The following is a 57,671-nucleotide window of genomic DNA, read 5'->3' as shown; positions in this document are numbered from 1 at the left end:
GCAACAGCCGTCGTCAGTCAAACTGTTCTTGATGCCAATGCCGGAAAAACGGTAAGCGCTGAAAGAACCTCGATAAGCGATCTTCAATTGTCAGGGAGTGGAATGTCTTGGATCCAGCAAGACGAAGCCTTGCCCTTACCTCTTGAACTGAACAATCCCGAGATCCAGTTTTTGCTGAATATTTCTGATTTGAAGACATTGGATCGCCAGCTGTTACAGATCCATGGATTGGGTGCTGGAAGGTATCGGCTCTCAATCGACGATGAGCTAATCGCCAGTTTTACAAAAGAGGAACTTGATGCCGGAATTAACCTCGCCCTATTGGAAACTCCGATGCAAAAGCAGTCGAGAGCCATTGATTGGAAGGCGGACAGCCGCTCCAAACTCGGTGCTACGCGGTTCAATCTTCTCACTATAGGGGAGGGAGTTAGCGGTTCTGGGGAAGCATTACGGGCTTTGGATAGTCTCGATGAACGAATGCTGGCAGAAGAACGAAAAGCCGCTCAGCCAAAACCTCGTCACTTTCTCTTAACCAAGGAGACGAATTGATGTTCCTGACGGGAGTGCGGTGGTCGATATCCTTGGGGCTACTTTTTTGCGCAACACTGTTTCTTCATGCCGAGTTTCCGCAAGACGCAAACATTTTGAACGTCCGGGACTTTGGGGCAAAGGGCGACGGTGTCACAGACGACACGAATGCGATTAACAAAGCGATCGCCGCGAGCGGGCAGAGCATGGGGTACTCCTGGTGGCACGATCGGATCGTATATCTTCCAGCCGGTACTTACCGGATATCCGCACCGCTTCTGAAGCGGTATGAGAGTGGCAATTTTGGATCGGGTATGTTGCTGATTGGCGATGGAGCGGACAAGACAACTCTGCTTTTAGCTGATCATGCCTCAGAATATGACGATCCTGAGAAACCGCGACCGATGATCTTTAGTACTTCACAGTTACTCGATCGTGGAGGTCCTTACGGAGGCGGTAAAGATTATCCGCATCTCGGCGAAGGAAATGACGCTTATGAGAATTTCATCGAGAGCATGACCCTAGATGTTGGGTCGGGGAATCCGGGGGCCGTTGCTATCGACTATTTGGCGAACAATCTTGGGGCGATTCGTCACGTTCGGGTTAAGGCTCGCGCTGGAAGCGGGGCAACGGGAATCAAGATGACTCGTAAATGGGTTGGCCCCGCGATCCTTGAAGATGTCTTCGTGGAAGGGTTCGCTGTTGGAGTTGATGTTGCTAATACCGAGTACGGTCTTACGATGGACCACGTAAGTTTGAAAGGACAGAGCAAGTCTGGACTCAAAAACAGCCGGAATTCAATTTCAGCGAAAGATCTTATCGTCGTCTCGGGATCCTCGGCGATTGCTGTCGACAACGATGCGGCTGCGGGCCTCATCACTCTGGTTCGAGCGGATCTGCGGGGACCATCAGTGATCAGAAATCTGGGGACAATGGTCTTTCGCGATTGCCGTGTTTCGGCGGATGAGATCCAGTTGGAAAAGTTGTTCGGAAGCGAGAGAGTCAATGGCGTTCTTGAGGGAATGAAGCATTGGCAGAATCGTTCACCTTGGTCCTTGCCGATCGAGGAGATTCCTGAGGTTGTCGATGGACCAGTCAAGACATGGGTTAGTGTGAAGCAGTACGGCGCTATCTCTGATCCTCTTCATGACTCAACAGATGCTTTCAATCGTGCCTTTGCCTCGGGTGCAGCAACGATCTATGTTCCCAATGGTATCTATGGCATCAGTAGTAGCTTGACCATTCCTCCTACGGTGAAGCACATTGCCGGGATGAACTCCGCCTTGCGATTGCTTCCGAAAGCACGGCCTACCTCATTTTCGCCTGAGAATGGAATGATCCGTGTTCTCGAATCCTCCACTAATGCTCTGCTCATCGATCGCCTGGGCATCTCCAATTCCGACCAACAGGTTGGATTCGAAGTCGTTGGAGACCGCGACGTGGTGTTACGCGACATCCCCAGCGTCGGAGTGAATATGTTAGCCCGCCCTGCTGGAGGTGGAAGAGTTTTTCTCGATAACGTCTGTTGTGGAGGGCTGCGCATCGCGGGGACGAAGTTAGTTGCTGCCCGTCAGTTCGATACCGAAGGCGCTGGCACTCGTATCGTAAATGCGGGATCACCGCTCTGGATTCTGGGTTTGAAAACAGAGCGTCCCAATGTGATTCTTCAGCAGAATGCCGGAGCTCACACCGAGCTGATGGGGGGACTTATCTATATGGTTTTGCCGAACCCCAATTCTGTTCTACCCGCTTTTAGTGTGATCGATTCAGAACTTCATGCTTCGTTTGCAGAAGAGGCCTTTTCCGACGATCGAACCTTTGCCTTCTATTTAGTTGCTGAGAATCACGGTGTGAAAACTGTGATTCCTCGAACACGTTTTCCGTCCCGCAATGGAGCCGCAAGCGGGAGGATTGTGCCTCTGCTCTCAGCAGGAGATAACTGGCAGGAAAAAGTATCGAAATGATGGGATCGCCTGAAAACTACATTTACGAGAGTTTCAACTTAGCTACATTTGCCCGATATGCAACGCGACAACCTGGAGAGAATAGAAAATGTTGGATGTAAACGCTGGCGAAAAATCGCACAATCTTCTTCAAGAAAACCTGTCTGCAGATCTGGCCATTGTAGGAGGTGGCATGGCAGGCGTTTGTACTGCCATTACAGCAGCGCGTGCTGGTGTGCAGGTGATTCTGATTCAAGATCGTCCAGTGCTTGGGGGAAATGCTTCGAGTGAAGTGCGTTTGTGGGTGTTGGGTGCAACTTCTCATATGGGCAATAACAACCGCTGGGCAAGAGAGGGAGGAGTAATCGATGAGATTCTTACAGAGAACCTATGGAGAAATCCGGAAGGGAATCCCGTTCTATTCGATGCTTTGCTGCTTGAGAAGATTATTGAGGAGAAATGTATCCGTCTTTTACTAAATACCTCAGTATATGCAGTTCAAATGGAGAACGAGCTGCAGATCGCTGCCGTTCAGGCTTACTGTAGTCAGAATGAGACCGGCTATCTTGTGAAGGCAAAATTGTTCTGCGACGCCTCCGGAGATGGTGTACTTGGATATCTTTCCGGTGCGGCCTTCCGCATGGGAGCTGAAGGATCTGAAGAGTTTGATGAAGGTTTTGCTCCTTCCTCTGAAGAGCGAGGATTGTTGGGACACTCGCTCTACTTCTATAGCCGCGATAGCGGACGGCCAGTTCGCTTTATCCCTCCGTCTTTTGCTCTTCGGGATGTGGGTGAGATTTTGAGGTATCGGGAGTTGAAATCTTCGGACAGCGGTTGCCGTCTGTGGTGGTTGGAATATGGAGGCCGACTCGACACGATTCATCAAACCGAGGAAATCAAATGGCAACTCTGGAGAATAGCCTACGGAATCTGGGATCACATAAAGAACTCAGGCAAATTTCCAGAAGCGGAGAATTTGACTCTCGAATGGCTAGGTGCGATTCCTGGAAAGAGGGAGAGCCGGCGATTCGAAGGGGACTTCATCTTGACGCAGAAAGATATTGTCGAACAACGAGAGCATGAAGATGCTGTTTCGGTTGGGGGATGGGCCATGGATCTTCACCCTGCCGATGGTGTTTATAGCTCTCAGCCGGGATGCATTCAATGGCATCCCAAAGGCATATATCAAATTCCGTTCCGATGTATGTATAGCCGTAACATTCATAATCTTTTTCTTGCGGGCCGTCTGATCAGTGTCAGCCATGTTGCGTTTGGGTCGTCGCGCGTTATGGCGACTTGTGCTCACAACGGCCAGGCTGTTGGAATTGCAGCAGCAATTTGTCTGGAAAAAGGCGTACCTCCCTCAGCGGTATCAACGGGCCGTCTGCTACAAGAGCTTCAACAACGCCTTTTGGCCTCTGGACAGTTTATTCCAGGATTCAGGCAATCGAATCCTCAGGATCTGACTTCCTACGCTGATGTAACTGCCAGCAGCACATTCGAGTTAGGCGATCTTCCGCCAGGGCCGGATGTGGTGCCACTGGATGTTTCGCGCGCTATGCTCCTTCCTCTTCAGGCAGGCCCTGTTCCTACGTTCAACGTATGTCTAGAAGCACCACAAAAGACATCGCTTCGCGCTGAACTTTGGATTGCCCGAAAACAGGGAAACTATACTCCTGAGCTTTGCCTGGCGGGAAAAGAGCTTTCAATAGAGACGATGGGATCACAAGAGGTACCAATCTCCTTCGCTGTACAATTTGATGCTCCTCGCTATGCTTTTCTGGTGCTTCGAGAAAATCCTGTTATTGGGGTACGACTTAGTGAAACGCGAGTTACAGGAATCATGGCTCTTTCGCGTGGGATGAATCCTGCGGTAGCAAAGAGTTCTTCGCAACGGCCTCCAACGGGAATCGGAGTAGATGCCTTTGATTTTTGGCTTCCCCAGCGTCGTCCTGGAGGAAAGAACCTTAGTCTCAGGATCACACCTCCACTAAGGAGCTTCTGCGCCGCCAACGTAAAAAATGGATACGATCGTCCTTATGAAACAGTCAATGCGTGGGTGGCATCGACTGAGGATTCTTCTCCATATCTGCGTTTATCGTGGCCAGAACCGATTAAGATCAGACGCATTGTGCTTTGTTTTGATACCGACTGGGACCATTCTATGGAATCAGTTCTTATGAATCACCCAGAACGGGTTGCTCCTTTCTGCGTTGCAGATTATCGATTGTGTGATGAGACTGGGAAGACGATTTATGAGGTGAAGGACAATCATGCAACCCGAAATGAAATTCTTTTGAGCTCGGCAGTAATTTTGAGGGAATTGCAGTTGGAGATTCTTCGCACCCATGGTGCTTATGCAGCTGTCTTCGGGGTGAGCTGCTTTTCGGGGGCAGAGTAGATGTTTGTCAGAAGAAAGCGGTTTATCCTTGCCTGTGCGTTCTTTCTTGCAGTATGGATGCCCGGAGAGCTTCTCGCCCAGGTTTCTGGAGACAAGCTTGAACTGAGTGCAGGCGACGTTCAGATCAAAATCGAGAATAACCCTTTTTGCTTTGGATTCTACGTAGGGCAGCGGCGAATTCTGGGGCAGGACCCCCAGGCAGGAATTCTTATCGACGGTGCGCCATCTTATGTGCTTTCAAGTTCCGACTGTCTTCAGAACAGGTGCTCATTGAAATTGCAAACCGGCAAAGGAGCAAAAGCCGATTTGGAAATCAGGATGGAAGCCCATCATGTGCTTTTGAAACTTCTGATGGATTCTCCCGGAAGGGAAGTTCGCTTTCAGACAGGCGGAGCGGCTCCTGGATATGGGTTAGCGGATCATGCATTTCTCAAACAGCATTACGACACCGACATCACCGGCATCGAAGATAGCCACTTTCTCTCCGGGGAAGAGACTTCGCGCCTAGTGAGCAACTTCATCATCTATCCGCAACAGAATGTAGCTGTTTTGCTTGTTGATCCAACTCCTAAAGTTATACATAGCTCAAGGGAACAGATCATACAAGGAGTTGAACATGCCTCTCGTGTTGTGAATATGCACTACTTCTTCGGAGATCCTCATGAGATCTATGCGGAATACCGGAGAGTGAGGCAACAATCTGGCTACGAAATATTGGCTCCTAAACCGGCCCTCTTCGGTGTAGGTTGGGAGGCATTCGGCGCGCTTGGGTGGAAGAGCGATGAGGAGACTATTCGTCAGAGTATCGATAAATACCTTGCTCTTGGATACCCCTTGCAATATGCCGTGATCGGGTCGGGATTTTGGCCCGAAGGAAAACCGTACGAGGAGACGACTAGCTTTGGGCTTTTCAACTCAAAACGATACCCGGATCCAGGTGGTTTGATCCGATATTTTCATTCGCGCAATTTGAAAGTACTTTTTGGGTTACGTATTTGTTTCCTAGTGGACGGGTCGTATACCGAAGAAGGAAAGAAGAATCACTACTTCCTTGAAAATCAGAATGGCATACAGCTCTTTCATGGAGGGTGGCCAAAATCTCCGTACTATCTTTTGGATGTCCACAAGCCTGAGGCCTTGGAATGGTACCTGCACCTTGTCGATAAATGGTTGGCTTTTGGGGTAGATGGATTCAAAGAAGATTATTTTGATTTCGGAGCGTATACGCTACGTGATGACAAGGTAGATCTTATCAACAATAAGTTGATGGCGATGGGAGTTTATCTGATTGAGCGCAACGGATATCTATCTTCCAATGGCGATCTGCAACGGATAAACGACTTCAATTTCGATCAGAACCAAGATCGTGGACCCATTAATGCTTTGGCCTTCGCCTACGCAGGGTTTCCCCTTGTGTATCCCGATATCGTGGGCGGAACGTTTGGGGAAGAGCATTTTTCAACCATGCGAACTCCGCGAATGGAGCGATACATGATGCGGAATGCCCGTTGGGCGGCGCTCCATAGCTCAATGTCTATGGGGGAACCTCCTTGGAGTTTTGAAAATCCGGAAGTCGGCAAAATGATGCTAGCCTCGGCACAATTACATGATCGTCTGCAGCCCTATATCTATGCCCAGGCTTTGCGCTTTTCTCAGGATGGCTATCCCTGGCCGTTGACGCCATTACCGATTGCCTATCCACATGATCCCTCGGTATATGGGCGCGAGAACCAGAAGGTGAGAGGGTATGAATGGCTAATCGGCGACTCCTTATTGGCCATTCCACTGTACGGCAATGACTACGAAACCGCCGAGACTCGAGATATTTACTTACCTCAGGGACGTTGGATGGACTACGACACAGGAGAGTTTTATGACGGGGGAAGAATTCTGCATAACTTTAGCCTGCCAGTTTCAAAGAATCCTCTGTTTGTCGGAGGACCCGGGATCGTACTCGAAAAGATCAAAGAGGAAGTGGTAGCCAGAATCTATCCCTTACAGACCATGGCTAAGGAGTCTTTTCAGCTCTCGCCCCAAGGGCCCGTTATCAGTATAGAGACATCTTGTTCGAACTGGAACCATGGCGTGCGGGTCGAAGATCGCACAAGTGGTCAAGAGGTGCCTTGGGCACGGGAGCGGCATGCGATCCAATTCCCGGTAGTGACCGGCCATCAATATGTAGTTCAGTCAGCACAATAACTATAGACAAATCCGAACGCGACTTATGAAATCGATCGACCTCTGTGAAGTGTTCACTGCCATTGTTCTCACAATTGCATCTAGTCAATCCCTGACCGCTCAGAAGGCCGCTCCGGACAGTAACCGCGATACATGGTGGCGGCACGCTGTCATCTATGAAGTCTATCCTCGTAGTTTTCAGGATTCGGACGGTGATGGAGTCGGAGACCTCCAGGGGATCATTCAGCGACTTGATTATTTGAAGTGGCTTGGGGTAGATGCGATCTGGCTTACGCCTATCTATCCATCTCCGCAAGTGGATTTTGGCTATGACATCTCCGATTATCAGCAGATCGATCCTACCTATGGCAGTCTTGCTGATTTTGACCGATTAGTACTTGAGGCGAAAAAGAGAAATATTCGTGTGCTAATGGATGCTGTACTAAATCACACATCAGATATGCACGCCTGGTTCGAGGCGTCGCGAAGCTCCCGCGAGAATCCAAAACGAGATTGGTATATCTGGAGGAATGGCAAGGCCGAAAACCAGCCGCCGAATAACTGGAAGAGTCTCTTCGGTCATTCTGCCTGGAGTTTTGATGCTGAAACAAAACAGTGGTATTACCACCGTTTCTACAAAGAACAGCCTGACCTCAATTGGAGAAATCCCTCCGTCGAGCAGGCCATGTTGAATATGGCACGTTTCTGGCTGGATCGTGGAGTTGCTGGCTTCCGTCTGGATGCTGTTCCGACAATCTTTGAAGATCCATCACTCAAAGATGCAAAAGTCCTGCCCGGAAATAATGCCTATGGGGATCCAAATCTTGATACATCGTTAACCGACAACCTTCCCGAGGTACATGATGTCCTGAGAAAGTTAAGGAAGGTCGTCGATTCCTATTCTGGTGATCGGGTCTTGATCGGTGAAACCTATCTTCAGAGTGTCACCGAGTTAAGAGCCATGTATGGAGCCCAGCGGGATGAATTGCAGCTCCCCATGGATATGCAAGTCGGATTTCTGAATAAACTCGATCCTAAAGCCTTTGCTGCGCGAATTGAGGAGGCGGAGTCTCAGATTGACGGTAATCAGCCTCTGTTTGTTTTTGATAATCACGATAACCCGCGAAGCTGGGATCGGTACGGTGACGGTATCCACAATCTGGCAATCACGAAGCTGCTAACAGCCATTCTGCTTACAACACGATCGACCCCGATTCTTTACTATGGCGAAGAGCTGGGAATGTCAACGACGCCTCCTTTGCGGCGAGAAGATGTGAAAGATCCGATAGGAAGAATTGGTTGGCCGAACGAAAAAGGCCGAGATGGAGAAAGAACTCCCATGCAATGGGATCGCAGCAACAATGCCGGGTTTACTCATGGAACCCCATGGCTTCCTATTCCAGAGAGCCATCAAAAAATGAACGTTCAAGTGGAAGCTCATGATTCATCATCAGTGCTTCGGTGGACGCAGCAACTGATTCAGTTGAGAAGAGAAAATTGGCAACTCCGCGATGGCGATCTGGAAATGATTAAGCGTGGAGAGAATGGGATATTGGCCTATTTGCGAAGGACCGGTACTCCCGGGAAAGCTGTCTTGATTGTATGCAATTTCAATGCGACCTCTGCTGATTTGTCTCTTTCGTCTTCTCTTGGATTCAGTGAGCAGTCAGGGACGAAGACCCTCGCTTCCAGTGAGCGCGATGTAAAAATACTCACAAATACAGACATTCTTCATCTGCCTGCATATAGCGTATGGGTTGGAGAGATTAAGTAATCGCGATTGCAATAATTCGCTTGACAGTTTTTTTAGCTGCAACCTATGATTCTCGCGTCGTTATTTGAACCGTTTCAAATAGGGGGAAGATCAATAATATGCGGTTAATGGGTCGATGGCTCTTTTTCCTCGGAAGTACGCTCGTCTTTCCTATGGTTGGCCAAAACCTCAGCGGACAGACGGTCTCCTATAGCGAGAACATTTCTTTCCCCTCGGATGCTGGGGTAATTAATGTAAAAGCCTCTCCTTATAGCGCTCAAGGCGATGGTGTGACAGACGATACGGCAGCTCTCCTAGCGGCTATTCAAGCAAGCGGCGATGATCTGGGCGTGTACTTTTGGCAGGACAAAATCATATATCTTCCAAACGGGACCTATAAAGTTTCCGGAACACTATTGAAAAAGTATGCGGCTACGAATGGATACGCCGCAGGTCTCATTCTTGTTGGACAGTCGAAGACCGGCACCATTATCAAGCTTGCGGACAACACCCCCGGGTTTGGAGCTTCCGATCCCGTCCAGCCTGTTATCAAGACGACATCGAAAGGTGTTAGCGGTGCAGTGAACACTACCGGGAATGGTACAGATGCTTATAGAAATTCGATTGAGAATCTCACGATTGATGTCGGTTCCGGTAATCCTCATGCGACCGCGATCAGCTATCTGGCCAACAACGTAGGGTCCATTCGAAATGTCAGTATCGTTGCCTCGGCAAATAGCGGTTATACCGGGATTGACATGACACGCGGCTTTATTGGTCCAGCACTGGTTCAGAACGTTTCTATTTCAGGATTCGAATATGGAATAGATGTTGCCAATACGGAGTATGGGGTGACACTGGAACATATTTCCCTGACGGGGCAGAGAAGTGGAGGATTGCGTAATACCAGTAATATGCTGTCGATCAATCATCTTGAGACCATAAGCAGTAACCCAGCGCTGATAAACACAAACGCGAATGGTATGGCGGTTCTCTACAACAGCAATCTTCAAGATAGTGGAACGAATCCGACCCTGATCCAAAACTCAGGTGTGATCGCTTTGCATAACACGACGGCGACAAACTCCCAAAGTTTTACGGGTAATTCCATCTCCCCTATAGAAGGGAGACTGTCCGGAACAACCTGGACAAGTGCCAGTTTACCTTGGAACATTACAGCAGTCGACACACCGGTTGCCGATTATGACGAGTCCTCCACTTGGGTAGCTGCTTCGAATGCCAGTGCGGAATTTACTGATAAGAACGGCAATGTACCGGCGCCTGTTGACGCGACTAGCTCTATTCAAAATGCATTGAATTCCGGCGCTTCAACTATATATCTGCCACATGGGATCTATTACATTACGACCAACCTCACCGTCCCTGCAACGGTTAAAAGAATTGTCGGAATGAACTCGACCTTACGGGTACTGTGGAGTTCTTCGGTACTCAATTGGAATAGTAGCTATGGCATGCTCCATATCGGGACACCTGCCTCCACCCCTTTGATCATCGAGCGTCTGGCTTTTGATAAAGGAGGTACCAGCTCGGTCACGCCATACGCCGTGGATCTTACTTATGACAACCGGCCATCGAGCAATCAGCAAGCAGTTCGCGATGTAGTAATTCGGGATTCGGTTACCAATGCCGCCAATCAAGTATATCGCCAGACTTATGGCGGCAGACTATTTATGGAGGATACCTGCTGCGGCGGGTTGCGCCTGAATGGGGCAGCACTTGTCGCTGCTCGCCAACTCGATTCCGAGACAAAGGGATATGGAAATATACGAATTATTAATGCCGGAGCGCCTTTCTGGATCTTAGGACTAAAGACGGAAGCTCCTGTCAACGTCGTATATGCTTCGGCAGGAGCAGCGACTCAGATCGTTGGAGGACTGCTTTATACCACACCCGGAAGTAACTATCCCGTCGTACCTACAACCACCTGCACGCAGGCAATCACTCCTACTCCGGCGATTCCCAGTGGTCAGACGCATCCGGCAACGACTCCTGCCGCCTTTATCCTCGCTTCCTCCTGGATACAGGCGGCATTTGTCGAGGAGGTCCTGACCACTGCGTCGCAAGACCCTTCATACTCGCGCTATCCATGGTATGTGGCAGATACGGAAAATGGTGCAACGTCATGCATCAACAATTCCGTGGGACAGACACGCATTGGCACTCAAGCAAGCGGGCTTTCCGAAAACGGATTTATTGTGCCAGCAATAGTTTCAGGTCCGGCAACAACTCCGAGCACGCCGTAGCATTGAATCTTCTTTGCAGAAGTTTATCGGAGGCCAAAGCAACAATTTTTCTAATGAGAAAGTGAACCGTTTCAAAAATAAGGGTTTAATTATGAAAACGAATAAAATGGTTGAGATGAGTATGCGCATTGGCAGTGCGCTTGGCAGGTCTCAAGTGTTTACGGGCTGGCGGCTCTTCCTCTTCGTATCCGCAATATTTCTACTATTTCTTCCATCGTCTATATTCGGTCAGGCAGATCAGGGAACTATCACCGGGGTGATCACCGACTCCGCGGATGCGTTAATTCCAAGGGCTGAGGTCACCCTGATCAGCATAGACACAGGGCTGATCTTGAAGACGACAACAAATAATGATGGTGTATATGTATTTTCGCCGGTCAAGATTGGGACCTACAAAATCGTCGCCAAAGCTTCTGGATTTGGAAGTAGCGTGCAGAATGATCTCCACTTAAATATTCAGCAACGCATGAATGTAAGTCTGAAATTACCTCCTCAATCTGTCTCTGAGACGGTATCCGTGTCGAGCGCCGGTCCGCTCTTACAGACAGAAGAGGCTTCGGTCGGGCAAATAATTACCGCGAAGGTTATTGATGAGACTCCTATAAGTGGAAGGAACTGGGTGTATGTAGCTCAACTTTCAGCAGGTGTGGCTCCATCGAATGGTTCCAAAGGACAGCAAAAAGGAGATTTCTCTGCGAATGGTCAAAGAGAGGCCCAAAATAACTTCATATTAGATGGAGTGGATAACAACACAAACTTCCCTGACTTTCTAAATGGGTCCAGTTATATCGTTCGTCCACCAGCTGATGCCTTAGCCCAATATAAGGTGCAGACAACAAACTACACGGCTGAGTTTGGTCATTCCGCCGGAGCAGTGGTAAACGCCAGTCTCAAGTCGGGTACGAACTCCCTGCACGGTGCGCTCTGGGAGTATTTCCGCAATGACAAGCTCAATACTCGTACGGCGATTCCGTATACACCTACTGTCCCTCCTTATCATCAGAATCAGTTTGGCGGAATGCTAGGCGGTCCGATCTTTCGCAATAAGCTCTTTTTCTTTGTTGATACCGAGGCGAACCGGATTGTCCAGGGAACTCCCACTACAACTACGGTTCCGACAAGCAAGATGAGAACCGGCGATTTCAGCGAACTGTTGAGCGGAAGCCTGACAGGAACCGGGAATCGGATCTTTCTCTATCAACCAGGTTCTGCAGGAGGGCCTTCGCCCAGCACCTATGCAAAGAATCCGGCAAGTAATCCCTACGTGCTGTCTTGTAATGGCCAGGTGAATGTATTTTGCGCCTCCCAAATGAGCCAGGCTGCGCTCAACATCTTGAACGCGTTTCCATTACCAAACAACAACAGCTCAACGATTCAAAACAACTACACTGGAGTCCTGAAAACTACGGACGATGTGGCGCAGTGGGATGCCCGCTTGGATTGGAATATCAACGAAAAAGACCAGGCATTTGTTCGTTATAGCTATTTGAATGAACGGATGTTTACTCCGTCCATCCTGGGCTCCGTTTTGAACGGAGGAGGAGGGCCTACTGGCAATCTAGGCGAGAATTTTGCTTTGAGCGAAACACACATCTTTTCTCCTCTTCTCGTTAATGAATTTCGGTTTGGTTACAACTATGGGCATTTGGCACGCTATCCACATAGAAATAGTGCGACTATCGCCAACTCCTTCGGTTTGGGGGGGATTCCGACCTTTACTCCCGATGCCAGCTTAGGCGGGCTTCCGACAATGTCTGTCAGTTCCTTGCCGGCCTTTGGTACTCCGGCCTATTACCCGGGATTCGAGTATGAGAATGTTTGGCAGGTTCTCGATAACGTAACCCGTGTTATGGGAAATCATGCGCTGAAATTCGGGTTCAATTTTCAGCGCATCCGTGTCTCCGAGACGAAACCTACCTCGCCTTTTGGAAGCTACAGCTACACAGGCGTATACACAAGCGCGCCAACGTTGACCTCTGGCAACGGTATTACAACCACGGGTTGGGGCGCCGCCGATTTCCTCGCGAACTACATGGCGAGTGCGACGATCACTCCAACATTCAATACGGACAATGTTCAGTGGTATCGGACGGCATATGTGCAAGATGATTGGAAAGCAAAACCGAAGCTGACGATTAACGTAGGAGTTCGTTATGAATTCCCGCAGCCCTATTTTGAACGAAATGACAATCAGGCAAGTTATTATCCGACAGGACCACTTAGTGCTGGGTCTGGAACTGCGAACTTCGTTCTTCCAAAATCGAAACAGGGAATTGCACTGCCTCCTGTCTTCCTCAATTACATCGCCTTGGATCATCTGACGCTGGAATACAGCAATAATCGAAGCCTGGTGAATGCTCAGAAACTGAACTTTACTCCGCGCATCGGCTTTGCATATTCTCCGACTGACAAGTTGGTCTTGCGCGGAGGCTACGGCATCTTTCTTGGTGGACTCGAGGGGATCGGTCCTGGAGTGAATCTGGGGCAGAATGTGCCTTTCAATTTCACCTCAAATTTCCCGAATACTGGATGTAAGTATGGAGCTTGCGTTTCCAATGGCATACGTCTGGAAACAGGCTTTACCTCGCAAATCTCATCGGGCCTGCTCAATGCGGTCACAACCCCTTTGCTGACTGGAGCGGAGCTCAACCAAAAAATTCCCTATAGCCAGCAATTTAATCTGGCTGTGCAGTACCTGGTCGACAAGAACACAACTGCGACCTTGGCCTATGTTGGTGGAGTTACTCGCCATTTGCAAGTTGAGTACGATCCGAATCGCCCGAGAACACTCATGGCGACAGGTAGCAACACCAATCCCGCAAGGCCGTTTCCGCACTTTTCTTCTACCAACTACACAATGTCAGCCGGAAGCAGTAGCTACAATTCGTTGCAGGCATCGCTCGAAAGGCGATATTTCAATGGCATCACCTTTCTAGCCGCTTACACCTATGCGCATTCGTTAGATAATGCGCAGGCTGATTTAGCCGAAACCAGTGACGTCGGATATCGTGCACCAGGGATTATTCCGCTCGGCGCCGAGTATTCGAATTCAGGGTTCGATGTCCGTCATCGTTTTGCCTTTAACGGAAACTATGAGCTGCCGTTTGGAGTAGGCAGAAGGCATGTCAACACACCGGGGGTGAAAGATCTTTTCGTGGGAGGTTGGTCCTCAACTCTGACATTCCGCGCGCAAACTGGTTTCCCCTTCTCAGTTACGCCATCAAACTTTAGCTCAGCGGCCGGGCTAGCGAATGCATTTGCCTATCCTGTGCGAGATATCTTCTCTTCAGGAGGGACACCAGATCCTACCAATCCGAGCATCACCTGTGCCGCGAAAACACGTACTGTTGCTCACTGGTACAATCCCTGTGCATTTGCCAATCCTTTATCGGGGAACAAAACAGGATTGACAATCACCGACGCGGCAACGGCCATTCAATATGGGGGAGGGAAGAGACTCTCTATTGCCGGACCAGGGTACGAGCGTATAGATATGTCCTTCTTTAAGCGTTTTCACTTTGAGGAGAAGCACTATCTTCAACTTCGGGCGGACATTTTTAATTTGCTCAATACCCCGTCATATAACATTCCGGGACAGAGTAATGACGGCAGTTCAGGAGGTCAGATCTTGAGTGTGCGCCAGCCGATGGCGTTTACACCTGATTCGCGCTTCTATCAGTTCTCGGCAAAATATGTCTTTTAGTGTGTATCCTGAAGAAAAGTCACACCTCAGGTGTGGCTTTTCTTGTTTCTACATCCGATGTGCCGCCTCTTTTCCGCTTGTTTGAGAGCGATGGCCGGCTTAATTCCATTAGATAGATATTATTTGCTCCTCCTTGCAGAGGGGGATTGCTTGGCGTTGCTTTTACCTTTCGGGGCTTCCTGCTTAACGACGCTGGAGTGTGACGAGGAACTGCGAACGCGTAATTCCACAGGTAAGACAAGTTTGTTTGGAGGTGTATCTGTCTTCTCTATCCGTTCCAAGAGTAACCTGCAAGCTGTTGCCCCCATCTGGTATCCGGATTCATGGATCGTCGTCAGGGCTGGAGCTGTGAAGGGTGCAATTTCGAGGTTGTCGAAGCCGACAATCGAAACATCTTCGGGACAACGAAGATTCATTTCGTGAACAGCTGCAAGGGCTCCAATTGCCATCAGATCATTAGCCGCGAAAATGGCTGTGGGCCGAGGCAGCATCTGGAAAAGCCGTAATGCAGCCATATGCCCACTCTCGCTGTTAAAGCGTGCTTCCTGTACGAATTCCGGAATGAGTTTGATCCCAGAGTTGTTTAGTGCGCGCTTGAACCCTTCAAGTCGTGAGCGTGAGGTGCTGAGGTGGAGTGGACCGCTGATTACTCCGAAATTGCGATGTCCCAGCTGGAGAAGATGCTTTCCTGCCTGATAGCCGCCGCTGTCATTGTCGGCAACGACGGAGTCGCCAGTCCAGTGTTCTGGATAACGGGCAACAAAAACAACGGGAGGACCTCCCGGACGAATAGCTTCGATCACCTTGGTTTCGAGGGCGGGAATGATTAGGACTCCCGATGCACGAAAGGCGCGAAGATCGGAGAAGTAGGAGATCTCCTTGTCGGGATCATTGTCGGTATTGCAGAGGATGAGACGTTGGCCATGCTTAAAGGCCACGTCTTCTGCTCCCCGTACAACTCCGGGAAAGAATGGGTTGGTGATATCTGGAACAATCATTCCGAGAAGATCCATCGCATTCCGGCTTAATCCGCGTGCGAGTTGGCTTGGTTCATAGCCCAGATCTTTTACCGCCGCCATCACTTTGGACCGAAGAGCTTCTCGGACCTTTGCCGAATTGTTTAGAACATGGGAAACCGTACCTAACGATACTCCTGCCTGTTTAGCAATTTGCCGTATGGTTACGGAGCCGGTTTCCTCTTTACGATGTTTCATCGTTAAATAGACTAGCTGGATAGCGGATAAATGGAAAGGATTATAGTGGCTTACGCAGCCATCCGACGGCACCGGTGCACAGCCGGAAAGCCAATCGCTCTTGTTGATGCCGAGCCTCTATATCACTGTCCGAATGTGGCAACACTTGATGATATGTAACCAAATCGGTTCTATATATCGTTACTTTGGCGCTGGTGCTGTCAGACTGTTTTCACAAAAGGAGTATTGGCGAGAATGAATCGCGGAGCGGATTTTCCGTCAAGCCGGGACCTTCAACAGGTCTGCTGTTGACGTGTTGAGAAGAAAAATGCCGCTTTTTGCATTCCTCTGTCAGGACGTAGTATCGGTGAAAACGGTTCAGAAACACGGGGCAGAGAGGTGTGCCAGCTATTGATGATGTGTTGCGCCACCAAGACGACCGACCAAGCATTGGTGGCGATGCTTGGTATAAGGCATGATCATCTTAAGTCCCTCAACGAAGGTTCGAGGTCTCAATTTCAAATATGCAAGCTAGACAACAATAGGATAGTTGAAAGAGCTACAACAGGCCCAATTACTGAGCGTCACTCCAAATCAAGTTAAACATTAGCCGCCCATTTCAGGGCGATGTATTTATCGAATTCTGCTCTGCTCTACAAGAAAGTTTTGGCGAAGAAGAGACATATAGAATAATTTCCGAATTACTCCGCGCGCAACGCCTGCATGGGCGTGACCTTGGAGGCGCGCACGGCAGGCAGCCACGCGGCGAGCGAAGCCGTTGCGGCAAGAACGAGAGGGGCAGATAGGAACACCACAGGGTCCCAAGGCCTGACTCCGAAGAGGAAGGTGGATAGGAGGCGAGTTAGACCGAAGGACATAGCGATACCAAGCATTACACCGATAAGCGCGAGCCTCATGCCCTGCCAGACGACCAGTCTACGAATGATGGATCGGTCCGCGCCAAGAGCCATGCGGATGCCCATTTCCTGCGTGCGTTGTTCGACGGAATAGGCCATGAGGCCATAGATTCCGATGGCAGCCAGAACCAGGGCGACCGCGCCGAAGATGGTGAGAAGCAGCATGTTGAAGCTCTGCCGCGCAGTGGAGCGGCCCATCACTTCGTCCATGGTCCGAATATGCGCCACAGGGAATCCATTACTTGCAATGCGCAACTCTTCCGTAATGGCGGAAACGGAGGCGTGCGGATCGCCATGGGTTCGCACCAGCCAGAAGAGCGGCTGGATATTGGCGTAGGCAGCGTTATAGTCATCTGAAACCTGGGCAATGGGAGCAATAATCATTGCATTAGCAGGCTTCGCAAGACCGTTGTCGTGGAAGTCAGCAACAACGCCGATGATCGTTTCAATCCTCTTGCCGTGCCGGATGTGTTGCCCTATGGGATCTTCGTGGGGGAAGAATTTCCTCGCGAAAGCTTCATTGATGAGATCGACACCGGGCGCGTCGGCGTTGTCATTTTCAGTAAAGTCGCGTCCACGAAGGACGGGGATTTTGAAGAGGCTCAGATAACCCGGCGTGATGCTCATCCACTTACTTGTACAGCAGTGTTTTTCGCCCGGCCTTCCAACGATACGAAAGCCCGCGGCATCTTCGATATCGATAGGCAGCCAAAAGCCGGCGCCAGCAAGCCCCACTCCCGGCAATGCGTTGAGCCGGTTGCGGCCATCTCTCAGAAGCTGCGTCAAGCCGTCCGTATGCTGGTAGAGTGGACCGTTGAGAGACATCTCCATGGTCAGAACATGGTGAGAATCGAAGCCGGGATCAACGCCGTGCAGGGCGTTGAATGTTCGGATAAGTAGCGCCGAGCCGATCAGTAGCACCAGCGCCAGAGATATTTCACTGACGACCAACAGTGAGCGGGCCTTTCCTGCACGGAATCCAGTGCCGGAGTGGTTGCCGTTCTCTTTGAGCGTGGAATTCAAATCGCAGCGCGAGGCGCTGAAGGCGGGGAACACTCCAAAAAGAATGCCGGTTAGTAATGAGACGCCGAGGGTGAAACCGAGAACGCGCCAATCAACGCTGATCGCGGAGCCGTTTTCGCCAATTCGAGGCAGTCCGGCAGGGCTTACCGCCAGTAGGCCCCGCACTCCCAGAATGCCGAGAGCCAGGCCTAAAATGCCGCCAGACAGGGACAGTAATACACTCTCGGTCAACAACTGCTGGACGATGCGTCCCCGACCCGCTCCCAACGCGGAACGGATCGCAAACTCACGCTTGCGGACTGTGGCGTGCACCAGCAACAAATTAGCGACATTCGCGCAGGAGATTAAGAGCACCAATCCCACCGCGCCCAGCATCATCAGCAACGAATTGTGCGCATCGCCGATGATGCTATCGCGCAGGGATCCAACGCTAAAGTGCGCTCGCGGGTCTGAGTTTGGATATTCGCGGTGATACTCCGGGCTCGCCGCTAGTAGTCCAGCATTGGCTTGAGCGAGGGTGACGCCGGGTTGGAGTAATCCGGTCACGAAAAAAAAGTGGTTCATGTCAGTGCTGACAGGGTCGAACTGGAACGGCATCCAGAGGTCAGCTGGCACGTCAGTGACAAAATCTTTTCCGATTACGCCCACGACAGTGTAAGGCTCATTACCCAGCGAGATAGATTTCCCCACGATGGCGCGGTTGCCGCCAAACTTGCGCTGCCATAGTCCGTAACTCAGTACAACAACTTTTCCGCCGTGAGGCGAGTCCTCCTGCTGCGTGAAAGTTCGTCCGAGTATCAGGGGCGCGCCATATATGCGGAAGTAACCCTCTGTAACATGAATCCCATGAACTTCCTCCGGGTGAGCGCCGGTGAGGTTGAAACCGGGGCCTGCGTTGTCGAATGCCGCGACCTCTTTAAATAGGCTCGTTTGTCGTTCGAAGAAATGAAACTCTGGGATGTTATGAAGGTCATTGGCAATGACAGTCGAAGGCGCCAGAAAATTCACCAGACGATCCGCGTCGGGATAGGTGAGCGGCCTAAGCAGGACAGTATTCACCACAGAGAAGATCGCGGTGTTTGCACCGATTCCAAGAGCAAGTGCAGCTACTGCGGAAAGTGTTAAGCCAGGCTTGCGCCGCAGTTGACGCAGGCCAAAGCGAACATCCTGCCAGAATATTCCCAGCCCCGTACCAGCGCGCTGATCTCGGACTGCCTGCTTCACCTGCTCGACTCCACCGAATTCGGCCAGAGTAGTGCGCCGGGCCTCGGACACGGACATACCGGCTGCGATCCGTTCGTCCACAATCATATCTATGTAGGAATGAAGTTCAGCCTCAAGTGGATCCTCAACACTGGACTTATAAAAGAGATTTCTGAAGGTGCTTTTGAGGCGAGACCAGAGTTTCATTGCTTTCCTTACGTAGCCTTCAGAGCATTGGTCATCGCCAGAGCCACTGTTGCCCATTGTTCGGTTTCTACTTCAAGCTGGAGTTTCCCCGCTTTGGTGAACCGGTAATACTTCGCGCGACGGTTGTTCTCCGACTCGCCCCAGAACGAACTCAACCAGCCTGCTTCTTCCATGCGATGAAGTGCGGGGAAAAGTGAGCCCGGTTTGACGAGAAATGTGCCTCGGGTGATTTGTTCGATACGACGCGATATACCCAGGCCATGCAGTTCTCCGGGACCAAGCGCCTCCAAAACCAATAAGTCAAGCGTGCCTTGCAGCAGGTTTGCCTGTTTGGGACTCATCTATTCTTCCTATCGATTGACGATATGAGTATTGATGTTCGTCATATTGAATGTCAATAGGAGAAAGAGTCACCCGAGGGATCGTGCTCTTCTTACAAATGGCGAGGCCGACGAATGCTTGGACAGTGCAGCGCTCTTGTGTGCTTATTTCCATTCATAACAGCTCCTGCTCTTCTCGACACTTATTATCCTCGATTCAGCCACGCTGTCGGAATTGCTGCGAGCTTGCTTGGCCTCATTATCCACATAATCTGATCAATGCCTTGTGCTGAAGCATCGATCGTCGCAAGTGCGACGGGAATGCCATCGCGCGTCAAAAGAACAGAAGCCTGTCCGTTTGTTTCAATCCACCTAAGCGTTATGCCCGCCCAGAAATGTAAAGCAAAAGCGGCAATGAACTTTGCTACGCGTTCGCGACCAGAGACCGGGGCCCGGGCTGCCGTTCGTACAATACCTCCGCCATCTGAATAAGAGACAACATCCGCAGCCAAGAAGCTTTCAAGAGCAGCTAAATCTCCCTTTTGGGCAGCATCGATAAAGGCCTCCAGAAGGCGACGCTGTTCGTCAGAATTGGCAGGTGTACGCCTCCCGTTTGCAATATGTTTACGCGCCCGGGAAACCAGCTGCCTGGCGTTTGCTTCCTCTATCTGCAAAATATCTGCGATTTCGCGATGAGAGTAATCGAATGCCTCTCGCAGAACATATGCGGCGCGTTCTGCAGGAGTCAGTTTCTCAAGAAGTAGGAGGACTGCAAGCCCCAATGCTTCACTGCGCTCCGCCCCTAATGAGGGATCGCTGGTTGTATCCACTGGCTCGGGAAGCCAGGGGCCTACGTAGGTTTCTCGCCGAGATTGGGCGCTCTGCGCGTAATTGATACACATTCGTGTCGTTATCGTAGCCAGGAAAGCAGGCGGATTTTCTACGGCACTACGATCGGTAGATTGCCAACGCAACCAAACATCTTGAACTATATCTTCAGCCTCAGCCGCACTTCCGAGCATGCGGTATGCAATGCCGAATAAGCGCGGACGCACTTTGTCAAAGGCCAGGAGACCATCGCTGTGTTCGTTAGTATCTGTATTATGTGGAGCGGTTTCCGATATTTGTTCTTCTGCCATTGCGATGGATATAGTCTATCGGTCATGGTTGTTTGAATGAAACCCATCGTGAACAAATCGCATACTCAGAAGTGTTATTCCGTTGTTCATCGGAACTTTCATTTTGTGGAGAAGGCGGATAGTACAATTCAAAATTCATGCGCAGCTCTTCCTCTGTCCATCAAGCCATGGTCGGTGCGCAAGCGTCGGGATCAATCTCAAAAGGCGATTCAGACGTACTTAGAGGGGAATACTGCCATACGTGTTGCATGTCTCGGCTATTATTATCACTTTGTTTCCGCTTGGATCGCCCATGTCATTTGGGTAATGGCGGTATTAACCTTCCGGATCGCCGAACCGAAAGCTTCTTAGCAATTAGCAGAAAGGCTTAAGGATGAAGAAAATTCTCTTGCAAACGACGATTCCATATATACAAGACGACTGGTCGATCGAACGGTTCTCCACACTCGCCGAGATCCTTTCAGCCTATTCGGACGATCATGGCAATCGCAAGTTCGAAGTTGCTAGTAGGAATCGCGATAACCCGGGCAATGTCGACGACAGTGTCCTAAAAAGGCTGGACGAAACCGATTTTGATCAATTGTGGCTATTTGGAGTCGATGTTGGCGGGGGTATAACCCCAAGGGAGTGCGAGGCTATCGCCCGATTTCGCGCACGAGGCGGAGGACTGTTGACATCTCGCGATCATCAGGATTTAGGACTGTCTCTCTGCTCACTTGGAGGCATCGGCGATGCTCATCATTTCCATAGCCGGAATCTTGAGTTGGATCCCACACGCTTGGTCGTGGATGACACTGAAACACCTTCGATCTCTTACCCCAATTACCACTCTGGCAAGAATGGCGATTATCAGCATGTCACCGTGACCGAACCCATCCATCCCGTGATGCGAAGTGACCTAAATAGGTCCGGCAGAATTGAACTGCTTCCTTCCCATCCTCATGAAGGTACGAATTCGATTCCCAGCAGCGTCAAGTCCGGTCGCGTAATTGCAACCGGCACAAGGATTCTCACGGGGCGCATATTCAACCTGGTGCTGGCGTTCGAGAGGGACGGGGAACAAGGGCGCGCGATTGTCGATTCCAGTTTTCATCACTTTCTTGATTTCAATCTGGATCCCGACAAGGGATGCCCATCCTTTGTCACTGAACCTGTGGGAAGTGGACTAAAGAACAACCCTCAAGCCCGGGCCGATACAGAGACCTACTTCCTCAATTTAGCAGAATGGCTCAGTTGAACCGGGGAGATCCCACCTGCAATCGTTTGAATTACCTGCGGTTTATCTTCCGCCGTCCTTGCCTGCGAAATTTTCGGTTGAGTGATTGAGCAGAATTTTGTTCCACACAATGTCACAAACAGCGGGGGTGTCTGGTCATAGCGAGTACAGAAGATCGATAGTTTAGACCAGGTTCGAAAGGGAGAATTATGAAAATCGTAGTGATCGGCGGTACCGGCCTCATTGGGTCAAAGCTTATCAACAAACTTCGCGACAAGCGGCACGACGCCGTACCAGCGTCGCCCAATTCTGGAGTCAACACTCTCACTTGCGAGGGACTCGCCGAGGTATTGAAGGGAGCTTCCGTTGTTGTAGATGTGTCGAACTCCCCCTCGTTCGAAGAAGTTGCAGCACTAAACTTCTTTACTACTGCGACGAATAATCTAATTCAGTATGAGCTGGCTGCTGGCGTGCGACACCACGTCGCGTTGTCTGTCGTTGGAACTGATCGTCTCGCCAAGCCAAGACCGTCGGACAGAGAAAAGACGATTCGCGGATACTTCAGGGCGAAGCTGGCACAGGAGAAGCTGATTAAGGAATCTCAGATTCCATTTTCGATTGTGCACGCGACTCAGTTCTTCGAATTTGTCAAAAGTATCGCAGATGTTTCGAGCGACGGTTCGACTGTTCGATTGGCACCAGTGCTCATCCAGCCCATGGCGGCTGATGATGTCGCCGCAACGGTTGGAGAGGTTGCAGTTGGTGCACCTGTGAATGGAACCGTTGAAACAGGTGGGCCGGAACAGTTCCGCCTCGATGAATTCGTCCGACAAGGCCTTCGTGCTTACAACGATCCACGCAACGTAGTTGCGGACTCTGGAGTCGGCTATTTCGGCGTTGAAGTCGACGAACGCACTCTAGTCCCCGGAGAAGACGCCCGGCTTGGCGAAATCCGTTTCGAAACCTGGCTAACACAATCCGTAAAGTCGACGACAGGCGCGGTAAGCGCATCCCGCTAGAGGCAGAAGTCGAGTCGGTCTCAACTCGGCTTCAAGCCTCAGTAAACAATTACGAAGATTGGAGCAGCGACCCGGTCGCCACGTTTCCACCTGCGGTGTTTGGGACACAATACGATTTTGTCGAAGGTCAGAGTAGATTCTTTAATCCCAAGGCCGCACGATACGGTGCATACTGATCCAAACCCAAACGTTGTCTTAAGCGGCTCATCCTGGAGTTTTACGCATTAAAATGAAGTTACAATCCTCGAATCTGGCAATAGAAGAGTTTTGCGCTCATCGCCTTAAAAGAGAATGGTCATTCTTTCACACTGTTGGTTACTGTAAGCAACTTTCGCGTGAGTGCGAAAAATCTGTTTGTACTGTTCAAAAATAAAACGCAACTGAATGCTTCAAAATCTTCCTCCACAATGTTGACACTCATTCCGAGCTCAAACTAAAACCTTTCCGAAAGCAGCGCAAGTTTGTCAACGATTGAGGGGAACATAAACGATGGCAATGAAGCCAAGCATCAGTATCGTGGTTCTTATCGTATTGCTCTCCATGGTTTCGCCTGGATGCTTTGGGCAATACACCACGGAATGGGTAGGCAATACTTTTGGCAGTAACGCGGCTCATGTGGGCAATGCCGCCCGAGCCATGTGGGTAGCCCCTGAAGGTGTGATCTATACGGCTTCGATGTGGGATGAGAACGCAGGTGGAGTTGCCATCTATCAAAACGGGCAAAGCATAGGTTCTATAGGCGCGCACAACGAATTCCAGGGCGACGCGATCAGCGGTAATGCTACTTATCTCTTCGCCGCCCTGCAGTACAACACTTCTTACGGGGGAAGTGGATGTGTCGGACGATATAACCGATCCACTCACACGCGGGATCTGGTTATTCCGGTTAGCGCTACTACGACCGAGAAGAAGGCCGATGTCATCACCGGCCTGGGGGTCTTCGGAACGTTGCTCTATGTAAGCGATTATCCAGGCAATCGTTTACGGGTTTTCACGACTAGCGGTGTTTGGCAGCAAGATATCAGTGTCTCTGGTCCTGGAGCTTTGGCGGTCGATGGTGCAGGCAATGTCTGGGTAGCGCAAATGACCAAGGGCACTGTCCTCGGGTTTACCCCGGCAGGAGCACCATTAGGGACAATCCAGATGGGGGATACCGCTCGTCCATCTGCGTTGTACTTCGATGCGGCTAATGGGCAACTCCTGGTCGGCGATCAGGGGCCTGACATGAATATCAAGATTTACAGTGTCGGGAGTAATCCGAGTTTGGTCGGCACGTTTGGAGTTCAGGGCGGTTATCTTAACGGCGCCACGGGAATACGAGGCCAAGTTGGTGCAAAGCGATTCACTCGCGTCGTTGGAATTGGAAAGGATTCGTCAGGAAATCTTTATGTTCTCAACAATCCATGGGGCGGAAGCTGGGATCTAGGAAGAAATGGCAACACCGATGTTCATTGTTACGATTCTTCCGGCACTTTGAAATGGACTCTTCAAGCTCTCAATTTCGAAGCGGTGGCTGCACCTGATTCGGGGAGCGATGGAGAGTATTTCTACAGTGGGAACAACATCTATACCGGGTCCGGTGGAGGAGGTTTTGTCGCCAACACAATTGATCCCATTACCTTTCCCTCTGATCCTCGGATTAACCTCAGCGATCCCTCGCGGGGCGAACATTTTGGTCAGCTGGCCACAATCGGATCGAATCGGATCCTTGCTGCGGGTGGCCAAAATCCGGATATTTTCTATATGTTCTATTTCAATTCGGCGAATGGATATATTGCTACACCAAGCGCCACCTTGCCGGGAGCGACCTTTGGAACTACCGCGAGAGTACGAAATGGATTCTGTCTGGATTCGCATGGCGATGTATGGGCTGGTTTGGATAAGACAAATGCGATTTGGCACTATCCTTTAACAGGATTTAGCAGCAGTGGCCAGCCGATATGGGGAAGCGGTATTTCAACTCCCACCCCTAGTACTATCGCTCCGCTGACCCGTATTATTTACCTCCCTGAGACCGATACAATGATTCTGGCGCAAGGGATTGTGGGCAGCACCGACTGGAGTTCGATTGGAACAAGGATCGAGGTATACCATGGATGGCGAGCAGGCAACACTACGGCGCCCAATCCCGTAATTACCTTGAGCAGCACTAATCCGAAGGCAATTACAGCTGCGGGCAACTATCTCTTTGTCGGCTATGTGCATACGGTTCCCAACATCGATGTCTTCAATCTTACAACCGGCGTACTCGATATAACCTTTACGAATAGCAACCCGGATACGGTGTATGTGGGAAACGATGTAGACTCGATGTATGGCATTCGTGCTTATCTGCGGTCGAATGGCGAATATATTGTAACCAAGGATAATTACAACGGAACGAGCCTGATTATTTATAGATGGACCCCACCAGCGCCTGCCTCACTTAACTCTGCAAAATAGCTGATGCCCTCGAGTACTGAATAGGTGGCCGTACGTAATATTAGCTCTACATACGGCCATCTGTTGGTCGCTCCTTTGCTTCATCGGCCCAAGGTCAATGTGGTGCTGAGTGGCAGGTCTACAGAAGAAGATCCCACCTCGAACAGATACATTCCCGGGAGACGATGCCATCCATTATCTTCCGTTGAAAAGATTAAGAGGTAGAGAGGAGTAACAGGCACTTCGATGTGTTGGCTCTCTCCCGGGGCAAGAGTGACACGTTTCCAGCCGATTAGTTTCCGAAAGGGCTCTTCTGAGGCAGAAGGCAGAGTCACATAAACTTGAGCGATCTCGTCTCCTGGTTTAGAACCTTCGTTCCGAAGCTCAAAGCTAACCGATTTTGCATCGGAAGATACCTGAAGGTTCGAGTAGTGGAAACGGGTATACGAGAGTCCGAAGCCGAAGGGGAATAGAGGTGTCTTGCTCTTTACCTGGAACCAACGATATCCGGGTGTCAATCCTTCTATGTTGTAGTCGACCACAGGGGCATCAGATTGAGCTGCACCCTTTGGATTACTTTCACTCGTTTCTTTCTTGTCATTTGCCATGCCTGGAATCTGTGGATGCGGAAGGTCGGATTCCGTAGCCGCAAAGGTGACAGGAAGCTTCCCGGATGGATTAACACGGCCAAACAGGATATTCGCAATTGCCTGGCCGCCGCCGATACCCGGATACCATGCTTCCAGTATGCCTTTCACCTGATTCGCCCAAGGCATCTTAACTGGGCCACCGGTCTCGAGAACGACAATGACATTAGGATTGGCCTTAGCAACTGCGGTAATCAGGGCATCCTGGCGACCGGGGAGGTCCAGGTTGGCGGCATCGTGACCCTCGGCCATCCATTGCTCTGCGAAAACAACGACCACCTGGGCGCCTGCTGCTGCCTTTGCTGCTCTGGCTATATCTGTTCCATTGTCATAGGTAATTGTTGCGTTTCGTGAGGCTGCCTCAAGCAGATATCGCAATGGAGACGAGGGGAAATAGACTGGAGTATCGTTCCATGGTGGAGCTCCGCGAGCAGGATCGGCAGCATTCCCTCCCGGAGGGTCGACTTGTGCCGAGCCACCGCCGGAGAGAACTCCAACATCTGCATGTCCGCCGATTACAGCGATGCTGCGAATATTGTTTGGATCGAGTGGAAGGATGCCGCCGATATTTTGAAGGAGAACAATACCTCTCTCTTCAATTTTCTGTGCATCGTCACGTCCACGGAAGGGATCGACTACGCGGCGAAGGGGTGGATCGTCGACAACCCCGGTGGCAAACATGCTACGGACAACACGATGAACCATATCGTCCAGCCGGCTCTTCGGGACTTGTCCGTGGAGGACAGCTTCTTTTAATGGAGCTCCGAAGTATCTGCCGCCCGCCTGTTCCTGGTCTAGACCTGCGAGAGCTGCTTTGACTGCGCTGTGTGTGCCTCCCCAATCCGACATAACCCAGCCCTTAAATCCGAAGTCATGCTTGAGGACCTTGTTGAGGGTATAGTCATTCTCGCAGGCATAGTCGCCATTCACGCGATTGTAAGAACACATGATCCCCGCCGGTTGAGCGATATCGATGGCAATTTGAAAGGCCAGGAGATCTGTTTCGCGCAGAGCTCGAGGATTGAGGCTTGCATTCAGCGTATCCCTGTCCGTTTCCTGATCGTTCAGCACAAAATGCTTAAGATCTCCCATGACGTGATTGGACTGGAGCCCGCGTACCAACTCTCCGACCATTATTCCGGAGAGGATAGGGTCCTCACTGGAGTACTCGAAATTCCGGCCATTGCGTGGCTCGCGAATCAAGTTGACACCTCCGCCAATCGACATGTTGTAGCCCTGATCTCGTAATTCGCGACCGATAACGGAGCCGTACAAATAAGCTGCCTCCATGTCCCAACTGGCGGACATTCCAAGGACAGAGGGAAGCAGGGTAGAGTAGCGGCTTTGCAACGAGCCCATACGTATTCCGACAGCGGAATCGGCGAGATTGATGGCTGGAAGACGTAAGCGGGGAATCCCTGGTACATAGCCTGCGCCTAGGTTGTGGTCGGCAGGAAGGGACACGCCCGAGAGGACGTAACCTACGCCGCCTGCGCCATGAACAAGCTGGATCTTTTCGTCTAGGGTCATCTGCTGGATCACGAGATTCGCGCGGGTATCCGCATCGAGAGATCGATTCATCCATGGGTATTGTTGGGTATCAGTGTTGGCGACAAGATTGGTTTCGGCCTTTCCGTTCTGATGGCAAAGACCGATTCCAACAAGCACAACCAGAGCCAAGCTGGCAGCTCTCATGCATTTTCCTCTTAAAGACGTAGTGGGGGCTTGTTTCAAAGCTATCGGTTATCCCGATAGCCGATGCTTTAATGCGCTTCCGCAAATTGCATAGAGACAATTTTCTCTAGCAATGCATCTCGATTACAGTTGCTATATCTGTGGGAGCGCAAGAAGAGAAGCATTTCTTCGAGAGTTGGAAGGGCGTCCCATCCTCTGCGTTTTCCTCTGCCCGCAAATGCCTTGATAGCTGCTGCGGCCGATGCGAAGGTTAGAGCTTCAAGAGGAGAGAAGTCCCTGGCTGTAGCAAGGGCGAAAGCTCCATGGAACGTATCTCCACAGCCGTTCGTGTCGAAGGACTCAACCTGAAATGCCGGAATATGAGTGACTGTATTTTCCTGTCCGATGCAGCAATAACAGCCCTTCGTTCCTGCTGTGACAACGGTAGTGAGCCTCTTGGTCTGTGCGAGACGAGCGCAAGCTTCGGCAGGTTGATTGGAAGAGCTTGCCCATAAAGCAAACTCCTCGGGAACGATTAGATGGTCCGCCAACTCTGCCATACTGCGCGCTGCTTCTGTGCAGCCTTCGATGTCGCCCAGAGTCGGTACATGCAGGTCTCGTAGCTTTTGTGCCACGTCGAGTAGTGCCGGATCTGCTACATGGTCGAGAAGAATCAATTCGGTAGAGAGGATGAGATCCTCCGGAAGTTGCATGGCCGTCACAGGTCTGTACTTCGAGGCATCATAGAAGACGTTCCTGTTCCCAGAAGAGTCAACGACAATAGAGCTGTGGTAAGGTGCGGCCTGCGAATCACGGATGATATGGCTTACATCGACACCACGCCTGTGAAGATTTGTTTCAATATAATGGGAGAGTTCATCCTTTCCGAAGCACGCAAGATAGGCTGCGCGTCCACGCAATGTCCCGACAGTAGCCATTGCGGTGCAGGCAGGACCTCCACCGTGCCGCTCTGTACTTCGAATAGGTACTTTGACATTTGACGGAGGATACTCCGAAACATAGAGTAAGTCGTCGACCGCTGCTACCCCGATTCCCACGACATCATAGAGCTTAGTCACATCGAATCCCCAAGAGCAGTGCCGCTATCCGGCATAGCTGACGTATGTGGTGGTAAGTTGTAAGTCCTGCTCGAGTGTCCGATGGGAGGGAACCCTTAATCGGGCCAGTTCCGAGTGATAGGACTTTACTGCCTCGGCGGGCAGCATTTCATCGTCAGCCACATGGCGCAGGTGCGCAACGAAGGAGAGCTGATGCTCGGCGGCGTTGATCTTTCGGCCAAATAGGGCCACGCGAGCGCCATGCTTCTTTGCGCTGTACAACAGATCGAAGGCGTCATGAGCTGTGCCGGCGGATCCACCCAATACACCAACCACCAACGACGGATCATAATTGCATATTTCTTCCAGTGCTGCTGGCCCGAAATAGGGAATCTTTAGAAAGAGCGGCCGCCCTGCTGAAGGAACTCCGGCAAGAAGACGCACAATGTGATCGTTCACGAATGCAGGAACCTGTGACATCGAGAGCCGATGCCGCTCGGGGGATACATTTGGGCCAAAGACCTCAAGGAAGTAGTTGAACCCCTTCTCCTCAGCCTCGAGATGAAAGGCTTTATAAGCCTTCATTGTCTCCAGATCGTATTGAGGATCGTTGTTGAAAGTCACAGAGTACAAACCGAGATTTGCGCCTTTCCTGCGTTCCTCTTCAGAAGAATAGAGTTTGCCCTGCTGGATATGGTCGATGGTGGCCGATGCAAAGGGTCGTGACGGTGCCTGAGCATAATTCGATCCACGAATGATGTGCACATCGGTTGTATCGTTGGCTCTGGCGGCGGGGGTCACGGAAGAATGATCGAAGATCCGTTCCTGGATGGTGAGGATCTCCGAAGTACTGGCCGACATCAGCAGGATGTCGACCAGTCCCTGGGAGACGATTTCGCGGATCTGATCTCGGTATTCCGGGAGAGAACGAAGCCGACCTTGGCAGTCTCTTCCTGGACTGGCAATACCAAAGGCCATGTCTGCGTCTTTGGCGTCAGCGAGGATGAAGTCTTTGCCATGGGGCTCTTTTCGTAGATGGTCCAGCTTAATTTGAAGCGACTTTTGCATAGCTCTTCTGTCGTTATCTTGGTTATCTGCGACGCCGATTTTGCTTATTTAGGAGTTGGGTATTCGGTACAAAGGAGTCGAAATGGAGGTTCATCTTCTTGAATCTCGGGATAACGAGGCAAGGGTTGATAGAAATAGTTGTCTCCCTTGTCTTCATTTACTGACGACACCTCTCCTATCAAGGCTGGAGCATCCACCGCATAAAAAGAGTGGTAGAGTCGGGGCGTAAGTGTAATCGATTCTCCCGGAGCGAGAAGAATGATTCCTCCCGCCTCTGCCCTTCGTTCTATGCCGTCACAAAACACGGAAACCGGTGTGTCGTCCGGCTCGTTCGTTTCAGTGGAATTGTATAGCTGAACGGCAAGATTGCCAGCCCCGGAATTTCCCCGGTTGATGATGTCCTCCGTCTTGCGATGATGAAAGTGAAGAGGCGTTACCTGCCCTTGACGTACGTACATGATCTTTTCGGCATAGGGCTTTTGGGGTTTGTCTTGATCGAATCCGCCATTGCGCAGGGTGAAGAGCGTCAAGCCAAGAGATTCAAAGTCTCCTGAGTTGAAATCGGTCACATCCCATCCAAGCATGCGCTCTCGTATTTCATTGGCCTGAGGTCCTACAGACTGCCATTTTTCGCGGGTCCAGTGAGCAAAAGGAGGCAATGCGAAGTGATGTTTCTCGAAGAACTCAATTGCCTCAGCGATATACAGGTTAATCTCGGATCGTTTCACGGTTCCTTCCGTTTCCAGGTTTGCTCCTGAAACCAAGTGCAGGGTAAATACCGGGAATGGAAGAAGCCATCGGGAAGATCGTCATAGAGTTCTGTTTTATTCTGCAAAATGAAATTGCCGAAAATTAGATCCCGAAAGGACCGTTTCCTTCGAATTTTCCAGTGTTCTGCCCGAAGTGAACTTGCAGACCCGGTGATAGACTGTTTCGTCGTATGGAACAAGCTACCAATTCGAGACCGGAAAGATATCCCGCGCGCAAACGCTCTTACACCGTTCAGGCCGTTGTTCGAGCTGTGGCTGTCTTGAACGCCTTCTCCTCTACCTCAGAAGTTCTTGATCTCAAGGTAGTGGCGGACAGAGTTGGGTTCAATAAAGGCACTACCTTCCGGCTATTGGAAACGCTTGTTGAGACGGGGCTACTCGAGCGGGCCGGCAAGCAGGGATACCGATCTCAGATTCAAACGACGCGAGCGAAGCGTTTTCGCATCGGCTATGCTTCGCAGAGCCATCTTCTGCCATTTACAGCAGCGGTTTCGGATGGACTGATTACCGCCGCCGCCGCCAACAACATCGAACTGGTTATTCTTAACAACAAATTTAGCGCCAAGACATCTCTACAAAATGCGGAGCGGTTCGTCTCTGAAAATGTCGATCTGGTGATCGACTCGCAGATTAATGTCAATGTAGCTGCACAGATCGCCGCGAGATTTTCTGATGCACGCATCCCATATATAGCCATTGACATCCCCCATCCTGGCGCTACGTACTTCGGAGCTGACAATTACAAGGCCGGCCGAATGGCAGGAAGATATCTTGCCCGCTGGACAATGAAAAACTGGAAGGGTACCGCCGAACAGCTGATTTTGCTGGGCGTAGATGCTGCCGGTCCTCTGCTGAATACACGTCTGAGTGGAATGGTTGATGGCATCGGCGAAATCATGCCAACGGCTCATGCGATTCCTCGCCAGCACTACGATACGAAAGGCGGACAGTTCGAAGCCGCACTAGACATCATGAGAAAGCATCTGCGCCGGCGTAAGCCTCAGCGTATTCTCGTTGGAGCGGTCAATGATACTACTGCCTTAGGAGCACTGCAGGCCTTTCGGGAGGCGGGATTCGAAAAGGAATGCGCCATTGCCGGTCAGGATGCAAGCCTTCCTGCAAGAGAAGAATTGAGGAGGCCCTCGACCCGGCTAGTGTGTTCCGTCGCCTATTTCCCGGAAACATATGGAGCTCGCCTGGTCCAGCTGGCCCTCGATATTTTGAACCATAGGCCTGTACCTCCCGCCATCTTTATTCAGCATGAATTGGTTACCCCCGAAAACGTCGACAAGGTATATCCGAACGATGCCTGGATGAAAGAGGGAGCGAAGCATCTTTCTTGATTTACCGTCGATTCGTCCTTTGAAATTTTGAAAAAGGGCTGTTTCATCGTTCTTCTTGTCGTCAATTTTTATTTTGCACAGTAAAACAAAATTGAGAAATTTGAAACCATAGAACCCGAATCGCGGACATTAACCAATTTCTAAAATCCGGAGAGACAGTCAGGGTGTCGAGGGTGGATCGCTTCGCCTGGGTTTAGGGTGCCAGCCAGTAGCTGCACTTCGTTATTGCCCAATGGATTCAATGCTATATTGAAGGCAGCTCGGCATCTCTTGCGACGATTTCCATTATGGGATACCTCCTGCCTTCTCAGCTCTCCTGAAGGGCCATTACCTAAAACTAACTCCCGGCGACAGTGAGTTCTCTAGAAAACCATCTTCGATTCCTCAAAAAAATACTCGCAAAAATAAAACGTTGCCCCTTTGCGGGAAAAATCCAAGAATCAAATTGACACTGCTCCACGGCACAAATTACAAACCGCCACGAGCTAATGAATAGCTTTCCGCTAGAGTTCCAACTAGCCGTAGAGAAATTGCAGGGAACGAGCTAGCTGCTGGAGAGAGGCACGATGGAGAACTCGGAAGCCTATGTGTGACTTGTTATTGCCCAGAACGGAAGCTTCAAAGGTCTCACTGGATTTTGAAGGGAAGGCCGCAATATGAGGAAAGTAGTAACGACGTTTTTGTGTTATTTCCAATCGAAAGGTAGCGATCGAGGACGTAGAAGCCGCAACTGGTTATCTGTTCTGATCGGAGTTTTCTTACTGGAGTTGATCTCTCTGGGAACTCTCCAGGCACAAACCGGACAAGGATCGATTACGGGCACAGTTACCGACCCGCAAGCCGCTACTGTACAAAATGCGGTTGTCGAGGTGGTTAATACGGAATCCGGTGTCCACCAGGTGACGAAGACGAATCAGGCAGGCATTTTCAGTGTGCTCTCGTTAAATCCCGGAAGATACGAGGTAGCAGTCACCAAGTCGGGCTTTGAGCGTGCGGTTACGAGCAATGTGATTGTAAACGCGGCCCAAACGGTGACAGTGAATGTCCCATTGTCCGTTGGCAAAGAAACAACATCCGTTACCATAACGGCTCAAGGAGTTCTTCTTTCTCCAGACACCTCAGATGTGACGACAACGGTAGATCACGCCATCGTCCAGAGTTTGCCATATCCGGAGCGTAGCTCTCTTGAAGCCACATTGCTGGTTCCAGGGGTCAATGGCGATCCTTTGCAGCCTGGAGGCGTATCAACGGAGAATCCTAGCGCCTACACGAGCTATGTCACTCCCGGGGCCAATATCAGTGTCGGAGGTTCCGCGCCTGGGCAAACGTCACTCATTGTAGATGGATCGGATGTTACCCAGGGAAGCTTTCCCCGCGCCGGCGTTAACCTCTCCGGAGACATCGTGCAGGAGGTTACAGCCGTAACTGGCGGCATCTCGGCGAAGTATGGAAGAACTGGCGGTGGCGTAATCGTTCAAACCAGCAGACCGGGAACAAATGAATATCATGGCGCGGTAAGCTGGCGGCATACAGATCCCGGTTTCAATGCATATCCGCTCGGCTCGGCATCCCGTTCCGCTCTTCGTCAGCATTATTATGGAGCTTACTTTGGCGGTCCGGTATGGATTCCCAAAGTCTATAACGGACATAGGAAGACCTTCTTCTTCGTTGGTGTCGAACCAGCCCGGATGTCAAATATCTATGCTTTCCGTGGTACTTTTTTTACTCCTGACGAACTTGCGGGCAATCTGAATAACTCCCTCGCGGTGATTGACACGAACGTCCTAAAGGCATCTGGGTATAGTGCCGCTATTGCGGCTGCGCGTCCTAAAGGGAACGGAGTTTATTATCAAGCACCAACAAATGCCAATGGTTTCCCCAATGGCCCGATATATAACAGCCCTAGTCTTTTTAAGCAGGTAACAGGCCCACTTTCCGACTGCGGATCTGCCTGGATCGCTGCGAACCCTTCTGCCACGGTATGTCCCAACGATGTAGGTCCTGAATTGAAGCAGAATTCTTTTGCTCAGTTCGTTCTTTCTCAAATGCCAAGTCCATCCAATCCAGGACCGTATGTCCATTTCTATCGGCCGGATGGGTCGTGGGATAACGACGGTACAAATGCAATTTACAACCGCGGAGTTCAGAACAAGGATAATCGTTACTCGATCCGTATCGACCACCAGATTAGCAACTCGGATCAGGTCTGGGGCCGCTATACCGATATTCCTGTAGAGGCGAACCGTTATTTTGCGTTGCCTACTTCCAATCCTCTGCAAATGGTTCCCACCGATGAATCCTATGCTAAAAATCTTGCGCTGGCATGGACGCATGTCTTCAACAGCCAGATTGTGAATAACTTCCATACTGCTTTTCTCAGAAACAGACAGATTCGAGTGGCTCCTGCGGCGACACAAGATTACGCAGCAAAATATGGTCTGACCGCAGCAGTAAATGGGAAAGGCTTTCCAAGCCTCGGCAACCTGACTCCGTCCGGATACACGGGGATTCAACCGGGAATAGCGAATGCTTCAATTCAGGTAGATCAGAATCTTATTGTTGGAAATGATGTGACCTGGATACTCGGCAGACATCTTTTCCAATTTGGAGTCGACATCCGCAGAATACAGTCGAACCAATATGATATGAGCGGTCTTACCGGCGGGAAATACGGATTCGCTCCCAATTCGGTTAATTCCGGATCGGGTAACGGAAGTGCTCTGGGCGCGTTTGTTTTGGGGAACATCAACTCCTTCAGCAATACTCCCGTCTCTGTTCCTGGATACTATCGTTGGCACTACTATGCTGGTTATATCCAGGACGACTGGAAGATTCGTAATAACCTGACACTCAACTTAGGGATGCGTTACGAGGTTGAAGAACCAAGAAGTGAGGCACGGAACAACCAGGGTGTCGTGTACACGGGCATTACCGGAAGCCTGAATGGGATATCAACAACAACGGCTTTCTGCTTTTCTGATGGATATAATCACCAGAAGAATCTGTGGCCGATCAATTGGCACGGTTTTGAGCCACGTATCGGCATCTCTTTTGCCCCGACGCCGCGTGCCACCTTGCGCGCTGCCTATACCCTTTCGCGTGCTCCGCTTACCGGGTATGAAAACACTCCTGATCCAAACTTCAACGTAGCCTCGGGAAGTATCGGTGGGCAAAATGGTGGAGTCACTCCGAACTCCACGTTGAATTACATAACTAATCCGGTAGGCCCCTTGACTTCGGCTTATACGAGCTTGAACGGAAATCGTGGTCCCATTAACTATTCAACGGGCTTAACTCTCTTTTATGTGAATCAGCGCAACAGCGTTCCATATACCCAGCAGTGGTCTTTGACCACTCAATACCAATTCGCATCGAGGACTCTGGTTCAAGTTACCTATCAAGGACTCAGAGGGATTCATCTGATCGGGCCTTTTGCCACTCCCTTGAATTCTCCCAATATGGGGCAGCTTGTGAGCCTCATTCAGGCTCATGCGAATTTTAATGGGCAGACGCCAAATCCTTACGGCATCACGCAGAACGGCGCAGTAATTAAAGAATCGCTATTGAATACACTCTTTCCGTATCAGAACTTCTTTAATCAGACGCTGGTTGAGCTGTATCCTCGCAACGGAACCTCTTCTTATCATGGTTTCTATGTAAGCGTAAATCAGCAATACAGCTCCGGACTCTCCTTGCTGGCGAACTATACCTGGTCGAAGAGCATGGACAACGTAGGAAGCACAAATACAACAGTCTTAGGCGGTTTTAGTGCCTCTCAACCGCAGAATCCCTTTGATTTGCGTTCGGAGTGGTCCGTTTCCGGTTATGACCAGCCCAGCCGGTTGAAAGCCGGATACGCATACAAGCTCCCAATTGGCAGAGGAAAAACATTGTTGGGTGCAAGCAGCCGGTTATTGGATCTTGTTGTCGGAGGCTGGTCTACTTCCGGGATCTTCACCATGCAATCCGGAGTTCCGAATACCATCACTCTCGGAAACCAGGGCTATTTTTATTCGAGTACCCCAAACGGTTTAAATGGATGTACGACCAAGACCGGATGCATCACCGCGGCTCTTCCAGCTGGCTATGTCCTGCGTCCGAATATTGTTCCAGGTGTACCTCTAATTAACAAGAACTGGAAGAAGGCTCCGTTTACCAAAACACCATATCTAAATGCAGCGGCATTTTCCATTCCAGGTTCGGTGGACAATCCGCAATTCGGAAATGCGCCCCGTACACTTGCGGGTGCACGCTCGCCTCGGGAAACGATGTTCGATGCGAATGTGAGCAAAGCAATTGCTTTAGGAGAATCAAGGAAGCTAAACATTACTGCCAATTTCCTGAATGCTCTCAATCACCCGGTCTACTACGGTGTGAATACCCGCACACTCTTTAACAACGCTGTCGCTACCTTCACTACGCCAGCGAGTTTTGGATTGCTGAACAGCGGCAATAGTGCAGGCATGTCCCGCATTATTCAGCTCGGTGCCAGATTTGACTTCTAGATAACCATGGTGAGCGATCCGTTATACACGGATCGCTCATCCAATACAGCATCAATTGCCTTACCAATACATAGAGGTTTTTCTCTAAACATCTTCTTTGCGCCTCGTCGTGCGCGCTGGAAGAGTTGACCTTGAAGTTTCAGGATACAAAGAAAGTAATCGGGTTGCATGCTAAGGCGGGATCTCTTTTCATTACCGGCAATTGCGATGGGTTGGGCAGTTCCGTCTCCTGCTAAAGGCGGAGTTCTTCCTCGCGTCTTTAACATCCTTGACTATGGTGCGCGCGCAGACGGACGGAGCAAAAATACCCAAGCCATTCAAAAAGCTATTGATGAAGCACATGGCAGTGGAGGTGGGCTGGTCTATCTGCCTCCTGGAACTTTTCTCTCTGGAGGCCTTGTTCTTCGCAGCCGAGTGACCTTCTATCTCGAAGCGGGGGCTACCCTGCTGGGAAGTTCCGACCTGAATGACTACAGCTGTCAGGCCGGTCCACCGCAAGAAGGCGATGCAAATGGGAGACATCTTCTCTTTGCACGTGATGCGGAGGACATTGCGATCATGGGTGGCGGAACGATCGATGGGCAAGGCCAGAAATTCTGGACGCCCACGCAGCGCACGATTCCGCCCGAAGACGAGATGTGGAAAGACGTGATTGCCTTCGACTGGAAGACCGCTACGCACAAGCGGCCCTCTCCGATGCTTGAATTTGTCGGTTGCAGAAATCTGCGTGTCGAAAATGTTTCAATAACCAACGCTGCGGGATGGACCCTCCGTCCAATTGCCTGTGAGTCGGTGTTTCTGCGCGGGCTTCGGATCAGGAATCCGATTTATGGACCAAATACCGATGGACTGGATATTACCGCCTGTAAAAATGTCTTTATCTCCGATTGCGATATCGCTTGTGGAGATGATGCGATATGTATTAAAAGCGAAAATCCCTACGGCGATATCCTGCCGACTAAGAATATTACGATTACAAACTGTGTTCTCACGACTTGCTGCAATGGATTCAAAATCGGAACCGCAACGCATGGAGCCTTTGAAAACATCGTTTTCAGCAATTCGGTTATATACAACGATCAGCCACAGATTAATCACCGAGTGATTGCCGGAATCGCAATCGAGATGGTCGATGGCGGATCGATCGATGGCGTCTCCGTCTCGAATATACGCATGCAGAATACTCGCACGCCAATCTTTATTCGCCTGGGACAACGGACTCCCGGACTCTCAAGCTTTCTAAAGAACATTCGCATTCAAGGCATCGATGCTTGTGGTTCACTGCTTACAAGCTCCATCTCTGGTCTTCCGGATTTGAAGCCACAAGATATCGCGCTCGAGAATATTCGTATTCGAACCATTGAAGAGGGAAAGGCTTCTTGGGCTAATCATGAAGTTCCGGAACTCGCAGCAAATTACCCAGAAGCTCGCATGTTTGGCCGCTTGCCCGCATACGGACTATACGTCCGCCATGCAGATAAGGTGCGGCTTCATAACATCGAATTCATTGCAGAGAAGACGGATGATCGTCCGGCGTTGTTCTGTGATGATGTGCAGGATTTGCATGTAGCGAGTTTGGAAGGAGCTTCCGCACCCCAGGCGGAGGCATTCATTTCCCTTCGCAACTCCCGTAGAGCCTTTATTCACGGCTCCAGATCCCCGAAAGACATTCAATCCTTCCTGCTTGTCAAAGGGGAGAAATCCGCAGAGATTACTTTGGGGATGAATGAATGTACGGGCATAACACCAAAAGTTAAGTATGCGGAGGGGGCAGTGAAGACCTCGGTGCTGGACATGGCAGGAGAAGGGCATTGAAAGCTTTGGTTCTTTACGGGGCGGAAGAAGGCTGGAATAGTGGTGAGAGTATGGGAAAATTCAGCTCGTCCTCTCACGGGAAAACACCTCTATCGAAGTATAGATATACGCATCTTTGGCTCGGCATCCTGATCTTATTTACACTTTCTGCCTTCGCTGAAACGCCTTATCAGTTAGTCGACCCACGTATAGGAACTGCTAATGAAGGTCAAACATACCCCGTCGTCGGCATGCCCTATGCTATGACGGGATGGACCCCGGAGACACGCCCAACCGAAGACAAATGTGTCTCTCCTTACTATTACGCAGATACAAAGATTACCGGTTTTCGTGGGAGTCACTGGCTTAGCGGAAGCTGCACTCAGGACTATGGGACGGTAACGCTCATGCCTACAGTCGGTCAACTAAACGTCTCTCCTGAATCGCGGGCATCAGGTTTCCGGCACGAGACGGAAACGATGACCCCGGCCTACTATTCGGTGCAGCTAGATCGATATTCGATCAAAGTGGAAATGACCGGTACAACACGAGCCGGTATTCTGCGCATTACCTTCCCTGAAGCAGAGAATGCCAATATCCTCATTGAACCGAATTCGAAACCTGGTGAAGGCTATGTAAAGGTTTTGACAGATCGTTCTGAGATTGTGGGCTATAACCCCGCACATCGTCTATATCAGGGAGCCGGACAGCCAGCAGGCTTCAACGGGTATTTTGTCGCCCGTTTTCAGCGGCCATTTGCTGGAGCTGGGACTTGGTGCGGCACAGAGACGCACAAGGGGCAGGAGGAGCAGAAGACCGGATGTAAGCGTCTAGGAGCCTTCGCAACTTTTTCTTCATTACCTAATCACCAGTTGCTGGTCAAGGTCGGTACCTCATTCACTAGTCTTGAAGAGGCAGAAAAGAATCTCGACGCGGAAGAAAGTGGCTGGGATTTCAATGCAATCCGACAAACGACTGAGGCCGTCTGGCAAAAAACGCTAGGTCAGATTGAGGTGCAGGGCGGCTCTCTTGATCAGCAGAAGACTTTCTATACGGCGCTTTTCCATACCATGCTTGCTCCTCGGATCGTGAGTGATGCTGACGGCACTTATAACGGATTCGCTCAGGAAGGCAAGCTTCATAATGCCGGCACCGGGAAAGCCTATTATGATGATTTTTCTTTGTGGGATAGCTTTCGAGCGCTCCATCCTCTGCTGACAATTCTTGATCCGGTCCGGGATGAGCAGATGATTCAGTCTCTCATCGATAAAGGAGAGCAGGGTGGTTTTCTGCCTATCTTTCCCAGTTGGAATAGCTATACCGCGGAGATGATCGGCGACCATGCAGTTCCCGTTATTGTGGACGCTTATGCAAAGGGTTTGCGGAAGTTCGATGTCGAGCAGGCTTATCGGCTCATTTTGCAGAGTGCGACCATAACACCTCCTCTAGTCGCCTATAAGGATGGGAAAGGGAGACGTGGACTGGAGTCGTATCTTCGCTATGGCTATATTCCGCTCGAGGACGAGGTCCTGGATGCCTTTCACCAAAGAGAGCAGGTTTCCAGAACATTGGAATATGCTTACGATGACGCTCTGGTTGCGGAGTTTGCCCAGGCTTTAGGCAAACATGCAGATGCTGAACGTATCCGCCCCAGATCGGAAAACTGGAAGAATGTCTTCGATACTTCGGTGGGCTTTGTACGTGGACGTCATCAAGATGGAAGCTGGTCTGCACCTTTTCAACCGGGAGAGAAGTACACCTATATAACCGAAGGTGTTCCCTGGCAGTACAGCTTCTTCGTTCCTCAGAATATTCCCGGTCTCATCGAAGCAATGGGTGGGAAGGAAGCATTCATCGCTAAGCTAGATGGGCTCTTTCAGGCCAAGCTTTACGATCAAGGGAATGAGCCCAGCCATCATATCGCCTACCTCTATGACTATGCCGGAGCCGCCTGGAAGACGCAGAGCCGCGTTCGCGAGGTGATGCAAAGCGTGTATCATACCGGGCCGGACGGACTACCCGGAAATGATGATGCCGGGCAGATGTCAGCCTGGTATGTGTTGAGCGCGATGGGCTTTTATCCGGTGTGTCCCGGAAAGCCGGTCTATGCACTGGGAAGTCCGCTCTTCTCGCAAATTGTGATTCACCAGCCGAATGGAAGGAACTTCACAATTCGTGCCCCCGAAACATCGAGTGAGAACAAATATATCCAATCGGCAGAGCTGAATGGCCATGCCTACCCGCACTATGAGATATCTCACAAGGACATTGTGAGCGGCGCAACAATCACTCTTCACCTTGGTTCAAAACCCAGTCCGACCGCATTACAAAACAAGTAGAAAGTAACTGTTTATGATCCGATTTGCGCTCCAGAAAAAGAACCGTATCGTTGTTTCCGCCCTTCGTAAGCATCGCAGCTCAGCTTTGTTGAAAAGGGTAGTATGGACATCTCTTCTCGTGGCGAGTTTATCGCCAGGGATTTCGGCTCAGATGGTAACAGGGGCAAAGATGCCTGGCTATGCAGAGACATTTGGCCTTACCCCGGAGAAGCAGGCCTCGGACTACACGGTACAGGAGATTGCCATTCAGGCGGGAAAAGAGACGATGGCAAATGTCTTACTGCCTGGGGAGAGCGCCAAGTTTACCCTCCGCTTTACCAATAAAACGACAGATGAGATCAAGGTTCGGGGCAAGCTCGATCTCATAAGCTATCGCACAAGTGTTCCGGTTGGAGAGGTGTGGGCACCGCATGTTTACAAAATTGCCGATGAGGGGAGCACTCCAATCGAAGTTGCCCTGCCGCCCTCCGGATCGCAGGAGATAACAGTAAGCCCGCAGGTTCAGGAGCGGTTCGGAGGCTACGCTCTGGTTGCAGATCTTCCAGGACACGGAAGGGCTTTTGCTGCCGCTCTTGTTCGTGCAATCAGCCCAGAGAATGGGCGTGTGCAGTATCCGACCTACGCGCTAGATGCAACCTGGCCGCAGTTTATGAACGAAGGTATCTTTGTTCTCTTCGACAAGTTGGGAATCAAAGGCATGCGTCTAGGTGCGTCCTACGCTCCTCAAGATGCACCCGAATACGCGAAGAACATGCAGGGCCTTGATCAGTACATGCAATGGGCTCAGCGGCATGATGTCACCGTAATGCTCACGCTCGATGGCAACAGTCCTGTCACCGAACCGCTTGGACGACCGCGTCCGTGGCTCTCCCCCGATGGCAAGATGCTCAAAACCAAATCGGATCAGTCCTGGATGCCAGCCTATGATGCCGATTTCCAGAAATGGGTACAGGGAGTTGCCTTACGCTACGGATGGCCTCATGGGAACGTCAATGCCATGGAGTTGTGGAACGAGCCGTGGGAGAGCATCTCGATCTCAGGATGGGGCGCCGATATTCCACGTTATCGTGAGATCTATACCCATATGGCGTTGGGAATAGAGGAAGCCAGGCAACAAGCTGGAGTAAAAGTTCTGATTGGTGGCACCTGTTCTTCCTCCAATGCGCGCGACAAACTCTTTCCCGATGGATCGAATGAGTTTCTAAAATGGCTGGATTTTGTGAGTGTGCATTACCAGTCTCTTGCAGCCGATCCCACCGAGGTCCCGGAATGGATTCATCGCCAGAGCCCCTATGGTCCGGTACGTGCCTGGGATACGGAAAGCTGGATTGCAAACTCTGAAGACCGCGTAGCAGGGGTGATTGCCTCGATGCGTGCACAAGGTTTGAGCAGAACTGCCGGGGTATATGGCGGAAACGTTTATGACAGTCAAAATATCAAACTGGGAGATCAGGTCTACCCTGTCGTACAAGCCTGGGCTCCCGCTGCGGCAGTAGCTGCGACGCAGAAGTTTATCGGACAGCGGCTGTTCCGCCAGTTACTCTTTCAAAATGGCTTGCCTTGGATTTTCGTTTTCGATGGTCGGAATCAAGAAAAGCTCAGCACCTCAACGAAAGAGGATGGGACGGTAGTTGTTCTTGGGGATTTGAAACAGCTCTATGATCCAAACCGAACTGTCTTTCGCTCGATTCAGGTTGCCACTGATGCTCATCTGACGGTTGCGAACCCCGACCATTCGATTCAGCTCTTTGACTTCTATGGCAACAAAATCGAGAGTAGGGACAAGACAATTCATGTTCCTTTGAATGGATTGGGCTACTTTCTGCGTGGTGATGGAAAGGCTGGATCTTTTGAAAAGCTTATATCCGCACTCAAGTCAGCGCACATCGAGGGCTATACCCCAACCGAGATCGTGGTTCATGACATGCTCACTCCCGTCGGCCAACACCCGGCTGTGCGGCTCACTCTTACTAATGTTTTAAATCGCCGGATCAGCGGTCGAATGAGCGTTGCTATATCTGGACTCAAGCTTGTTCCCGAGAACAAGACCGTAACATTAGAGGCTGATCAGACTCAGGATGTGGAGTTCACCGTTGCGGAAGGCAAACCGACTTCGAGCAATGTCTATGAGCTCTCTGCAAGCTTCGATGCCGGAGCCGATGGGCGGGCGAGCCATAAAGAAGAGATTCATGTTAATCAGTTTGCCCATCGTACGATTCACGTTGATGGCGATCTCTCCGATTGGAGTGAAATATTGCCTCAGGTACTGCCCGGCTCCGGCATTGGCGCCAACATGACAGAAGAAGCGTGGCTTCCTTTCAAAGATTTCACTCAGGAGGCATCAAGCGGGTTTGCTACCGCCTATGGTGCCTATGACGAGAAGAATTTTTACTTTGCCGCGAAGATCGCTGATTCCACTCCCGACCCTGGTATGCTCCGTTTCGAGAAGAGAGACGATGATTCCTATCTTTATCCCGATCTGGTAACAGATCCGGAAGGGAAGACGCTAACCTGGCCTGCCGGTGTTCGCCACTATTCTTACAGAAAACACTTCGATGTTCCTTCCGGAAGTGGAGAACACGACAATGTACAGATCGCTTTCAATGTATTGGACAAAAAGCCCTGGCTACCCAATCCTCCGGGAGTTATGCCACGGTTCATCACTTATTGGGATACCGATTACGAATATGCGTTGAACCCGGTGGCTGAGCAATACGGAGGAGGCACTGAGGTCTGGCGTCTGCAATCTCCAGGGATGCCGCGAAAGCACTTTTTCCCTCGCCAGCCGAAATCGCCAATCGACGGAGGTCCAGTTCGAGACGCGAAGCTGGTCATCCATCGTGAGGGAAATACCAGGATCCTGGAAGCGGCAATTCCCTGGAGCGAGATGCCCGAGGTATATCAACGGATTCTTGCCGGAAAGCCGGTTAAATTCACCTGCAGGGTAAATGACAACAAAGGTCCGGCGCATGAACTCGCCACAGACCGTAGCGTTTCGATTACGAACTCGATTACCTTCCACGACGATTGGAAGACGCACTGGGCGAACGAACTCGAGTTCGGCGCAGAGAAATAAGGTTCAACAGTGGGCGCAGCCCAGAAAAGGTAAAGATCAAGTGAATCGCAGAGATTTTTTAAAAGGCACAACATTGGCAGCAGGGGCAGCGGTAGTGAATCCTGTCTTGGGAGAAAGTGCATTCTCTTCTCCAGGAGCCAATTCTCCTCTTCGCAAAATTCCAATGAACCGCGGCTGGCGATTTAGTCCAAAGGTGGTCGATGGCGCTTATAAAAAGGATTTTGATGATTCAAGCTTTGAACGCGTGGTGATTCCTCACTCCAATATGACTTTACCCTGGCATAGCTTCGACGAGAAAAGCTACGAGGTGGTCTCAGTCTATCGCCGGCATTTCAAGTTGCCGCGCGATGTCAAGGGCCGGCGAGTCTTCGTGGACTTTGAGGGAGCGATGACTGCATCCACGGTCTGGATCAATGGACAAAAGCTCGGAGAATATAAAGGAGGCTACACTCCTTTCTCGTATGAGCTGACTCGATATGTCGACCTCGATGGTGAGAATGTTCTGGCCGTCTATCTCGATTCTACTGAGCGTCCGGATATCCCTCCCTTTGGCTATGAGGTAGATTACCTGACCTTCGGTGGTATCTACAGAGAAGTCAATCTCCGTATCGTTCCTCAAACTTATATTGAGAATATCTTTGCCCGGCCAATCGATGCTCTTTCGCAATCGCCATCTGTTGAGGTCGAATGCTTCTTTGATGTTTCCGGACCAGGCACTCCGCAAAAGTTATCCCTTGCAGTGGAACTCCGCGATGGAGAGCGTGTCCTGAGCAAGGAAGTCGCCCCCTTTAAACTGGCTACTACAGCGGATAACCGGGTATCGCAGATCATTACGCTGAAAGATCTAAAATCCATTCAGCTGTGGGATCTGAAGAATCCGAAGCTCTATACGGTTGATGTGCAGTTGCTCGAGCATGATCTGCCAATTGATCAAGAGAGCCGCAGGATAGGTTTTCGGGAAGCAAAGTTTACCGACCGTGGTTTTTCTCTCAATGGAAACATCGTCAAGCTTCGGGGGCTTGACCGGCATCAGACTTTTCCCTTCGTGGGGCAAGCCATGCCCGGGCGTGTGCAACGCCGCGATGCGCAGATCCTTCGCCAGGAATTGAAATGTAACATCGTTCGTACCTCCCACTATCCTCAATCGCGGCACTTTCTGGATGCCTGCGATGAGTTGGGACTCTTGGTCCTGGAAGAAATACCCGGATGGCAGCATATCGGAGATAAGGACTGGCAGGATATTTCTGTCGATAATGTCAGCAGGATGATTCGTCGGGATTGGAATCATCCCTCAATCATTCTTTGGGGAGTTCGCATTAATGAGTCAAAGGACGAACATGACTTTTACTCGCGGACAAATACATTGGCGCATTCTTTGGATCCAACGCGGCAGACCGGAGGTATCCGTTCCAATTACCACTCCGAACTTCTCGAAGATGTTTATACAAATAACGATTTTGGATTTCCCCTTCAGCCGCCCAATCACCCTCTCTATCTGAACACTGAATTTGTAGGTCATACTTTCCCAACGCGCTCTACCGACAACACAGAGCGCCTCTGCGAGCATATGCTCCGACATGCTCGCATTCATGACCAGATCGCCTCAAACCCTCAGTTTTCCGGCGGAATCGGTTGGTGTGCATTCGACTACAATACGCATGCCAATTTCGGTTCGGGAGATCGTATCTGTTATCACGGAGTCTCCGATATCTTCCGGCAACCGAAGCCCGCCGCTGGTTTCTACAGGTCGCAATGTGATCCGGAGGAAGAGGTAGTTCTTGAGCCTGCGTTTCATTGGGCTCGCAACGATCAAAACACAGGCATATCGACAGCCGTTATCAGCTCGAATTGCGATCACGTGAAGCTATATCTCGATAACGGTTCTGGATTCCATCTGATTGCAGAAGCCGATCCCAATCGTAAAGAGTTTGCTCATCTTCGCTATCCGCCATTCCATGTGCCACTCTCCAGGGAATCAATCAGAAATTGGGGAGATCTCCGCATCGACGGATTCTTGCGAGGGAAGCAGGTCATTTCGAAGACCTTTTCCGGAAGAGGCGTAGATCGGAAGTTCGTAGCTCTTCCCGATGATCTGGAGCTTTTGGCTGACGGAGCCGACACAACTCGTGTTGTCTTGCGTGTGACAGATGAGTTCGATCGCATCCGTCCGATTGCAAATGATCCTGTTGTCTTTGAGCTTGAGGGTCCGGGACGGATCATCGGAGATAATCCATTTGCGCTTGTTGGCGGAACTGGAGCTATTTGGATTCGTGCACTAGAGAAACCGGGAACAGTGATCTTGCGCGCTAAACATCCCAGACTAGGAGTTCAGCAGGTGAAGATCCGAGTTCTTCCTGCTATTGCTGAACTCGTTTAGTGTGCATTTGCTGAGAGCTTCTGGATAAGAATGTAGAAAGGCTTAATGATCTTCATGTGTAGATTGAAACGACATGCCGTGGTCTTGAGTGCATTGCTATCTGTTCTTCTGATTGTTCCTGCTCTGGCTCAAAAGAGTGAGTTAGCGGCAACCCCACCGATGGGATGGAATAGCTGGAATCACTTCTTCGCCAAGGTGACTGACAAAGATGTTCGCGCGGCTGCAGACGCTCTCGTTTCCAGTGGAATGAAAGATGTGGGGTACATCTACGTAAATATCGATGATGGCTGGCAGGGAACGAGAGACTCCCAGGGCATCATTCATCCGAATGAGAAATTCCCCGATATGAAAGCTCTTGCCGATTATGTTCACTCGAAAGGGTTGAAGTTGGGGATCTATTCTTCTCCAGGCCCCAGAACCTGCGCTCATTACGAAGGCAGCTATGGGCATGAAGAGCAAGATGCAGCAACATATGCGGGATGGGGCATCGATTATCTTAAGTACGATCTCTGCAGCTTTGGCGATCTGATGAAGCAGCAAGATGGAGGGGAAGAGCACCGCAAAGCATTCGACCTCATGCGCGAAGCCTATGAGAAGATGCATCAGGCGTTGCTCAAAGCAAAGCGTCCGATTGTCTATAGTTACTGTCAATACGGTCTGGATGCTGTTTGGGAGTGGGGGCCTGCAGAAGGAGCAAATCTCTGGAGAACGACTGGAGATATTCAGGATAAGTACGACCAAATGGCGCTTATCGGCTTCTCGCAGGCGGGACTATCGAAGTATGCCGGGCCAGGGCACTGGAATGACCCTGACATGCTCGAAATCGGGAATGGAGGAATGAGCAAGACGGAATACCTGACCCATATGAGTCTCTGGGCGCTGTTGGCTGCTCCACTATTGGCAGGGAATGACTTAAGCAAGATGGATGCAACGACTCGTGAAATATTGACCAATCGTGAGGTCATCGCCGTCGACCAGGATCCATTGGGCATTCAAGGCGACCGGGTCTCAGCTGTCGGGCCGGTTGAAATCTGGGCGAAGCCGCTTCGCAATGGTGCAAAAGCGGTTGGCCTATTCAATCGCGGCAATTCGGAGCAGAAGATCACACTTAGGTTGCAGGACCTAGGGTTCCGTCGGGCAAAGGTCCGTGACTTATGGGCTCATAAAGATATCGGTGCATTAGAAGATCAGTATTCCATGTTGGTCCCAAGACACGGGGTCAACCTCATCCTCGTAACCGAATATTAAGGAGGCTACGATTCTTGATGGGGGATTTTACCAATCCTCCCAGCAGCTAAGGATTTTGTCAAAGAGCGAAGGTGTCTCGCGATTGTCTCCGAGCAGTCAAATTTGCATGGCGATGATAAATGTTTGAAATCCCACAGCCGCTTGAAGCGTTAGCAAAAGTGAGCTACCTGATCGCCCCAATCATCGCGGCTACAATTATTGGGCCGACCAGATTAGTTTTCTTCCATTTTCTTCAAGATGTCAGCCATGTTCGGCCGTCCATAGCCGAGTTTTTTCAGTATTGTGAAATCCTCGGCTGTGGCGTCTACGAGTGATCGCGTCCCTATGAATCCCTTCCGGATTTTCATGTAATGACCGATAGCTTCATCCTGCTTGTCGAGAAGAAGCAATGCGTCCGCTAGGTTGCCTTCAATCCAGGCAGCGGAGGGATCAAAATCTAAACCCTTTTGAGCGGCATCACGTGCCTTGGAGAACTCGCCGCTCAAAAGCTCATTGTATGACAAACTTCCGTAGAGACCAGCAAGAGTAGTCTTGTTATCCGAAGAGGGGCCAGAAGAAATTGTGGAAGAAGAGCGTATGCACGCTTCCATCGATACGGCTGCTTCGTGGAAGACAGCTTTCGCATCGGCAATTAAACCCAGTGAAACTTGAGCTTCTCCAATGGATTCGAACACGACAGAACGCATCCGCGCAGAACTCGGAGAGCTACTGTTCAGCCTGCTTGCATTCTCTATGGCAGAATTCAGGTATTTTTTTGCCTGTTCCATGTCGCCGGTTTCTGAAGATATGGTTGTAGTTTGGATGTAGGAAAGAACTAGTTCCTGCAAAGCGGCATCAGAGCTATCCTTTGTACTCAGTTTCTCGGCTGATTCAACCAGGCCTCGTTCGACTGTCGTCACATTACCGAGTTCGCGCAGTTTTGTTTCGACCCGATAGAATTTATTGATTGCGTTCCTCAAAGTATGAAGTCCAGATGCTGAAACATTCATGGCAAATCGCTTGCGGGCATTATTGACTTCCTTTGTGTACCAATTTCGCGCTGACTCATTTTTGCTACTATTCACATAAAGATCTCCGAGCCTTTCATCGACCACGACTATTCGATATACATCTTCTTCGTTGTCCTGAGGGAGCAGCGAGGCGAGTTGTTCCGCTCTAGCAAAGTACTTTTCAGCGGCAGTTTTATCTTTTGCGCCCGCATGTTCCCCTGCATCAAGGTAGATATCACTTGCCACGCGATAACTTCCTGAAACAGGACTTTCACGCACCAGGTCCTCGGCATCGTTAATCAGTTCGAGATCAATTTTGTCAGCCTCACTGGAGCGCTTTTGCCTCACGCTCTCTTCGTGGAGAGCGTTTGCTGACTTTCGTAATGCGACAAGATTCGTCGGCGTGTGAGCTCCATTGAAACTAGCCTCGGCAGTATCAAAAGACTTTTCCGTATCGCTTCTGTTTGCCGTATTGTTGGCTGTCTGTCCCAACGCATAGATGGTCAATTCTCTGAAAGATACCTTGTTATCCTTGGCGATTTTCATGAGTTTATGAAAAGACTCCACGATATCCGGTGAAATTGTTCCCGATCTAGCTTCTTTTAACCAAACGACCTGATCGTCGATACCTTCGAAGGGGTAACCGGTTGGCCAATCGCGGATATAGATGTAGAAAGGAAATTTCACTCCATTGAAATCGGCCGGTATGGTAAACCTCGTAAGGTGCTGCCCTGGAGCGATTTCCTCGAGTTCTTTCCCTCTCTTGGCATCTTGCGTAACACCAAGTCCCTCTTTGTACATTCGGGAAAGTGTAATTGAAGCTTTGGCATTCACCCAATGCGACGCATATTCCAGTTCCGGCAGAGCTTCTTGGTAACGACGTTGTTGGAAAAAGGTTTGCCCTGCTTCGGAAAGTCCTCCAACAATTGGATCTCGTACATAGATATCCCAGGGATACTTTTCGAGTACCGGGAAGCAGGCTCTTTTCATCTGCTTAAGATCGGAAGTCATCCGATCAAGCTGTCCCTCGGCGGCATATAGGCGCAGACGTTCCGAAATCGTTCGACAATAGGTATCGAAAGTCTCAGAGAATTGTCCCAAATTGCGCATTACGCCCTGTTTATTCAGCCTATCGAGAGATGCCGATAGATACTTGAGCGCTTCAGTACGGCTTGCAGGATCCCTGCTGAGAAGAACGCCAAGATTATCACTGGCGTCGTCAGCTACATAGGTGAAGCTTTTGGCTTTGGGAAACGCAACGTGATTGGGAGCTATTGCATTCGCAATGTCCTTATAGAACTGGATGGCGTCGGTGCTCTTTTCGAAGTTAACTCCATTGAAACTGACATACAGATCCTTCACTCTGTTTGATTGAGACTGGAAGAGTGTTTTCGTCGCCAATGCTTTAACGAAGTCCTCCTTGGCGCGGAGGTCGTAATTCTTCGCTTTCTCGTTCTGTGATAGCTTACGCCAGAGGTCCGCCAGCGCAATTTCAACATCCGTTCTGTGAAGTAACAGGTTGATATTGTCGGGATACATGCCGAGCAGGTAGTTAATTCCACCCAATGCGGTTTGCAATTTCTCCTCTGCCTCGTCGAAGTTCTTTTGTGCTTCCGGGGTTCTCGGTGCCGACGAGTTCTCATTCGAAATGAGTTTCCCATTTTGCCCCTGTGCTTTCTGGCTCTGTGATTTCAAACCCAGAGCCACAAGTGCCGAGGCATCATCGAGAAGACATTCGACATGGGCGTTGATTGCCCTTCCATCTAGAGGATTTTTCTTTATCATTTCGGATGCTTCAGCGCAGGCTTCTTTCATTTCATCCCGCTTTTTGGGGTCACTCACCTCAACAACAGCTAAGTTCTTTACGAATTGAAAGTGAATTCCCATTGCATCCATAGTGGGTGCTCGACCTAAAGCTGCCATCCGCGCCAATCTCGCTGCGTTGACGGTGTGATCAAAAGCTGATTTCTTGAGCTGCAAACGGTGTAGCAAGCTAGCACCTTCCTCGAGGTCGGTGTCGGCCCGAGACTCGAGATTTTCAAGACGGCTGTAAGCAATGAGGAGACCTTGACTGGCGTTTTCGACTCTGTAGGGCTCAGCGACGTGCTTCATCGATTCCATGCCTTCTCGCCCCTGCTCTGTTTCGCCGATGTCCATGGAAAACCAGCTGTAGTAATAGGCGTCATTGAGAAAACTGACCATCAGCGCCTCTGGAGGAAGCTGTCCCCGTGGGAGAGAGTTGATTTGCTTTAGGCCGTTTTCATAGGCGGTTTTGTAATCGGCGAATGCCTTCTGTGCATCTCCGGTTGCCTCTAGAAGGCGCGCTCGTCCGTATTGTTCACGAATATCGGTCGACTTATATTTGGCTAAAATATCCATGACCCGTGACTTCAGCCCTTCCAGCCCCACCACGTTGCTAAAGTCGTCCGAAAGAAGTAGATTGGACAGCTCGTTTGATTCTCGCTCTCTTTGGTCACGCTCGCGATCAGCGTCGCTCTTTTCAATTTGCAAAATTGCATTCGTTTTTGCTAGTTGTCTCTTGGTAGTCAGAACATATAGTCCCAACACCGCGAAAATAGCCAAGGCAACAGCCAATCCAGCTACGAACCATCGAAGCCGGTTTCGCTCGCGAAGTTCTGTTGCCCGAGCGGCGTCAGACCGCTGCTCTTCCGCGCGACGACTCTCCTCAAGAAACCTGTGCACAGATTCAAACTGTCCTCCATGTCTTTTTGCCCATGCCGGAGTGAGCCTGATCGAATCCCACCATGCGGCGAGATTTTGAAGGTCAAGACCAACTAGCAACCCACCTTCGCCGAGCGCATAACGTTCCTGAGCTACAACTAGATGTTTCCATGCCGCGACTGCGCGAGCTTCGTTGGCCAGCCACTCGCGAAGTGGTAACCATTGTCTGATCAGGCTTTCATGACTGATATCAACAATCACCTCGTCAGTTAAAGTTATCTCCGATGTACGGAGAAAGTTACAGTCTGGGGCACAGAATGCCTCAACAATCTTCACTACCTCATCCCTTTTTCCGGTGATGGAGATAAGCTCTTCAAGCTTGGTTGGCCGACGCACCGCCGTGGCTACGCTTGTGCCACTAACAAGACATCGGAATACCATCTCTACCGTCGCGAGTCGATGCACTCCCAAGGTTGTGAGAATCTCCCGGCCATGAGCGTCGAGAGCCCCCGAGAGGCCACCAACGTCGTCATACTCAAAGAGACGAAGCACCACGCGCTCGTTTTTCGACTGTTCTGCCGCGCGAGCCCACAAACGGTTCAGTACATGTTGCATCAGCGGAAGCTGATCAGCCCGCCGCGCTAGACGTTCTGCTTGGTCTACTTCCTCGCCTGGTTCCCAGGGCGCAAAACTTCCAAGATCATTCAGCAACCTATTCACGAGTGCAGGTTCCACGTCAAAGCCGATGACTGCCGCTGGCTCGACAATAGCCTGCCTGCATTCTTCGCGCGTCATGCGTGGCGTGAGGTAGAGACCCGCATTGATCTGTTCCGCGAGCCCCGGAATCAGAGCGCACGCGCCCAGGTATTCCGAGCGCATCGTCACAACCACGTGAACATTAATATCCGGGATCGTTGTTGTTTCCAACAACAGCGCCACAAAGGCTTCCGCCTCCTCCTGCCGAGAATAATTGCCGTACCGAAACAACTCTTCGAATTGGTCGACAAGCAACAGCAGGTTATAGCCGTGGCGAATGTTGCCACCCTTAACCCATTCCGTGAGCGAACGCGGACCACGGAGCAAAAAAGTAGAAAGTAAATCGACCGAGCCCGTTTCGGGGGATTGTCCAGTCTGGGCGGCGAGAAGCGCGCCTGCAAGATTGCGCACCGGATGGCTACCTGGGTGCATATCCGCGATTTCCCATCTGGACCCTGCCCACGGATGCAAGCCCAGATCTAGCGCGTCCAAGAGACCCGTGCGAACCAGAGACGATTTGCCAGTGCCTGATGCGCCCAGAACCGCCAAAAAGCGTGTAGCGGCCAGACGATTCACCATCGAGTCCACACAACTGTCTCTACCAAAGAATAGATCGGACTCTTCTCGAGTAAACGCACGCAAACCGGGGTATGGCAGTCGCTCTTGTGAACTCATGCGACTAGACTCAAAATGAGTTTCCGAATCGTGGTCATGTCCCATTCATCCGGGCATTCGATGACATGCGCATTGGGAATGCTTACGCCAATGTCCGGCTTCTGCGATGGAGGACCGCTGCAGATGGCCAGCAATCTTGGTTCGTTTTCACGTTTCGATTTGACTTTCCCGAAGAATCGCAACTGGGTGCGAATCCAATCTTGTGTCGTATCTCCATAGATAAATAGCAGAACGTCACAATCGGTCAGATTCTCGGCTAGGTCTTTGCGGTTGGCTTCTGCCGAAGAGCCACCCATGGGCAGGAATGTCGTTAGCGCGTTCTTCAGACATTCCCGCTCAATTTCTCTAGCAATTGGCATATCTCCATCATCAGCATTGATGAACACTGTTGATGCTTGCGAGCCAGACACTGGGGGGCGGGCTTTGACACGATGGTTGCGAGTCCACGTTAATACCTGTTTTTTGAACGATTCAAGACCTGATGCGATAACAGTCTCTGCCGAGAGCATGGCTTTGTATGTTGCATCGCTAACTTGGACTAGGTCTAGATCCGGATGCCTCCATTGCATCACTTCGATTCCATCAGCCTTGGCAACTCGAAGTTGGAAGCTCGTATAACCTTCCGGCAGATCGGGAGGCATCCTTCCAATTCTTCCGCCCAGTAGTTGAATAAATAGATCGGCTCGCGATAGGTCCTTGCGAAACGATTCCTCGAAAGCATCCCCCCCTTGGGGATAACCGGATTGAGGCAAAACATCAATCTCGTCATCGAATTGATTCAGATAACGCAGCACTTGATCCGCTTCGTCGGCAACGTCATCCGTGGCTTGCGCAACGAGAACTGTAATCCGGTGCCTCTGTGTTGTAGTTGTGTCTACAATCCCATTTCGTCCTTCAGGAAGTAAGTTCGACGAACTTATCTTTTTTGTGTTCAGCGCGTTATACCTCATTCGCAGAAGTTTTTCACGAATATCCGACGCCAGGGCATGAATAAGGATCGAGAATTCCTGAATATCTGAAGCTGGAGATATCGGTATCGGTATTTGCCGAAGTCCTGTAGGCTTCCAAAACTCAAGTCGAATGTGATTATTCAAGGGTGGCGGATATTCCTCCCCATCGCCGAGGGGGAGACATTCGATCAAGAAGATTCGAGAGACATCTCCTGCATGCCTTGTAAAACTCTCAAGTTCACGACGTGGCCAATCGTGAGCAACATAGCTAGGCGAACCGATCGCGAGAAACAGGGCGGACTGCTTTGTTGTTGTAAGCAACTCCGGCAAATGGTAATTGGCTCCCGTGTCATGGCTATCAAAGAAGATTCGAGGAATCTCAACTCCACCAAGACGTTGACGAAGAGCTAATTCGAGGCGGCGTACAAAGTCTGCTACCCAGCCGGCATTGCCATCGGTCCGTACATCGTCAGTATGGGCATAACTGACGAACACATCGTATTCGAAGCCTGATGTAATTGTCACACGTCCCCCTCAAATCAGAGGATGCTCGGCGCCATTCTAGCAAAATTTGACCAGTTAATCGGAGGACTGTAAATCATTTGGCAAAGCGGCCTAATACGAAATCAGTTTACGTGGCCTTGGGTGGTCTTAACGACGAATTCTCTATAACCTCATTGAAATTCAATATTATGGACCGATATGAAGTGAATCAATAAATGCCGATCCGTTTTCGAGCCGCCACACGAAATCGTTGGAATAGATAACTCGCCCATTTTCACCATTTGCTCTTGAATAGATGGCAAATTTCGTGGGTATCAACATCTATCTATCTGAATTCAGGCTTGCTCAGTAGACATCACCCAACTATCAAAAGAGATATCACGGAGAATATCTCAGAGCACATTACGATTCAACCGCCAGCAGGTCGTCTTTCTTTGCTTTCTGGAACGGGCTAGAATGACGTGCCTATGAGCATACAGGTTGAGAATTCTGATTCACCTGATCCGGTTATGGCTCGTCTGGATGATCAGATTGCTTGGTATGACAGGAACAGTCTCGCCAATCACAAAGCATACAAGCGTATCAAGGTCATTGAGATCATTGCTGCGGCGACAATTCCTCTTCTATCGACCTTGCCTATACCGCATGTAGCTTATGCTACCGGAGGGTTGGGCATAATCATCACCGTTCTGGAAGGACTGCTTCATCTCAATCAGTACCAACAGAATTGGATTACTTATCGATCTACATGTGAATTACTTAAACACGAAAAGTTCATTTATCTGGGAAAAGCATCGCTATATGCAAATGTTGCCAACCCGCACGCGTTACTCGCCGAGAGGATCGAATCTCTAGTTTCACAAGAACATGCAAAATGGGCATCGGTACAGCAAGAGCCTAACAAAAGGATGTGATATGAATCTTGGCTTCAGTTACTTACACGGAAAACCTCATCCTTCGTCGTGAAACCCCACGAGGTCAGGAGCTGAATCAGATGGGTCAAAGCGAAGTTTGAATCGGGCAAGGGAAGCAGCAAGAGGAAGAGGGCAACAACGAAGTCGCCAAGTGCTGACCTGAAAGCAATCAGCGGTACCCCACCTCTCTCATGAAGAGAGGAAGAAAGTAGATCAATTATTCACCAGCATAGAGTGCTCCATCTTCAGAGATGGGATACAGGTGATTTGCCGTTGGTTCCAGCTTATGTACGTCAAAGAGAGTCAAAGTCGATCTTTAAGTCTTTCCTATTTGCTTATAGTGGAATAGGAGGATCTTCTTGAAATCCAAGCATTGCGAAGTTGCTGTATTGTAATTTCGTCAATCAGGCTAAGTGCAGGATATTGTTGGATGTGGCACGCGCGGAGTTTTACCTTTACGAGCGAAACAATGCCCCAATATCGTGCGCGCCATATAATCTCAATACTCGCAGCATTGAAATGTGGGCGCACCTGTTGAAGCGCCATATTTGTGGCGTGCTCTAGCGCTACTTTCGGGCTCCGAGAAATTCCACAATATACCCGCTCGCCCGAGATCCAAACACATCGCCAGCCAGCACTCTTAATCTGCATTTCGAACAGACAAGGAGTCTCTTCAACTGACAGCCATTTGTCGCTGAAAGAAATCCGTGCAACTGAAAGCGTGTCAGGCCGTCTGCACTGTTCGCGCAGGAAAACAGCAGACGGGTTCACGTTCGGGTGCCAGCGTTATCGCTGTTTTTATCGACGAGGTCCTCTACAACTCTTTCCGATACTGCTGTTGAATCTAAATCCTTTGACGGATGAGCGTCCTCGTCTGGCCGCCTAGTTTGTGGGGGAACGAACGATGGTTTACGCAATCTGGACGAGAGATGGTTTTTGACATCTGACTTTTTGATAATCGTCATACACACTCCAGCATGGGTGTACGTACGGGAAAGGTGCTCGTCTAGAGCAAAGCATACGACTGGAGGCGAGAAATCATTGGAAATAGATCATGAACGGATCTGAGTCTACATTATCGAATGGAGTCAGAATAGTGAGATTTCTAATAGCCCACAAAGACTAAATCTGGATCGACAGCAGGCTTCACTTGACGTTGAGAATCGAGGCCCTCTGTAAGTTTGCCAGGTTGATCTGCAACAGGTTCCGCACCTATTACATTTTGTGAGGTACGCGGCCGACGAGATTTATAGCGATCAATGTCCCTTAGAATTTCGTTAATGGTGTCTTCTGGTCGAGTACGGGATCGATGTAATTTCTTCAATGCAATGGAAGTGACTCTACACAGTGCAAAACGATTAGGAACATGTATAAGAGCGCGGTAGACCTGCTGGGAACGCACGGTTGGACCTCTGCTTTCCGAATGTCCAGCCCGCTATGCAGAATGCCGCAAAGCACGGATTAGATATCCTATTTCTGATAGTACACGCTTCCATGATTTTGTGCGCTTCAGCTCTGGAATAATCACGCTTATTGGGGATCTAGGAAAGGTGGAACGTAAAGGTCAAAGGAAGCGGGCCGCTTGAACCGAGCCCACACTCATCATTCCAGATAGATCAACCGAGTTCCAAGAGGACATCTCAGATTGGCTATCGTGAGGATGGTGATGGGGTTTCCTCTACATAATTGCAGCTTATCTGCGGGCATTCCCAATTCTCTATTTTCAATACATGATTTACTTCAGCAAGATATAATGTTGCTCCGCAGGCTGCACAGATTCTGGCGTAGGCTCGCGAATTATCGAACTTTCCTTCGAAAATATCTAAATAACCGTTTCCCTCGCGGTAGATACGAGAACAATCGCGCCGTTCGCACCTGTGGAAAAATCGATTTTCTTCTGAATCCGTCTCTTCCACCATAATTCTCTGCATTGAGGTATGGTGTAAATCGCACAAGGGCAAGAATTCTTGTTTCAATACTGTAGCTCGATCCCGCACCGTCTATTTTTCCCCCTTTGTGTTAACAAGATCTGCATTTGCCTGTCCCTCGTCCTGTAGGTTGCCAAGTTATTTGAAAAGAAGGCATCGTAAGCACAACAGGCTTTGACGCGGTTATATTGCTAGCTAATGGCAAAGAAGACATCCGGCTTGATGTCCTTTGACCCATTTCTCCAGGAAGACACCAGGCACTATGTGCTTCTTCGAGCTTAGTCAAAACCGAGAAACCAATCATCTGAGCCACGTGAAAATTAGTGGAAGCTTCGACGAGTTCCCGCTCCGCACGTATATATGGGTTCTGTAGAAAATATTTGCTGAACAGGAGACTGTCATCGCCGTCGTTTCCTTCCCCTAACGGTGTTGAGGGCCTTCAACTCGAGACTATGCTTAAATGCATAAGTTAGGTACATCCTTCTCGTTTTTCACACATAAATATAGAGATCTATCTCTCAAAGAGCTCGGTACTTTCAAAGCAGGGAAATGAAATTTGAGGGATAATTCTCAACATCCCACAATTCGTAGCCCATTTGCGGTATCCTAGATAAAGTCGAAGAATCCGATGTGGTCTTTTTTGCTTGTTCCGTGACATACCGTTACTCGCAACCAATTCCAAATTGAGTTCAGCGGTATACCAATCAAAAGGAACAAGTTTAATGGAACAGGGAACTGTAAAGTGGTTCAATGATGCAAAGGGATTTGGCTTTCTGAGCCGCCCAAATGGTGAGGATGTTTTCGTGCACTTTTCTGCCATTCAGAGCAATGGCTTTCGTAGTCTTCAAGAGGGCCAAGCCGTGGTATTTAATGTGGTTAAAGGTCAAAAGGGCCTTCAGGCTGAAAACGTGCAGATTGCCTAAGAGACAGATATCAAGGAAGTGGG

Annotated in this window: 29 protein-coding genes (1 of these 29 cut by a window edge); 19 read left to right on the top strand and 10 right to left on the bottom strand. The window is 50.3% G+C overall.

Annotated elements, in window-relative coordinates; translation table 11 throughout:
• The 7 genes from AC6I7T_RS00775 to AC6I7T_RS00745 form a co-directional block, all read left to right on the top strand.
• Positions 1-549, top strand: partial view of an SGNH/GDSL hydrolase family protein gene (locus AC6I7T_RS00775; RefSeq protein ID WP_497788296.1) — the final stretch only. Its footprint begins 723 nt before the window's first position; the window shows 549 of its 1,272 coding nt (coding positions 724-1,272); its start codon lies beyond the left edge, outside the window; its stop codon occupies positions 547-549.
• On the top strand, positions 549-2,492 hold the full coding sequence (locus tag AC6I7T_RS00770) for a glycosyl hydrolase family 28-related protein (RefSeq protein WP_497788295.1): 1,944 nt from the start codon (positions 549-551) through the stop codon (positions 2,490-2,492). The genes AC6I7T_RS00775 and AC6I7T_RS00770 overlap by 1 nt, the downstream gene beginning before the upstream one ends.
• Positions 2,493-2,580: 88 nt before the next feature.
• The gene (locus AC6I7T_RS00765; RefSeq protein ID WP_497788294.1) at positions 2,581-4,872 is read left to right on the top strand and encodes an FAD-dependent oxidoreductase; all 2,292 of its coding nucleotides are present in this window, start codon (positions 2,581-2,583) and stop codon (positions 4,870-4,872) included.
• Entirely contained in the window at positions 4,873-7,071 is a 2,199-nt protein-coding gene (locus AC6I7T_RS00760; RefSeq protein ID WP_497788293.1) for a TIM-barrel domain-containing protein, read from the top strand.
• A 25-nt stretch (positions 7,072-7,096) separates the two neighbouring features.
• Positions 7,097-8,824 carry a glycoside hydrolase family 13 protein gene (locus AC6I7T_RS00755; protein ID WP_497788291.1) on the top strand — a complete coding sequence of 576 codons (1,728 nt, stop codon included), beginning with the start codon at positions 7,097-7,099 and terminating at the stop codon, positions 8,822-8,824.
• 98 nt (positions 8,825-8,922) lie between these two features.
• The gene (locus AC6I7T_RS00750; protein WP_497788290.1) at positions 8,923-11,067 is read left to right on the top strand and encodes a glycosyl hydrolase family 28-related protein; all 2,145 of its coding nucleotides are present in this window, start codon (positions 8,923-8,925) and stop codon (positions 11,065-11,067) included.
• A 91-nt stretch (positions 11,068-11,158) separates the two neighbouring features.
• On the top strand, positions 11,159-14,770 hold the full coding sequence (locus AC6I7T_RS00745; protein WP_497788289.1) for a carboxypeptidase-like regulatory domain-containing protein: 3,612 nt from the start codon (positions 11,159-11,161) through the stop codon (positions 14,768-14,770).
• Positions 14,771-14,889: 119 nt separating this feature from the next.
• Here the strand turns inward: AC6I7T_RS00745 and AC6I7T_RS00740 are convergent, their stop codons facing one another.
• From AC6I7T_RS00740 to AC6I7T_RS00725, 4 genes are all read right to left on the bottom strand, one after another.
• The gene (locus AC6I7T_RS00740; protein WP_497788288.1) at positions 14,890-15,984 is read right to left on the bottom strand and encodes a LacI family DNA-binding transcriptional regulator; all 1,095 of its coding nucleotides are present in this window, start codon (positions 15,982-15,984) and stop codon (positions 14,890-14,892) included.
• 680 nt (positions 15,985-16,664) lie between these two features.
• Positions 16,665-19,313, bottom strand: a complete 2,649-nt coding sequence (locus tag AC6I7T_RS00735; protein ID WP_497788286.1) for an ABC transporter permease — start codon at positions 19,311-19,313, stop codon at positions 16,665-16,667.
• Between the two features lie 8 nt (positions 19,314-19,321).
• Positions 19,322-19,654 carry a PadR family transcriptional regulator gene (locus tag AC6I7T_RS00730; RefSeq protein ID WP_497788285.1) on the bottom strand — a complete coding sequence of 111 codons (333 nt, stop codon included), beginning with the start codon at positions 19,652-19,654 and terminating at the stop codon, positions 19,322-19,324.
• Positions 19,655-19,839: 185 nt separating this feature from the next.
• On the bottom strand, positions 19,840-20,772 hold the full coding sequence (locus tag AC6I7T_RS00725) for an RNA polymerase sigma-70 factor (protein ID WP_497788284.1): 933 nt from the start codon (positions 20,770-20,772) through the stop codon (positions 19,840-19,842).
• A 373-nt stretch (positions 20,773-21,145) separates the two neighbouring features.
• Between AC6I7T_RS00725 and AC6I7T_RS00720 the strand changes: the two genes are divergently transcribed.
• From AC6I7T_RS00720 to AC6I7T_RS00710, 3 genes are all read left to right on the top strand, one after another.
• Entirely contained in the window at positions 21,146-22,009 is an 864-nt protein-coding gene (locus tag AC6I7T_RS00720) for a hypothetical protein (protein WP_497788283.1), read from the top strand.
• Positions 22,010-22,197: 188 nt separating this feature from the next.
• A complete protein-coding gene (locus AC6I7T_RS00715; RefSeq protein ID WP_497788281.1) occupies positions 22,198-23,007 on the top strand; it encodes an SDR family oxidoreductase in 810 nt (269 codons plus the stop codon).
• Positions 23,008-23,502: 495 nt separating this feature from the next.
• Entirely contained in the window at positions 23,503-25,449 is a 1,947-nt protein-coding gene (locus AC6I7T_RS00710; RefSeq protein WP_497788330.1) for an NHL repeat-containing protein, read from the top strand.
• 80 nt (positions 25,450-25,529) lie between these two features.
• On the opposite strand, the gene AC6I7T_RS00705 is transcribed toward AC6I7T_RS00710, so the two are convergent.
• The 4 genes from AC6I7T_RS00705 to AC6I7T_RS00690 all read right to left on the bottom strand — a co-directional run bounded on the left by AC6I7T_RS00705 (position 25,530) and on the right by AC6I7T_RS00690 (position 30,603).
• Entirely contained in the window at positions 25,530-27,770 is a 2,241-nt protein-coding gene (locus AC6I7T_RS00705) for a beta-glucosidase family protein (protein WP_497788280.1), read from the bottom strand.
• A gap of 68 nt (positions 27,771-27,838) precedes the next feature.
• Complete coding sequence (locus AC6I7T_RS00700; protein ID WP_497788278.1) at positions 27,839-28,828, bottom strand: PfkB family carbohydrate kinase; 990 nt, start codon at positions 28,826-28,828, stop codon at positions 27,839-27,841.
• A gap of 24 nt (positions 28,829-28,852) precedes the next feature.
• Positions 28,853-29,875: a hypothetical protein gene (locus AC6I7T_RS00695; RefSeq protein ID WP_497788277.1), complete on the bottom strand. Its 1,023-nt coding sequence runs from the start codon at positions 29,873-29,875 to the stop codon at positions 28,853-28,855.
• A gap of 44 nt (positions 29,876-29,919) precedes the next feature.
• Positions 29,920-30,603 (bottom strand): D-lyxose/D-mannose family sugar isomerase, encoded by a 684-nt coding sequence (locus AC6I7T_RS00690; RefSeq protein WP_497788275.1) that lies wholly within the window; start codon positions 30,601-30,603, stop codon positions 29,920-29,922.
• A 212-nt stretch (positions 30,604-30,815) separates the two neighbouring features.
• Between AC6I7T_RS00690 and AC6I7T_RS00685 the strand changes: the two genes are divergently transcribed.
• The 7 genes from AC6I7T_RS00685 (at position 30,816) to AC6I7T_RS00655 (ending at position 47,327) form a co-directional block, all read left to right on the top strand.
• Positions 30,816-31,988 (top strand): substrate-binding domain-containing protein, encoded by a 1,173-nt coding sequence (locus AC6I7T_RS00685; RefSeq protein WP_497788274.1) that lies wholly within the window; start codon positions 30,816-30,818, stop codon positions 31,986-31,988.
• Positions 31,989-32,644: 656 nt separating this feature from the next.
• On the top strand, positions 32,645-36,493 hold the full coding sequence (locus tag AC6I7T_RS00680; protein WP_497788272.1) for a carboxypeptidase-like regulatory domain-containing protein: 3,849 nt from the start codon (positions 32,645-32,647) through the stop codon (positions 36,491-36,493).
• Positions 36,494-36,661: 168 nt separating this feature from the next.
• Positions 36,662-38,308 carry a glycoside hydrolase family 28 protein gene (locus tag AC6I7T_RS00675; protein WP_497788271.1) on the top strand — a complete coding sequence of 549 codons (1,647 nt, stop codon included), beginning with the start codon at positions 36,662-36,664 and terminating at the stop codon, positions 38,306-38,308.
• Positions 38,305-40,626, top strand: coding sequence for a GH92 family glycosyl hydrolase (locus AC6I7T_RS00670; protein WP_497788270.1), 2,322 nt, complete (start codon positions 38,305-38,307; stop codon positions 40,624-40,626). Before AC6I7T_RS00675 ends, AC6I7T_RS00670 begins: the two co-directional genes overlap by 4 nt.
• A gap of 118 nt (positions 40,627-40,744) precedes the next feature.
• Positions 40,745-43,702: a DOMON domain-containing protein gene (locus AC6I7T_RS00665; RefSeq protein ID WP_497788268.1), complete on the top strand. Its 2,958-nt coding sequence runs from the start codon at positions 40,745-40,747 to the stop codon at positions 43,700-43,702.
• A 40-nt stretch (positions 43,703-43,742) separates the two neighbouring features.
• On the top strand, positions 43,743-46,079 hold the full coding sequence (locus AC6I7T_RS00660) for a glycoside hydrolase family 2 TIM barrel-domain containing protein (RefSeq protein WP_497788267.1): 2,337 nt from the start codon (positions 43,743-43,745) through the stop codon (positions 46,077-46,079).
• Positions 46,080-46,133: 54 nt separating this feature from the next.
• The gene (locus AC6I7T_RS00655) at positions 46,134-47,327 is read left to right on the top strand and encodes a glycoside hydrolase family 27 protein (protein WP_497788266.1); all 1,194 of its coding nucleotides are present in this window, start codon (positions 46,134-46,136) and stop codon (positions 47,325-47,327) included.
• A gap of 212 nt (positions 47,328-47,539) precedes the next feature.
• Here the strand turns inward: AC6I7T_RS00655 and AC6I7T_RS00650 are convergent, their stop codons facing one another.
• Together AC6I7T_RS00650 and AC6I7T_RS00645 are read right to left on the bottom strand one after the other, a co-directional pair.
• The gene (locus AC6I7T_RS00650; RefSeq protein WP_497788264.1) at positions 47,540-52,429 is read right to left on the bottom strand and encodes a DUF2610 domain-containing protein; all 4,890 of its coding nucleotides are present in this window, start codon (positions 52,427-52,429) and stop codon (positions 47,540-47,542) included.
• The gene (locus AC6I7T_RS00645) at positions 52,426-53,904 is read right to left on the bottom strand and encodes a TIR domain-containing protein (protein ID WP_497788263.1); all 1,479 of its coding nucleotides are present in this window, start codon (positions 53,902-53,904) and stop codon (positions 52,426-52,428) included. Before AC6I7T_RS00645 ends, AC6I7T_RS00650 begins: the two co-directional genes overlap by 4 nt.
• 446 nt (positions 53,905-54,350) lie before the next feature.
• On the opposite strand from AC6I7T_RS00645, the gene AC6I7T_RS00640 reads away from it, so the two are divergent.
• Positions 54,351-54,797 (top strand): DUF4231 domain-containing protein, encoded by a 447-nt coding sequence (locus tag AC6I7T_RS00640; RefSeq protein WP_497788261.1) that lies wholly within the window; start codon positions 54,351-54,353, stop codon positions 54,795-54,797.
• Between the two features lie 2,650 nt (positions 54,798-57,447).
• Positions 57,448-57,648 carry a cold-shock protein gene (locus AC6I7T_RS00635; RefSeq protein ID WP_497788260.1) on the top strand — a complete coding sequence of 67 codons (201 nt, stop codon included), beginning with the start codon at positions 57,448-57,450 and terminating at the stop codon, positions 57,646-57,648.
• The last annotated feature ends 23 nt before the right edge of the window (positions 57,649-57,671 follow it).

The sequence above is a fragment of the Humiphilus diazotrophicus genome, assembly GCF_059726315.1.
The sequence above is the reverse complement of the archived record's forward strand: the minus strand, read 5'-3'. Positions and strand labels throughout refer to the sequence as shown.

Excerpts from the sequence above, each read along its gene's own strand:
- AC6I7T_RS00680 (WP_497788272.1), top strand. The coding sequence starts at position 32,645 with ATGAGGAAAGTAGTAACGACGTTTTTGTGTTATTTCCAATCGAAAGGT.
- AC6I7T_RS00740 (WP_497788288.1), bottom strand. The coding sequence starts at position 15,984 with ATGAAACATCGTAAAGAGGAAACCGGCTCCGTAACCATACGGCAAATT.
- AC6I7T_RS00715 (WP_497788281.1), top strand. The coding sequence starts at position 22,198 with ATGAAAATCGTAGTGATCGGCGGTACCGGCCTCATTGGGTCAAAGCTT.
- AC6I7T_RS00710 (WP_497788330.1), top strand. The coding sequence starts at position 23,503 with ATGAAGCCAAGCATCAGTATCGTGGTTCTTATCGTATTGCTCTCCATG.
- AC6I7T_RS00755 (WP_497788291.1), top strand. The coding sequence starts at position 7,097 with ATGAAATCGATCGACCTCTGTGAAGTGTTCACTGCCATTGTTCTCACA.
- AC6I7T_RS00750 (WP_497788290.1), top strand. The coding sequence starts at position 8,923 with ATGCGGTTAATGGGTCGATGGCTCTTTTTCCTCGGAAGTACGCTCGTC.
- AC6I7T_RS00730 (WP_497788285.1), bottom strand. The coding sequence starts at position 19,654 with ATGAGTCCCAAACAGGCAAACCTGCTGCAAGGCACGCTTGACTTATTG.
- AC6I7T_RS00635 (WP_497788260.1), top strand. The coding sequence starts at position 57,448 with ATGGAACAGGGAACTGTAAAGTGGTTCAATGATGCAAAGGGATTTGGC.
- AC6I7T_RS00675 (WP_497788271.1), top strand. The coding sequence starts at position 36,662 with ATGCTAAGGCGGGATCTCTTTTCATTACCGGCAATTGCGATGGGTTGG.
- AC6I7T_RS00745 (WP_497788289.1), top strand. The coding sequence starts at position 11,159 with ATGAAAACGAATAAAATGGTTGAGATGAGTATGCGCATTGGCAGTGCG.
- AC6I7T_RS00705 (WP_497788280.1), bottom strand. The coding sequence starts at position 27,770 with ATGAGAGCTGCCAGCTTGGCTCTGGTTGTGCTTGTTGGAATCGGTCTT.
- AC6I7T_RS00725 (WP_497788284.1), bottom strand. The coding sequence starts at position 20,772 with ATGGCAGAAGAACAAATATCGGAAACCGCTCCACATAATACAGATACT.
- AC6I7T_RS00760 (WP_497788293.1), top strand. The coding sequence starts at position 4,873 with ATGTTTGTCAGAAGAAAGCGGTTTATCCTTGCCTGTGCGTTCTTTCTT.
- AC6I7T_RS00640 (WP_497788261.1), top strand. The coding sequence starts at position 54,351 with ATGAGCATACAGGTTGAGAATTCTGATTCACCTGATCCGGTTATGGCT.
- AC6I7T_RS00655 (WP_497788266.1), top strand. The coding sequence starts at position 46,134 with ATGTGTAGATTGAAACGACATGCCGTGGTCTTGAGTGCATTGCTATCT.
- AC6I7T_RS00650 (WP_497788264.1), bottom strand. The coding sequence starts at position 52,429 with ATGAGTTCACAAGAGCGACTGCCATACCCCGGTTTGCGTGCGTTTACT.
- AC6I7T_RS00765 (WP_497788294.1), top strand. The coding sequence starts at position 2,581 with ATGTTGGATGTAAACGCTGGCGAAAAATCGCACAATCTTCTTCAAGAA.
- AC6I7T_RS00720 (WP_497788283.1), top strand. The coding sequence starts at position 21,146 with ATGAAGAAAATTCTCTTGCAAACGACGATTCCATATATACAAGACGAC.
- AC6I7T_RS00695 (WP_497788277.1), bottom strand. The coding sequence starts at position 29,875 with ATGCAAAAGTCGCTTCAAATTAAGCTGGACCATCTACGAAAAGAGCCC.
- AC6I7T_RS00735 (WP_497788286.1), bottom strand. The coding sequence starts at position 19,313 with ATGAAACTCTGGTCTCGCCTCAAAAGCACCTTCAGAAATCTCTTTTAT.
- AC6I7T_RS00685 (WP_497788274.1), top strand. The coding sequence starts at position 30,816 with ATGGAACAAGCTACCAATTCGAGACCGGAAAGATATCCCGCGCGCAAA.
- AC6I7T_RS00770 (WP_497788295.1), top strand. The coding sequence starts at position 549 with ATGTTCCTGACGGGAGTGCGGTGGTCGATATCCTTGGGGCTACTTTTT.